This is a genomic window from Streptomyces canus (assembly GCF_030815415.1).
Classification (GTDB): Bacteria; Actinomycetota; Actinomycetes; order Streptomycetales; family Streptomycetaceae; genus Streptomyces; species Streptomyces canus_F.
The window spans coordinates 3,193,958-3,251,360 of sequence record NZ_JAUSWW010000001.1; the positions used below are offsets into that span (position 1 = coordinate 3,193,958).

At 70.1% G+C, this 57,403-nt stretch carries 53 protein-coding genes and 4 pseudogenes (2 of these 57 cut by a window edge); 13 read left to right on the top strand and 44 right to left on the bottom strand.

Annotated elements, in window-relative coordinates:
- The 6 genes from QF037_RS14495 to QF037_RS14520 form a co-directional block, all read right to left on the bottom strand.
- Positions 1-359 carry the 5' portion of an RNA polymerase sigma factor gene (locus tag QF037_RS14495; protein WP_046261921.1) on the bottom strand. The gene continues 133 nt to the left of window position 1, outside the view, so the window shows 359 of its 492 coding nt (coding positions 1-359); it begins with the start codon at positions 357-359; its stop codon lies off the left edge, out of view.
- Positions 356-967, bottom strand: coding sequence for a class F sortase (locus QF037_RS14500; RefSeq protein WP_307025308.1), 612 nt, complete (start codon positions 965-967; stop codon positions 356-358). Before QF037_RS14500 ends, QF037_RS14495 begins: the two co-directional genes overlap by 4 nt.
- Entirely contained in the window at positions 964-1,320 is a 357-nt protein-coding gene (locus QF037_RS14505) for a sortase-dependent protein (protein WP_307025310.1), read from the bottom strand. The genes QF037_RS14500 and QF037_RS14505 overlap by 4 nt, the downstream gene beginning before the upstream one ends.
- A 110-nt stretch (positions 1,321-1,430) precedes the next feature.
- The gene (locus tag QF037_RS14510) at positions 1,431-2,621 is read right to left on the bottom strand and encodes a polyamine ABC transporter substrate-binding protein (protein WP_307025312.1); all 1,191 of its coding nucleotides are present in this window, start codon (positions 2,619-2,621) and stop codon (positions 1,431-1,433) included.
- An 82-nt stretch (positions 2,622-2,703) separates the two neighbouring features.
- Positions 2,704-3,900 (bottom strand): sensor histidine kinase, encoded by a 1,197-nt coding sequence (locus tag QF037_RS14515; RefSeq protein ID WP_307025314.1) that lies wholly within the window; start codon positions 3,898-3,900, stop codon positions 2,704-2,706.
- Positions 3,900-4,553, bottom strand: coding sequence for a response regulator transcription factor (locus tag QF037_RS14520; protein WP_307025317.1), 654 nt, complete (start codon positions 4,551-4,553; stop codon positions 3,900-3,902). Before QF037_RS14520 ends, QF037_RS14515 begins: the two co-directional genes overlap by 1 nt.
- A gap of 119 nt (positions 4,554-4,672) precedes the next feature.
- Between QF037_RS14520 and QF037_RS14525 the strand changes: the two genes are divergently transcribed.
- Complete coding sequence (locus QF037_RS14525) at positions 4,673-5,134, top strand: hypothetical protein (protein WP_307025318.1); 462 nt, start codon at positions 4,673-4,675, stop codon at positions 5,132-5,134.
- 166 nt (positions 5,135-5,300) lie between these two features.
- Here QF037_RS14525 and QF037_RS14530 read toward each other — a convergent pair whose 3' ends face one another.
- Complete coding sequence (locus QF037_RS14530; RefSeq protein ID WP_307025320.1) at positions 5,301-6,749, bottom strand: gamma-aminobutyraldehyde dehydrogenase; 1,449 nt, start codon at positions 6,747-6,749, stop codon at positions 5,301-5,303.
- Between the two features lie 170 nt (positions 6,750-6,919).
- On the opposite strand from QF037_RS14530, the gene QF037_RS14535 reads away from it, so the two are divergent.
- The 7 genes from QF037_RS14535 (at position 6,920) to QF037_RS14565 (ending at position 13,596) form a co-directional block, all read left to right on the top strand.
- Entirely contained in the window at positions 6,920-7,435 is a 516-nt protein-coding gene (locus tag QF037_RS14535; protein WP_046261928.1) for an Lrp/AsnC family transcriptional regulator, read from the top strand.
- Positions 7,436-7,454: 19 nt separating this feature from the next.
- Complete coding sequence (locus tag QF037_RS14540; RefSeq protein WP_307025322.1) at positions 7,455-8,819, top strand: aspartate aminotransferase family protein; 1,365 nt, start codon at positions 7,455-7,457, stop codon at positions 8,817-8,819.
- 206 nt (positions 8,820-9,025) lie between these two features.
- Complete coding sequence (locus QF037_RS14545; RefSeq protein ID WP_307025324.1) at positions 9,026-9,766, top strand: ABC transporter ATP-binding protein; 741 nt, start codon at positions 9,026-9,028, stop codon at positions 9,764-9,766.
- On the top strand, positions 9,748-11,070 hold the full coding sequence (locus QF037_RS14550) for a hypothetical protein (protein WP_307025327.1): 1,323 nt from the start codon (positions 9,748-9,750) through the stop codon (positions 11,068-11,070). The genes QF037_RS14545 and QF037_RS14550 overlap by 19 nt, the downstream gene beginning before the upstream one ends.
- A 94-nt stretch (positions 11,071-11,164) precedes the next feature.
- Positions 11,165-11,584, top strand: coding sequence for a VOC family protein (locus tag QF037_RS14555; RefSeq protein WP_307025330.1), 420 nt, complete (start codon positions 11,165-11,167; stop codon positions 11,582-11,584).
- Positions 11,585-11,619: 35 nt separating this feature from the next.
- Entirely contained in the window at positions 11,620-12,741 is a 1,122-nt protein-coding gene (locus QF037_RS14560; RefSeq protein WP_307025332.1) for an LOG family protein, read from the top strand.
- Positions 12,742-12,888: 147 nt separating this feature from the next.
- Entirely contained in the window at positions 12,889-13,596 is a 708-nt protein-coding gene (locus QF037_RS14565; RefSeq protein WP_307025334.1) for an LAETG motif-containing sortase-dependent surface protein, read from the top strand.
- 70 nt (positions 13,597-13,666) lie between these two features.
- Here QF037_RS14565 and QF037_RS14570 read toward each other — a convergent pair.
- The 6 genes and pseudogenes from QF037_RS14570 to QF037_RS14595 all read right to left on the bottom strand — a co-directional run.
- Positions 13,667-14,059, bottom strand: a pseudogene (locus tag QF037_RS14570) (hypothetical protein); the annotation flags it as partial.
- Between the two features lie 378 nt (positions 14,060-14,437).
- Positions 14,438-15,460, bottom strand: a complete 1,023-nt coding sequence (locus QF037_RS14575) for an ABC transporter ATP-binding protein (RefSeq protein WP_307025336.1) — start codon at positions 15,458-15,460, stop codon at positions 14,438-14,440.
- Entirely contained in the window at positions 15,460-17,061 is a 1,602-nt protein-coding gene (locus QF037_RS14580) for an ABC transporter permease (protein ID WP_307037163.1), read from the bottom strand. Before QF037_RS14580 ends, QF037_RS14575 begins: the two co-directional genes overlap by 1 nt.
- 44 nt (positions 17,062-17,105) lie before the next feature.
- Entirely contained in the window at positions 17,106-18,227 is a 1,122-nt protein-coding gene (locus QF037_RS14585) for a thiamine ABC transporter substrate-binding protein (protein WP_307025340.1), read from the bottom strand.
- 209 nt (positions 18,228-18,436) lie between these two features.
- Entirely contained in the window at positions 18,437-19,543 is a 1,107-nt protein-coding gene (rlmN, locus tag QF037_RS14590) for a 23S rRNA (adenine(2503)-C(2))-methyltransferase RlmN (RefSeq protein WP_307025342.1), read from the bottom strand.
- A gap of 42 nt (positions 19,544-19,585) precedes the next feature.
- The gene (locus QF037_RS14595) at positions 19,586-20,119 is read right to left on the bottom strand and encodes an NUDIX domain-containing protein (RefSeq protein WP_307025344.1); all 534 of its coding nucleotides are present in this window, start codon (positions 20,117-20,119) and stop codon (positions 19,586-19,588) included.
- 141 nt (positions 20,120-20,260) lie between these two features.
- Between QF037_RS14595 and QF037_RS14600 the strand changes: the two genes are divergently transcribed.
- Positions 20,261-20,665: a hypothetical protein gene (locus tag QF037_RS14600; protein ID WP_307025346.1), complete on the top strand. Its 405-nt coding sequence runs from the start codon at positions 20,261-20,263 to the stop codon at positions 20,663-20,665.
- A gap of 66 nt (positions 20,666-20,731) precedes the next feature.
- On the opposite strand, the gene QF037_RS14605 is transcribed toward QF037_RS14600, so the two are convergent.
- The 5 genes from QF037_RS14605 to rpsB form a co-directional block, all read right to left on the bottom strand.
- Positions 20,732-21,865 (bottom strand): phosphatidate cytidylyltransferase, encoded by a 1,134-nt coding sequence (locus QF037_RS14605; RefSeq protein WP_307025347.1) that lies wholly within the window; start codon positions 21,863-21,865, stop codon positions 20,732-20,734.
- Complete coding sequence (frr, locus tag QF037_RS14610) at positions 21,865-22,422, bottom strand: ribosome recycling factor (RefSeq protein WP_266821475.1); 558 nt, start codon at positions 22,420-22,422, stop codon at positions 21,865-21,867. The genes QF037_RS14605 and frr overlap by 1 nt, the downstream gene beginning before the upstream one ends.
- 170 nt (positions 22,423-22,592) lie before the next feature.
- Positions 22,593-23,351 (bottom strand): UMP kinase, encoded by a 759-nt coding sequence (gene pyrH, locus QF037_RS14615; RefSeq protein ID WP_307025351.1) that lies wholly within the window; start codon positions 23,349-23,351, stop codon positions 22,593-22,595.
- Between the two features lie 180 nt (positions 23,352-23,531).
- Positions 23,532-24,368: a translation elongation factor Ts gene (gene tsf, locus QF037_RS14620; protein WP_307025353.1), complete on the bottom strand. Its 837-nt coding sequence runs from the start codon at positions 24,366-24,368 to the stop codon at positions 23,532-23,534.
- Between the two features lie 95 nt (positions 24,369-24,463).
- Positions 24,464-25,417, bottom strand: coding sequence for a 30S ribosomal protein S2 (gene rpsB, locus QF037_RS14625; protein ID WP_307025355.1), 954 nt, complete (start codon positions 25,415-25,417; stop codon positions 24,464-24,466).
- A gap of 245 nt (positions 25,418-25,662) precedes the next feature.
- On the opposite strand from rpsB, the gene QF037_RS14630 reads away from it, so the two are divergent.
- On the top strand, positions 25,663-26,253 hold the full coding sequence (locus QF037_RS14630) for a murein hydrolase activator EnvC family protein (protein ID WP_307025357.1): 591 nt from the start codon (positions 25,663-25,665) through the stop codon (positions 26,251-26,253).
- Positions 26,254-26,346: 93 nt separating this feature from the next.
- On the opposite strand, the gene QF037_RS14635 is transcribed toward QF037_RS14630, so the two are convergent.
- The 17 genes from QF037_RS14635 to QF037_RS14715 all read right to left on the bottom strand — a co-directional run bounded on the left by QF037_RS14635 (position 26,347) and on the right by QF037_RS14715 (position 39,304).
- Entirely contained in the window at positions 26,347-26,904 is a 558-nt protein-coding gene (locus tag QF037_RS14635; protein WP_307037166.1) for a TetR/AcrR family transcriptional regulator, read from the bottom strand.
- A gap of 93 nt (positions 26,905-26,997) precedes the next feature.
- The gene (whiG, locus tag QF037_RS14640; protein WP_307025360.1) at positions 26,998-27,837 is read right to left on the bottom strand and encodes an RNA polymerase sigma factor WhiG; all 840 of its coding nucleotides are present in this window, start codon (positions 27,835-27,837) and stop codon (positions 26,998-27,000) included.
- Positions 27,838-28,120: 283 nt separating this feature from the next.
- The gene (dprA, locus tag QF037_RS14645) at positions 28,121-29,284 is read right to left on the bottom strand and encodes a DNA-processing protein DprA (protein WP_307025362.1); all 1,164 of its coding nucleotides are present in this window, start codon (positions 29,282-29,284) and stop codon (positions 28,121-28,123) included.
- Positions 29,281-30,906 carry a YifB family Mg chelatase-like AAA ATPase gene (locus QF037_RS14650; RefSeq protein WP_307025365.1) on the bottom strand — a complete coding sequence of 542 codons (1,626 nt, stop codon included), beginning with the start codon at positions 30,904-30,906 and terminating at the stop codon, positions 29,281-29,283. Before QF037_RS14650 ends, dprA begins: the two co-directional genes overlap by 4 nt.
- Position 30,907: 1 nt before the next feature.
- Positions 30,908-31,279 (bottom strand): YraN family protein, encoded by a 372-nt coding sequence (locus tag QF037_RS14655; RefSeq protein WP_307025368.1) that lies wholly within the window; start codon positions 31,277-31,279, stop codon positions 30,908-30,910.
- Between the two features lie 107 nt (positions 31,280-31,386).
- Positions 31,387-31,695, bottom strand: coding sequence for a DUF2469 domain-containing protein (locus QF037_RS14660; protein ID WP_005311352.1), 309 nt, complete (start codon positions 31,693-31,695; stop codon positions 31,387-31,389).
- A 56-nt stretch (positions 31,696-31,751) separates the two neighbouring features.
- Positions 31,752-32,276: an NUDIX hydrolase gene (locus tag QF037_RS14665; RefSeq protein ID WP_307025370.1), complete on the bottom strand. Its 525-nt coding sequence runs from the start codon at positions 32,274-32,276 to the stop codon at positions 31,752-31,754.
- The gene (gene lepB / locus QF037_RS14670; protein ID WP_307025372.1) at positions 32,266-33,045 is read right to left on the bottom strand and encodes a signal peptidase I; all 780 of its coding nucleotides are present in this window, start codon (positions 33,043-33,045) and stop codon (positions 32,266-32,268) included. Before lepB (QF037_RS14670) ends, QF037_RS14665 begins: the two co-directional genes overlap by 11 nt.
- Before the next feature lie 96 nt (positions 33,046-33,141).
- Positions 33,142-34,098, bottom strand: coding sequence for a signal peptidase I (gene lepB / locus QF037_RS14675; protein ID WP_307025373.1), 957 nt, complete (start codon positions 34,096-34,098; stop codon positions 33,142-33,144).
- Complete coding sequence (gene lepB / locus QF037_RS14680) at positions 33,986-35,080, bottom strand: signal peptidase I (protein ID WP_307025375.1); 1,095 nt, start codon at positions 35,078-35,080, stop codon at positions 33,986-33,988. Before lepB (QF037_RS14680) ends, lepB (QF037_RS14675) begins: the two co-directional genes overlap by 113 nt.
- Positions 35,073-35,789, bottom strand: a complete 717-nt coding sequence (lepB, locus tag QF037_RS14685) for a signal peptidase I (protein ID WP_307025378.1) — start codon at positions 35,787-35,789, stop codon at positions 35,073-35,075. Before lepB (QF037_RS14685) ends, lepB (QF037_RS14680) begins: the two co-directional genes overlap by 8 nt.
- A gap of 47 nt (positions 35,790-35,836) precedes the next feature.
- Positions 35,837-36,187 (bottom strand): 50S ribosomal protein L19, encoded by a 351-nt coding sequence (rplS, locus tag QF037_RS14690; protein WP_046258836.1) that lies wholly within the window; start codon positions 36,185-36,187, stop codon positions 35,837-35,839.
- A 133-nt stretch (positions 36,188-36,320) separates the two neighbouring features.
- Positions 36,321-37,154 (bottom strand): tRNA (guanosine(37)-N1)-methyltransferase TrmD, encoded by an 834-nt coding sequence (trmD, locus tag QF037_RS14695; RefSeq protein WP_307025381.1) that lies wholly within the window; start codon positions 37,152-37,154, stop codon positions 36,321-36,323.
- On the bottom strand, positions 37,151-37,696 hold the full coding sequence (rimM, locus tag QF037_RS14700; RefSeq protein ID WP_307025383.1) for a ribosome maturation factor RimM: 546 nt from the start codon (positions 37,694-37,696) through the stop codon (positions 37,151-37,153). Before rimM ends, trmD begins: the two co-directional genes overlap by 4 nt.
- Before the next feature lie 84 nt (positions 37,697-37,780).
- Positions 37,781-38,020, bottom strand: coding sequence for an RNA-binding protein (locus tag QF037_RS14705; protein ID WP_005479813.1), 240 nt, complete (start codon positions 38,018-38,020; stop codon positions 37,781-37,783).
- A gap of 2 nt (positions 38,021-38,022) precedes the next feature.
- On the bottom strand, positions 38,023-38,442 hold the full coding sequence (gene rpsP / locus QF037_RS14710; protein WP_046258839.1) for a 30S ribosomal protein S16: 420 nt from the start codon (positions 38,440-38,442) through the stop codon (positions 38,023-38,025).
- A gap of 265 nt (positions 38,443-38,707) precedes the next feature.
- On the bottom strand, positions 38,708-39,304 hold the full coding sequence (locus QF037_RS14715; protein ID WP_046258840.1) for a hypothetical protein: 597 nt from the start codon (positions 39,302-39,304) through the stop codon (positions 38,708-38,710).
- Between the two features lie 694 nt (positions 39,305-39,998).
- Between QF037_RS14715 and QF037_RS14720 the strand changes: the two genes are divergently transcribed.
- A complete protein-coding gene (locus QF037_RS14720) occupies positions 39,999-40,856 on the top strand; it encodes an SAM-dependent methyltransferase (RefSeq protein WP_307025385.1) in 858 nt (285 codons plus the stop codon).
- A gap of 39 nt (positions 40,857-40,895) precedes the next feature.
- On the opposite strand, the pseudogene ftsH reads toward QF037_RS14720, so the two are convergent.
- The 6 genes and pseudogenes from ftsH to nsdA all read right to left on the bottom strand — a co-directional run bounded on the left by ftsH (position 40,896) and on the right by nsdA (position 50,601).
- Positions 40,896-42,826 (bottom strand): annotated as a pseudogene (ftsH, locus tag QF037_RS14725) (ATP-dependent zinc metalloprotease FtsH).
- A gap of 103 nt (positions 42,827-42,929) precedes the next feature.
- Positions 42,930-44,483 carry a signal recognition particle protein gene (gene ffh, locus QF037_RS14730; protein WP_307025387.1) on the bottom strand — a complete coding sequence of 518 codons (1,554 nt, stop codon included), beginning with the start codon at positions 44,481-44,483 and terminating at the stop codon, positions 42,930-42,932.
- A gap of 159 nt (positions 44,484-44,642) precedes the next feature.
- Positions 44,643-47,096: a [protein-PII] uridylyltransferase gene (locus QF037_RS14735; RefSeq protein WP_307025389.1), complete on the bottom strand. Its 2,454-nt coding sequence runs from the start codon at positions 47,094-47,096 to the stop codon at positions 44,643-44,645.
- Positions 47,097-47,121: 25 nt separating this feature from the next.
- Positions 47,122-47,460 carry a P-II family nitrogen regulator gene (locus tag QF037_RS14740; protein WP_003997576.1) on the bottom strand — a complete coding sequence of 113 codons (339 nt, stop codon included), beginning with the start codon at positions 47,458-47,460 and terminating at the stop codon, positions 47,122-47,124.
- Positions 47,457-48,794, bottom strand: coding sequence for an ammonium transporter (locus QF037_RS14745; RefSeq protein WP_307025391.1), 1,338 nt, complete (start codon positions 48,792-48,794; stop codon positions 47,457-47,459). Before QF037_RS14745 ends, QF037_RS14740 begins: the two co-directional genes overlap by 4 nt.
- Positions 48,795-49,106: 312 nt before the next feature.
- Positions 49,107-50,601 (bottom strand): annotated as a pseudogene (nsdA, locus tag QF037_RS14750) (transcriptional repressor NsdA).
- A 434-nt stretch (positions 50,602-51,035) separates the two neighbouring features.
- Between nsdA and QF037_RS14755 the strand changes: the two are divergent.
- Positions 51,036-51,702, top strand: a pseudogene (locus QF037_RS14755) (bifunctional DNA primase/polymerase).
- Between the two features lie 104 nt (positions 51,703-51,806).
- Here QF037_RS14755 and ftsY read toward each other — a convergent pair.
- Entirely contained in the window at positions 51,807-53,009 is a 1,203-nt protein-coding gene (ftsY, locus tag QF037_RS14760) for a signal recognition particle-docking protein FtsY (RefSeq protein ID WP_307025394.1), read from the bottom strand.
- 245 nt (positions 53,010-53,254) lie between these two features.
- Between ftsY and QF037_RS14765 the strand changes: the two genes are divergently transcribed.
- On the top strand, positions 53,255-54,226 hold the full coding sequence (locus QF037_RS14765; protein WP_307025396.1) for an LLM class flavin-dependent oxidoreductase: 972 nt from the start codon (positions 53,255-53,257) through the stop codon (positions 54,224-54,226).
- Positions 54,227-54,351: 125 nt separating this feature from the next.
- Here QF037_RS14765 and QF037_RS14770 read toward each other — a convergent pair whose 3' ends face one another.
- Complete coding sequence (locus tag QF037_RS14770; protein ID WP_307025398.1) at positions 54,352-55,767, bottom strand: sugar porter family MFS transporter; 1,416 nt, start codon at positions 55,765-55,767, stop codon at positions 54,352-54,354.
- A 240-nt stretch (positions 55,768-56,007) separates the two neighbouring features.
- On the bottom strand, positions 56,008-57,403 hold the end of the coding sequence (smc, locus tag QF037_RS14775; RefSeq protein ID WP_307025401.1) for a chromosome segregation protein SMC. 2,204 nt of this gene lie beyond the right edge of the window; the window shows 1,396 of its 3,600 coding nt (coding positions 2,205-3,600); its start codon lies off the right edge, out of view — the gene reads right to left on this strand; its stop codon occupies positions 56,008-56,010.

The window sequence follows — 57,403 nt, forward strand, 5'->3', positions numbered from 1 at the left end:
TAGTGGAGCAGGATCGGGACGCGCAGTCGCTCGGGGAGGGACTGGACGAGCAGTCGTACCGCGGGATCGGCCTGTTCGTTGTACGGGCTCACCGCGGCCTCGTTGCCGGCCCGGCGCACGGCCCTGCGCTCGCGCTCCAGCTTGCGCCAGTGATCACGGACGAGGTTCGCCGCGGTGACGTAGAGGAACCCGCGCGGTTCCTCCACCGCCGTCCAGCGTGCCCACAGCCGGGTGAAGGCCTCCGAGGCGATCTCGTGGGCCGTCTCGTCGTCGTCGACGAGCCGGCGGCACCAGCCGGCGAGGCGTGGGTAGAGGGCGGCGAACAGCTCGGACGCCGCCCTCTCTCGGGACCGTTTCAACGTTCTCCTGCTGAGATGGACGCGGCGAAGACGATCACGTTGTCGCGGTACCCGGCACCGGTCCGGGGTCCGCCGCAGGTGATGAGACGCAGTTCGGGCCGGTCGACGTTCCCGTACACGGCCCCCGCCGGGAAGTCGGCCTTGTCGACCGTACGGACCTCGGTGACGGCGAACGCCGCCGTGCCGCCGTTCTCCAGGCGCGCCTCGACGCGGTCACCCCGGCGCAGTTCCCCCAGCCGCCGGAAGACCCCGGCCCCGTACGAGCCGACCGTGACATGGCCGAGGAGCACCGACGGACCGGTCTGCCCCGGCGTCGGCGAGTGCTCGTACCAGCCCGCCTGGTCGTGCGCGGTGACAGGGGGCACCTGCACCGTGCCGTCCGGGGCCAGGCCCAGCCGCATGACGGGGGTGTCGACCCCGATCTCCGGTATCCGCAGCCGCACGGGGACCGAACGGCCCTGCGGGGTGGCCGCCTCGGTGGACGACGGCGTACTGGAGGCGCGGCCCTCTGTCGTGGTCTTCCCGCTCGTGGCTCCCGGGCCGCCGCACCCCGCGAGCAGCGTGGTCAGCGCCGCCGCGGTGAAGGCGCGCCTGGAGAGCGGGCTCATGCGCCGGTCGCCCGCCGACGTCGTACGAGGAGGACGGCCCCGCCGCCCAGGACGACGGCCGAGGCGGCACCCCCGCCGACCAGCACGCCCGAGCCACCGGACCCGGACGAGGCCACGCCGGTGTCGGGCGCTCCGCTGGGCACGACGGAGACCTGGTCCGAGGCAGGCGCCTCGGTCGGAGCGGCGGTCGGTTCGGCACTGGGGTCGGTGGACCCGCTCGGCGCCGCGCTGGGAGCGGTCGTGGCGCTGGGGGCGGGGCTCGGGGTCGCGGTCTCGTCGGCGAACGCGGGCATCGCGCCCGCCAGTACGGCGGTGCATGCGAGGACCAGGGCACTGAGGCCGGTTCGGCGCATCAATGGCTCTCTTTCGTCGGTCCGCCCGCGGGGTGCGGGACGGATCGAGCGGAGAGACGAGGCAGCGACCGACGGGGTTGTAAAGAGATGGCAAAGCCGTGAGGGGCGGCCTACAACCCCACGATGGCGTTCCACCGCTTCGCGAACCCCACCCGCTCCTCCGACGTGATGTCCCGCGCGATCACGAGCCGTGCACGCATCTCGTCGTCGGGGAAGATCAGCGGGTTCTCGGCGAGTTCCGCGGTGTCCTTGTCGTCGGACCCGGCGAGGATCTCCCGGGCCGCCGGGACCGGGCAGACGTAGTTGACCCATGCGGCGAGTTCCGCGGCGACCTCGGGCTCGTAGTAGTAGTCGATCAGCCGCTCGGCATTCGCCTTGTGCAGGGCGCGGTCGGGGATCATCAGGGAGTCCGACCACAGCTCGGCGCCCTCCTCGGGGACGACGAAGCGGATGTCGGGGTTGTCGGCCTGGAGCTGGATGACGTCGCCGGAGTACGCCTGACAGGCCAGGACGTCGCCGGTGACGAGGTCCTTGGTGTAGTCGTTGCCGGTGAAGCGGCGGATCCGGCCGCTGCGGACGTGCCGCTCGACCTGGTCGCAGACCTCGTCGAAGTCGGCCGCCTCCCACTTCCTGATGTCGACGCCGTTGCCCTGCATGAGCAGCGCGAACGCCTCGTCGAGCCCCGAGAGCAGGGTCACCCGGCCCTTGAGGTCGCTCGCCCAGAGATCGCCGACGCTCCGTATCTCGCGGCCCAGCCTGCGGTGGTCGTACGCGATGCCGGTGATGCCCGACTGCCACGGCACCGTGAAGGTGCGGCCCGGGTCGAAGGCGGGCGACCTCAGCAGCGGGTCCAGGTACCGCGTGACGTGGGGCTGGCTCGCCCGGTCCATCTCCTGGACCCAGCCGAGCCGGACGAACCGGGCGCACATCCAGTCGCTCATGACGATCAGATCGCGGTCGGTCTGCTGGTGGTTCATCAGCGCGGGGCTGATCTTGCCGAAGAACTCGTCGTTGTCGTTGATCTCCTCGACGTAGTCGACGCTGATCCCCGTCCGCTTCCCGAAGGCGTCCAGCGTCGGCCGCTGCGTCGAGTCGTCGTCGTCCGTGTCGATGTAGAGCGGCCAGTTCGCCCACGCCAGCCGCTTGTCGGTGGCGGACCGGTCGGGGACGGCACGGTCACCGGCGGACACGTACGCGGCGGGCACTCCGCACCCGGCGAGGGCGCCCAGTGCCGCGCCACCGCCGAGCGTGCGCAGCAGGGAGCGGCGGGTGAGCCGGGGTTTCCGCGGTGGGAGGGCCATTCCGGCAGCATGCCGCGCGCACCTGTGGCCGGACAATCGACGCTGCGTCGAGCCGTGGAACGGGGAACGGACACCCTGTCGATCAGCCGCCGGGGAGCGCGGGAGCCGACAGCGGCAGTCCGACCTCCACCGTCAGTCCCCCCTGCGGGCGGGTGGTGGCCCGCACCCGGCCGCCGTGCGCGGCGACGACGGCCGCGACGATGGACATGCCGAGCCCGAGCCCGTCACGCTTGCGCACCCGCTCCGGCCCGAGGCGCCGGAACGGCTGGAACAGCCCGGCCGCCTGGTCCGCCGGGATGACCGGCCCGCTGTTCTCGATCCGCAGCCCGGGTCGGCCCATGACGTCCACACCGGTCCACACACGCACCCAACTCCCCTCGCCTTCCGCCAGGTTGTGCCGCACGGCGTTGTCCGTGAGGTTGGCGACAAGTCGCTCGATGAGCTGCGGATCCCCGAGCACGACCGCGGGCTCCAGCCGGGCCTCCACCCGCACCCCCGCCTCTGACCCCGCCTGCGCGTCCGGCAACCGCTCCCGCACGATCGCCGCGAGGTCGACGAACTCCTGCCGCTCCAAGCCCCGTTGGCTACGTGCGAGGGTCAACAGAGCGTCGATCATCCGCTCCTGCTCCTCCCCCGCCGCCCGCACCCGAAGCAGCGCCGCCCGCAGCGTCTCGACGGAGGCTCCCGGGTCCGCGAGGGTCACGTCGACGACGGCCTGCTGGAGCGTGAGCGGGGTACGCAGCTCGTGCGAGGCGTTGGCGACGAAGGCCTTCTGCGCCTCGAACGCGCCCTCCAGTCGCGCGAGTACGGCGTCGATGGTGTCCGCCATCGCCTTCAGCTCGTCGTCGGGTCCGGCCACGGCGAGCCGCTCGTGCAGATTGTCGGCGGAGATACGGCGGGTGGCCGCGGTCATGGTGCGCAGGGGGTCCAGGACCCGCCCGGCCATCAGCCGGCCCAGGGCCAGGGAGAACACGGTCATCACCGCCAGCGCCAGGGCCGACTCGATCAGCAGCTCGTGCAGCTGCTCGGAGCGCTGCACCGACAGCCGCTGCTGGACGTACGAGGCGACCGTGGGCGGGTCCGGCGTGCTCGGGCCCTCGGCCCGCCCGGTCAGCCGTGGTGGCGAGCCCGCGGTGAGGGACGGCTCGGAGTTGGCCACGAGCACATAGGTGAAGGCCAGCAGCACCGCTCCGGCGACGACGAACAGCGCGCTGTAGAGCAGGGTGAGCCGCCACCGGATGCTGTGCGGGCCGCGTACCCGCCAGGTCGGGAGCCGCATCAGAGCCGGTACCCGGCCCGCTCGACCGTCTCGATCAGCGGCGGCTCGCCCAGCTTCCGCCGCAGTCGGCTCACCGTGACCTTCACGGTCTGGCTGAAGGGGTCCGCGGCCTCGTCCCAGGCGCGTTCGAGCAGCTCCTCCGCGGAGACGACCCCGCCCTGTGCGGCCATGAGGAGTTCGAGCACCGCGAACTCCTTGGGGCTGAGCGGCAGTTGGCACCCGGCCCGGGTGACGGTACGCCGGGCGGGGTCGAGCCGCAGTTCCCCGCGGACCAGGACGGGCGGCAGCGCGGGCTGCGCACGCCGCGCCAAGGCCCGTATCCGGGCGACGAGTTCGGTGAACGCGAAGGGCTTGGGCAGATAGTCGTCGGCCCCCAGGCCCAGCCCCGACACCCGGTCGGCCACCGTCCCGGACGCCGTCAGCATCAGCACCCGCGCCCGGCTGCCGCCCCCGGCGAGCGTCCGGCAGACCTGGTCCCCGTGCACGCCGGGCAGGTCGCGGTCGAGCACGACGACGTCATAGCCGTTGACCTGGGCGCGCTCCAGCGCGTTCGGTCCGTCGAAGGCGAGGTCGACCGCCATCCCCTCCCGGCGCAGCCCCGCGGCGACGGTCTCGGCGAGCTCTTCGTGGTCCTCGACCACCAGCACACGCATGCGGTCAGTGTCGCGGGCAGGGGGTTACACGGCGGTAAGGGCGGCCGTTCCCGTGCCGTAACCCCGCCGACGGTTGTCTGGGGGCCGTGAGCAAGACCCGGCTCCGACTGGAGGAACACATGCCCGCTCTGTCCCCCCGACCACGGCGGCTCGCCCTCGCCCTGGCCGCGATCACGGCTCTCACCCTCGGCACGGTCAGCGCGTCGACGGCCACCGCCTCCGATTCCACCGACGACCCGCCCCGCGCACGACCGGGCCTCGCGATCGGCTACGAGCCCACCGAGAACGCCCCGGACGACCTCAACAAGGCCAACGACGATTTCGCCGCGTGCATGCGCGACGAGGGCCAGACGGTCTTCCCCGACTTCCACGCGGAGAAGGGCGAGGACGGGGGCATCCGGCTGCGCGTCCAGATGAAGGCCGAAAAGGGTGACGTCCTCGGCAAGGCCCACCGCAAGGCGCTCAAGAAGTGCGCCCCGATCCTGAAGGAGGCGGGCCTCACCCTCCCGCCGAAGCTACCGCCGGGCCACCCGGGCGGGGGCGAACTCCCAGGGCTCCGCAAGCACATGGAGAAAGCCTGACCACCAAGGAGAGGGAAACGCAGTGGCCCCGCATGGGAGTTCATCTCCACGCGGGGCCACTGCAACCCACCTAGGGGCGCGGGGCTGTGTCAATTTGCGGCTCCGCCGCGTGGGCGCGACCAGCCACGACGGACCCGCTGCCGAAAACGGCTCCCCCAGCGGAGCGTCACGCGTCCAGGGACGTCATCACGTGCTTGATCCGCGTGTAGTCATCGAACCCGTACCCCGACAGATCCTTGCCATAGCCGGACTTCTTGAAGCCCCCGTGCGGCATCTCCGCCACCAGCGGAATGTGCGTGTTGATCCACACACACCCGAAGTCCAGCTTCTTGGACATCCGCATGGCCCGCCCATGGTCCTTCGTCCACACGGACGAAGCCAGCGCGTAGTCGACTCCGTTGGCCCACTCGACGGCCTGGTCCTCGTCCGTGAAGGACTGGACGGTGATGACGGGCCCGAAGACCTCGTTCTGCACGATCTCGTCGTCCTGCTTGAGCCCGGACACGACGGTCGGCGCGTAGAAGTACCCCTTCTCCCCGACCCGGTGCCCACCGGCCTCGACCTTCGCGTGAGCCGGCAGCCGCTCCACGAACCCGGAGACCTGCTTCAGCTGGTTCGGGTTGTTGAGCGGACCGAACAGCACGTCCTCGTCATCCGGCTGCCCGGTCTTCGTGTCGGCGGCGGCCTTCGCGAGTGCCTGCACGAACTCGTCGTGGATGCCCTCCTGTACGAGCACGCGCGTCGCGGCCGTACAGTCCTGCCCGGCGTTGAAGAAGCCCGCGACGGAGATGTCCTCGACGGCCTTGGCGATGTCGGTGTCCTCGAAGACCACGACCGGCGCCTTGCCGCCCAGCTCCAGGTGGACCCGCTTGAGGTCCTTGGACGCGGACTCGGCGACGGACATGCCCGCGCGCACGGACCCGGTGATGGAGGCCATGGCCGGGGTCGGGTGCTCGACCATGAGCCGCCCGGTGTCACGGTCGCCCGTGACGACGTTGAAGACACCCTTGGGCAGGATCGACCCGATGATCTCGGCGATGAGGACCGTCGAGGCCGGAGTGGTGTCCGACGGCTTCAGCACGACCGTGTTGCCGGCCGCGATCGCCGGCGCGAACTTCCACACGGCCATCATCATCGGGTAGTTCCACGGCGCGACCTGTGCGCAGACGCCGACCGGCTCACGGCGGACGATGGAGGTCATCCCCTCCATGTACTCACCGGCCGAACGGCCCTCGAGCATGCGGGCCGCACCGGCGAAGAACCGGATCTGGTCCACCATCGGCGGGATCTCCTCGGACCGCGTGAGCCCGATCGGCTTGCCGGTGTTCTCCACCTCGGCCGCGATCAGTTCCTCGGCGCGCTCCTCGAACGCGTCCGCGATCTTCAGAAGGGCCTTCTGGCGCTCGGCGGGGGTGGTGTCGCGCCAGCCGGGGAAGGCGGCGGCGGCCGCGCTCATCGCGGCGTCGACGTCCGCCGCTCCGGACAGCGGCGCGGTCGCGTACGCCTCGCCCGTCGCGGGGTTGACCACCTCGGTGGTCCGTCCGTCAGCGGCGTCCCGGAACTCGCCAGCGATGTAGTTCCGTAGGGTGCGCAGCCCACGCGGCTCGGTGCTCACTGCCGGCCTCCTGTGTCGGGTCGAACTGTCCATTGGTTGAGACACCCACCCTAATCGCCTCACCCACGTTTTCAACACCCCTGATCGCACCGTGGCTGCGAAATCCGCAGTACTCACTCCCGTAAACAACGAATTTCATTGCTGTGGCCTTGCGAAACCATCGAGACGTCGTGCACAGTGAGGTCGTGGCCAGTCGAAGCGCAGAGCACAGGGACTCCCGCGAGTCCAGGAACGGCACTCCTCATCTGGATGCCGTCTCCCTCGCCATCATCGAACAGCTCCAGGAGGACGGCCGCCGGCCGTACGCCGCCATCGGCAAGGCCGTCGGCCTCTCCGAGGCCGCCGTGCGCCAGCGCGTCCAGAAGCTGCTCGACCAGGGCGTGATGCAGATCGTCGCCGTCACGGACCCCCTCACCGTGGGGTTCCGGCGCCAGGCGATGGTCGGTATCCATGTCGAGGGCGATGTCGAGTCCGTTGCGGACGCGCTGACCTCCATGGCCGAGTGCGAGTACGTGGTGATGACCGCGGGCTCCTTCGACCTGATGGTGGAGATCGTCTGCGAGGACGACGACCACCTTCTCGAGGTCATCAACCGACGCATCCGCGCCATCCCCGGCGTGCGCTCCACCGAGAGCTTCGTCTATCTGAAGCTCAAGAAGCAGACCTACATGTGGGGAACCCGATAACCGTGAGGACCCGATAACCGTGAGCTCCAAGGACCTCAGCCAGACCGCGTACGACCACCTGTGGATGCACTTCACCCGCATGTCCTCGTACGAGAACTCCCCGGTCCCCACCATCGTCCGGGGCGAGGGCACCTACATCTACGACGACAAGGGCAAGCGCTACCTCGACGGTCTCGCGGGCCTGTTCGTGGTCCAGGCCGGCCACGGCCGCACCGAACTCGCCGAGACCGCCTTCAAGCAGGCGCAGGAGCTCGCGTTCTTCCCCATCTGGTCGTACGCCCACCCGAAGGCCGTGGAGCTCGCGGAGCGTCTCGCGCACGAGGCGCCGGGCGACCTCAACAAGGTCTTCTTCACCACCGGTGGCGGCGAGGCGGTCGAGACCGCCTGGAAGCTCGCCAAGCAGTACTTCAAGCTCACCGGCAAGCCGACCAAGTACAAGGTCATCTCCCGCGCGGTCGCCTACCACGGCACCCCGCAGGGCGCCCTGTCCATCACCGGTCTGCCGGCCCTGAAGGCCCCCTTCGAGCCCCTGGTCCCGGGCGCGCACAAGGTCCCGAACACCAACATCTACCGCGCCCCGATCCACGGCGACGACCCCGAGGCCTACGGCCGCTGGGCCGCCGACCAGATCGAGCAGCAGATCCTCTTCGAGGGCGCGGACACGGTCGCCGCGGTCTTCCTGGAGCCGGTGCAGAACGCGGGCGGCTGCTTCCCGCCGCCGCCCGGCTATTTCCAGCGGGTGCGCGAGATCTGCGACCAGTACGACGTCCTGCTCGTCTCGGACGAGACGATCTGTGCCTTCGGCCGCCTCGGCACGACGTTCGCCTGTGACAAGTTCGACTACATCCCGGACATGATCACCTGCGCCAAGGGCATGACCTCGGGCTACTCCCCGATCGGCGCCTGCGTCATCTCCGACCGGCTGGCCGAGCCGTTCTACAAGGGCGACAACACCTTCCTGCACGGCTACACCTTCGGCGGCCACCCGGTCTCCGCGGCGGTCGGCATCGCCAACCTCGACCTGTTCGAGCGCGAGGGCCTCAACCAGCACGTGCTCGACAACGAGGGCGCCTTCCGCGCGACCCTGGAGAAGCTGTACGACCTGCCGATCGTCGGCGACGTCCGCGGCAACGGGTTCTTCTACGGCATCGAGCTCGTCAAGGACAAGACGACCAAGGAGTCCTTCACCGACGAGGAGACCGAGCGCGTCCTGTACGGCTTCCTCTCCAAGGCGCTGTACGACAACGGCCTGTACTGCCGTGCCGACGACCGCGGCGACCCGGTCGTCCAGCTCGCCCCGCCGCTCATCTCCAACCAGGAGACGTTCGACGAGATCGAGCAGATCCTGCGCGCGACGCTGACGGAGGCGTGGACCAAGCTCTGACCTTCGCGCACCGATCTTCCGCCTGGATGATCAACAACGGCCCCGGTGCCGCCCGTTCGAGTGAGAAACGGGCGCCCGGGGCCGCGTGCTGTCCGGCCTCGCACGGCGGACTCCCTAGCGTGCCCAGTGACCGATCGGCCCTGTCTTCGTTCCCCCGCACGGGGGATCACTTGCAGGGATAACGGATCAGAACGAGGTGTACGCGTATGCAGGCCCCGCCCGACAACGACGTTCTCTGGGCGCGCGCCCTGCACTTCACCTACAAGGACGGCTCACCGGGCCTCGGCGGTGTCTCGCTCGGCGTCCAGGAGGGCGAGATCCTCGCCGTCGGCGGCCCGCGCGGCAGCGGCAAGACCACCCTGCTGCACTGTCTGTCCGGACTGATCCCGGCCCAGCGCGGCGAGATCTGGTTCAACAGCGTGCCGGTCCACACGATGGGCGCGATGACCCGGGAACGGCTGCGCCGCGACCGCTTCGGCTGGATCGACCCGGTCCCGGTCCTCGTCCCCGAGCTGAACGTCTGGGAGAACGCGGCCCTCCCGCTGATGCTCCGCGGTACCAGCCGCCGCCGCGCCAAGACCGCCGCCCTGGAGTGGCTGGAGCGCCTCGACATCGGCGACAAGACCCGCAAGCGCCCGCACGAACTGCACCAGGCGGAGCGCCAACGGGTCTGCATCGCGAGGGCGTTGGCGCCGGCGCCGACGGTGTTGTTCGCGGACGAACCGACGGCCCCGCTGCACCGCACGGACCGGGCCCACGTGCTGCGCACCCTGACCACGGCGGCCCGCTCGCACGGCATCACCGTGGTCCTGGCGACCCACGACGCGGAGACGGCGGCGCTGGCCGACCGCACGGTCTCGCTCCTGGACGGCCGCCGGGTGAACACGGTCCACCTCCCCCCGGTCGCCGAGTCGGAAGGCCGGGCCGCGTGCTCGCTCTCCGTCTGACCCGCGGTGCCAAGCCGGCCGTACAGCTGCGCCGCCTGCTGGTGGCCATGGCGGCGGCGGGCACCGGGTTCCTCCTGCTGTGCACCCTCGGCTACGCGATCAGCCACCCGGACGACCCGAGGGGGTCGTTGCTCCGCCTGGCGTGGTGCCTGACCCCACTGGCGGCGACGGTCTACTTCGCGGTGGCGGTGGCCCGCACGGACCCCGGCACCCTCCCCCGCCCCGGCCTCGCGGCGATCGGCCTGGGCCCCGCCCGTCTGATGGCGGTCTCGGCCGCGACCACGGCCCTCTCCTGCACGCTGGGCTCGATGCTGGCCCTGCTCTTCTTCCTCCACCTGCGGGGCGACCTGACAGGGATGCCCTTCGACGGCGCGGCGGCGGAGTTCCTGGCCGCGGACGCCTCCCTGCCCCTGCCGGCGGCCCTGACCCTGCTGGGCCTGGTCCCGGTGATCGCGTCGGTCGCAGTGGCCCTGGTGCACCGGCCGAAGGACACCCGCACGGCCGTGACCCGGCGGGCCGCGCGGTCGTACGGCCGCTTCGGGGCGTACGACCGGACGGGGACGAGGGAGACGTTCGGCGCGTACGGACGGTTCGGCTCACGGCTGCGGCGGGGGTCCGACGGCACCGGGCAAGCGCGGTCCGGCGAAGCGCCTCCCGCCCAAGAGGGCCGGACCGACGACCCGGACCCCCACGACCTCCCCGAGACCCCCCGGGAAGCCCCGAAGGACCTCCCCTGGGGCATCGCGGTCCTGGCCGCGGGCCTGGCGGTGGAGGCCTACGCCGCCGAAGCCTCGGCAACCCCCCTCACCTTCCCCGGTGGCCCCACCCCTGTCCTCCTCGGCTGGCTCCTCACCGCCGCCGGCCTGACCCTCGCCGGTCCCGGCCTCACCCATCTCTGCGGCCGCCTCCTGCAAGCGGTCCGGCCGGGCGCCCTGCGCCTCCTCGCCGGCCGGGTTCTCATGGAGGAAGCGACCCGCATCGGCCGCCCCCTCGGCGTGGTCTGCGCGGTCGCCTCCGCCACGTACGCCATGGCCGAACTCCGTCACCCCGGCAGCGACGCCTTCGGCCCCCTCACCATCCTCGGCGCCCTCCTGGTGACCGGTTGCACGGTGGCGACCCTGCTCACCGCGGCCGTGGAGGCGAAACACGCCCGCGCGGACACCACCGCCGCCCTCCTGCGCCTGGGCGCCCCCGCGACCATGCTCCGCAGCGCGGCCGCCCTGCGCGCGGGCGCGGTGCTGGTCCTCTTCGTCCCCCTCACCCTTTTCGTCGCCGAACTGGCGGCGATGCCGCTGGCCCGCTGAAACTCGTAGGAAAAGGTGACCACTCGCCGATGAGTTCCGTTCGGCGCCCGGGTCTACCCACCGAACACCAGGAACCCGATGGGAGACACCAGACATGACCTCCACCGCGTACCAGCAGATGGTCTTCATCAACCTGCCGGTCAACGACCTCGACGCCTCGAAGAAGTTCTTCACGGGGCTCGGCTACTCGATCAACCCCCAGTTCAGCAACGAGAACGCGGCCTCCGTGGTGATCAGCGACACCATCGTCGCGATGCTCCTCACCAAGCCGTTCTACTCGACCTTCACCAAGAAGGAGATCGCGGACGCCTCGACGACCAGCGAGATGATCATCTGTCTGAGCGCCGAGAGCCGCGAGAAGGTCGACGAACTGGTCGAGAAGGCGGGCGCCGCGGGCGGCACCGTGTCGGACAAGGTCCAGGACCCCGGCTTCATGTACGGCCGCGCCTTCGACGACCCCGACGGCCACACCTGGGAGGTCGTGTGGATGGACCCGGCCGCGATCGAGGGCTGAACTCCCGCCGCAGGAGCTGTGCCTAGCATGGGCGGGTGCAGACGATGCCCGCCCATGCGGCCCACCACAACGACCGCGAGATCGAGAGCCTCGACGAGTTCGACGCCACGATCTCGGCCCGCGGCACCCTCGCCGGCTTCCGCGTCCAGGCCGTCGATCTGACGGACCGCACCCGGGAGTTGCTCGCCACGGACACGGCGGGCGCCGTCTTCCTGGGCTGCCCGATGCGCGAGGACGCGGCCGCCAAGGTCCGCGCGGACGGCGCGATGGTCTTCCCGCCCGTCCCGGACCTGCCGTTCAACCCGTACCGCGGCCTCCTCTACTCGCCGGACGAGCTCTTCGCCGGGCTCGCCAAGGGGTACGAGGAGACGCTCGACGCCCGTGCGTACGCCTGGTTCCAGCAGACCAAGGCCGACCGCGACATACTCGCCTCGATGCTGCGGGCGATCCACGACGACGCGGTCTCGGACGCGCTCGACGAACTCCTCAGGGACACCCGGGTCGTGGGCGTGATGGGCGGCCACGCGATGGGCCGCGGCACGGAGGCCTACGCCGGTGCCGCACGGCTCGGCCGCGAGCTGACCCGCGCCGGCCTCACCGTCGCCACCGGAGGCGGTCCCGGCGCGATGGAGGCGGCGAACCTGGGCGCGTACGCCGCCCCCCTCGACGACGAGATGCTCACCGAGTCCCTGCGACTCCTCGCCGCGGCACCGAAGTTCACGCCCTCGATCACCGACTGGGCGGCGGCCGCCTTCGAGGTGCGCACCCGCTGGCCCCGGGGCGGCACCTCCGTCGGCATCCCGACCTGGTTCTACGGCCACGAGCCGCCGAGCCCCTTCGCCTCGCACATCGCCAAGTACTTCGCCAACGCCACCCGCGAGGACGGCCTGCTGGCCCGCTCCACCGCCGGTGTGGTGTTCCTGCCGGGCGCCGCCGGGACCGTACAGGAGATCTTCGACAGCGCGACGCCCAACTACTACGAGTCACGCGGCGAGCCGACGCCGATGGTGCTCGTCGACCGGGCGCACTGGACCGAAAAGCTGCCCACGTGGCCGTTGTTGCGGTCACTTGCCCGGGAGCGGTCGATGGAGTCGCGAATCGCCCTGGTTGACCGAATCGAGGAGGCTCCCGACGCGTTGAAACGTCTTGGTGGTTAATAAGACGGCAAAGGCAATGCCCAGGACGCGTCTACACGTTGACACTACTTACGTCACGCTTATAAACCTGTGAGTCTCGTGGGGATCGTGATGTCACATCACTTCTCCCTCAACCCCCCGCATTTGCGCATCCCGTAAAGGACAAACGTGGCAGTTCTGTCCATATCCCGCCGCACCGTCGCACGTTCCGTGCGCATCCTCGGTGTCGCCTCCGCCTCGGCCGCGCTCGCGCTCGGCGCCGCCGGCAATGCGCTGGCATGCAACATCAACGAGTTCTCCGCCGAAGCCAAGTGCGACGGCAAGAACGGCGTCATCACCGTCACCGACGTCGACAAGGCCGGCGTCGAGGCCACCGTCTCCGTGTACCTGGTGGAGAAGAACGCCGACGTCCGCATGGTCGGCGAGCAGACCGTGAAGGGCTCCAAGGACGGCACGACCATCACCTTCGAGGAGGACTGGGCGCCCAACGCGGAGTACCGCGTCCACGTCGTAGCCCTGCCCTACATCAAGGGCGCGGACATCAAGCCGAACCTGACGACCCCCTCCACGGCCTGCAAGCCGGAGGAGGAGTCCCCGACCCCGACGGCCACGCCGTCCCCGTCGGACTCCGCCACTCCGCCGGCCGAGGAGGAGAGCCCCAGCCCGACCCCGTCGGCCTCGGAGAGCGAGAGCACCGCACCGGCGTCCTCGCCGAGCAACGCGCCGACCCCCGCGGCCGGTGACTCCAACCTCGCCGAGACCGGTGCGAACTCCAACACCGGTGTCATCGCCGGCATCGCGGCGGCCCTGGTCGCCATCGGTGGCGGCGCGGTCTTCTTCGGCATGCGTCGTCGTGGGGCGAGCAACACCCGCTGACGCCCCGTGAGCAGTACCGCTGCGGCCCGCCCCCCGTCGGGGGACGGGCCGCAGTCGTGTCCGGGGACCATCACCCGAACGTGGCCCGCTCCAGCCAGAACTCCAGCAGCTCCCGCTCGCCGAGCACCTCCAACTCCTGGCTGTCCAGCGGCAGTCGACGGTAGAAGGCGAGCAGTACGGCGGTCAGCGGCCCCCTGAGCACGACCGTCGCCTTCTCGTGCCCGCGCCGCCAGACGATGACGTCATCGGTGAGCTCGACGATCCACTCGGCTTGGAGCGCGGGAGCGCCATCGGTGGCATGCAGATGAATGCTGCGCCCCGCGCCCCTCAACTCCCCGGCCTCGTCGTGCGGCATGGTCCGCTGCACGAACTCCACGATCTGCAGCCACTCGTCGATCGCGTCGGCGGCGATGTCGGGCGCGACCTCGTAGGGCAGTCCCGCGACGAGGGTGGCGTCGGCGCGGCCGCCGACAGATCGGCCCTGGAGGTCACCACAGACCCCAGCAGGCCGATCCGATGGGCGATTTCGTCGCATTGACGCCCTCGCCACCTCAAGGGCAGCGATTCAGGTCACACCGCTGCGCGGCACGCCCACGGGTTCCTGCTTCACCGACCCTTGCCGTCCCGCGAGGGCGGTCTTATGAGGTCTCCACAGGCTTCACATCCCGCCCGTCCGGCGGTAGGTCCGCAACTAGGTTGTCAGACAAAGCAACTGTAGCCGCAACATTGCGACTTCTCGGGCCCTGCCGTCGCACCTGCACCCTGAAGAATGGAGCCCTGGACAAAGGTTCGGTCTGATCAAGAGTGAGCAACGCATACCCCTTGCCGTACGGGCCCCGGATCAGCCGAGCACGACAATTTCGGCCGCGTCGAACTCCACGCCGACCCGGTCCCCGACCTCCGGCGCCTCCCGCAGGGCGCACGCCGCTTCGAGGCGCGGCGCGTCCCCTTCCGGTCGCAGTCGTACGGCGACATGCGTGCCCTTGAACGTGCGGGCGGCGACCGTGCAGGGCAGCCCCTCGTCGGCGCCCACGAGCCGCACGCCCGCGGGCCGCACCAGCAGAGTCCGCGGGCCCTGCGCGGCGTCCGCGGGGACCGGCAGCTTGCCCCAGGGCGTGTCCGCGGCCTCCCCGCCGACCATGCCCTCCACGACGTTCTCGAAGCCGAGGAAACGGGCCACGAACTCGTCCGTGGGCCGCTGCCACACCTCAAGAGGTGTACCGGACTGGGCGATCCGCCCGTCCCGCATCACGACGACCCGGTCGGCGAGCGCGAACGCCTCGCCCTGGTCGTGGGTGACCGCGAGCACGGTGGTCCCCAACCGCCCGAACAGCTCGCGCAGTTCGACGACGAGCCGCTCCCGCAGCGAGCGGTCCAGCTGCCCGAGCGGCTCGTCCAGCATCAGCAGCCGCGGCCGGGGCGCGAGGGCCCGGGCCAGCGCGACCCGCTGCTGCTCACCACCGGAGAGCGAGGCGACGGCACGTCGACCGGCGCCCGGCAGCCCGACGAGGTCGAGCAACTCCCGTACGCGCGAGCCCTGTTCGGCTTTGGAAGCCCGGTGCATCCGCAGCCCGAACGCCACGTTTCCGCCCACGTCCCGCTGCGGGAACAGCTGATGATCCTGGAACATCAGCCCGACTCCGCGCCTGTGCGCGGCCACCCCCACCTGATCGCGGCCGTCCAGCGCCACCCGTCCCGCGTCCAGGTGTTGCAGCCCGGCCACCGCCCGCAGCAGCGTCGACTTCCCGCTCCCGCTGGGCCCGAGCACACACACGATCTCGTGCTCGGCGACCGCCAGGTCGACCCCGTCCAGCACCGCCCGCCCGCCGAAGCGGACCGTCGCGCCCTGAAGGCTCAGCAGCATCAGAACTCACCCGTCCGATCGGTCCGCAGCCGCTCCAGCACCAGCAGCGCCACCGCGCACACCACCATCAGAATCGTCGAAAGGGCCATCGCCTGCCCGTAGTTGAGCTCACCGGCCCGCCCCAGCAGCCGCGCCACCGCGACCGGCAGCGTCGGGTTGTCGGGCCGCGCGATGAACACGGTCGCCCCGAACTCCCCCAGCGACACGGCGAACGCGAACCCGGCCGCGATCAGCAACGCCCGCCGTACCAGGGGCAGATCGACCTCCCGCCACACCCGCCAGGGCGACGCCCCGAGCACCGCCGCGGCCTCCCGCAGCCGGTGGTCCACGGCCCGCAGCACGGGCAGCATGGTCCGTACGACGAAGGGCACACCGACCAGCGCCTGCGCGAGCGGCACCAGGATCCAGGTGGCCCGCAGATCCAGCGGCGGCTCGTCGAGGGCGATCAGGAACCCGAACCCGACGGTCACCGCAGACACCCCCAGCGGCAGCATCAGCAGCGCGTCGAAGCCCCGTACGAACCGCCCCGCGTCCCGCCGGGTCAGCGCGGCCGCGGCGAGACCGCCGATCACCATCGCGATGGCGGTGGCGGCGAGCGCGTACGAGAGGGAGTTGCCGACCGCCTCGATCGGGGGCACCAGGAACACTCCCCCGTCGGACTTCGTCAGTGCCCGGTAGTACCCGAAGTCGGGGGCGTCGAGCGAGCGCTGCACCAGCACGGCGAGCGGCAGCAGCAGGAGGACGACGACGGTGAGCAGCACCCCGCCCAGCAGCGCCCACTGTCCCGCCCCGCGCGGCCGCCGGGCCGTCCCGGACGCGTCCACCAGCCGCAGCGCGGTCTCCCGTCGCCGTACGGTCCAGGCGTGCAGGGCGAGGATCGAGCCCACGGCCACGAACTGGATGATCGTGAGGACCGCGGCCGTGGCGAGGTCGAAGATCTCCGAGGTCTGGCGGTAGATCTCCACTTCGAGGGTGGAGAAGGTCGGTCCGCCGAGGATCTGCACCACACCGAAGGAGGTGAAGGTGAACAGGAAGACCATGAGGGCGGCGGCCGCCACGGCGGGCCCGAGCGCGGGCAGGGTCACCTTCCGCCAGGCCGCGAGGCGCGAGGCGCCCAGCATCCGTGCGGCCTCCTCCTGCCGCGGGTCGAGCTGTGACCAGAGCCCGCCGACCGTGCGTACGACGACCGCGTAGTTGAAGAAGACGTGCGCGAGCAGGATCGCCCACACGGTCGTGTCCAGCCGTACGCCCCACAGCTCGTCGAGCAGTCCCCCGCGCCCGACCAGTGCCAGGAACGCCGTACCCACGACGACCGTCGGCAGCACGAACGGCACCGTCACGACCGCCCGCAGGATCTGCTTGCCCGGGAAGTCGAAGCGGGCGAAGACATAGGCGCCCGGCAGCGCGACCAGCAGGGTGAGCGCGGTGGACGCGAGGGCCTGCCAGGTGGTGAACCACAGGACGTGCCGGATGTCGGACTGTGCGAGCACGTCCGTGATCCGGCCGAACTGCCACGTACCGTCGGCCTTGAGCCCGCGCGCCACGATCGCGGCGACGGGCCAGGCGAAGAAGACCCCGAAGAACGCGACGGGCAGGGCCATGAGCCCGAGCCGCGCCACGTTCCCCTTGAGGCTCCCGCGTGGGGCTACTTCAGTACGAGCGAGGTCCACGACTTGACCCACTGGTCACGGTTGGCGGCGATCTTGGCGGGATCGAGGGTCTCGGGGTCCTTGGCCTGCGGGCCGTACTTCGTGAACTCCTGCGGCACCTCGGCGGCCTCCCGCACGGGGTAGACGAACATGTTCAGCGGCATGTCCTCCTGGAACCGCTTGGTGAGCATGAAGTCGAGGAGCGCCTTGCCGCCCTTGCTGTTCCCGGCGTTGCTCAGCAGGCCCGCGTACTCGACCTGGCGGAAGCAGGTCCCCGCGGCGACCCCGGTCGGCGCGGTCGTCGGCTTCGGGTCGGCGTAGATGACCTCGGCGGGCGGCGAGGAGGCGTAGGAGACGACGAGCGGCCGGTCGGCCTTGGCCTTCTTGCCGCCGGCGGACCCGGAGAACTCCTCGTTGTAGGCCTGCTCCCAGCCGTCGACGACCTTCACGCCGTTGGCCTTGAGCTTGGTCCAGTAACCCTCCCAGCCTCCCCCACTCTCGGCTTCGCTCGAGCGGGAGGTGCCCCCATCGCCGTACTTGGCGGCGGTCCCGAGGAGGAATCCCAGCCCGGGCGAGGAGGTGGAGGCGTTCTCGGTGACGAGGAGGTTCTTGTAGGCGGGCTTGACCAGGTCGTCGAACGAGCTCGGCGGGTCCAGCTTGTGCTCGGTGAAGTACGCCTTGTCGTAGTTGACGCAGATGTCGCCGGTGTCGATCGGCGTGACCCGGTGCTTGTCCTCGTCGACCCGGTACTCGGGCAGGATCAGGTCGGATCCCTGGGCCTCGTACGACTGGAACAGCCCGTTGTCCAGCGCCCTCGACAGCAGGGTGTTGTCGACGCCGAAGAAGACGTCGCCCTGCGGGTTGTCCTTGGTCAGGATGGCCTTGTTGACGGCCTGCCCGGCGTCGCCGTCCTCGAGGACCTTGACCTTGTACCCGGACTCCTTCTCGAACGCGGCGAGGACGCTCTTGGAGACGGCCCACGAGTTGTGGCTGACGAGGGTGACGGTCTTGGAGCCGCCGCCACCACTGTCGTTGTCGCCGTCGGACGACCCGCACGCGGACAGCGCGACGAGGCCGAAGCCGACGGCGAGGACCGTGGCCTTCTTGGTGATGCTCACTGGATTCCTCCTGGGGTGACCAGGAAGAGACGCGGCCCTGCCCGAAACCCCAGGAGGGCTCCGGGCAGGGCGCAACAGCTTGAGTGATGACCGAACTTCCTACCCAGAATGACCTGGGCGAGGTTCAGAGGGTCTGCGGCCCGATTGCCGCACTCTCAGCGCTGTGGCGCTCCCCTGTCGGAATATGAAGATGTACGTACGGGCTCAGGTTACCGCTCGCCCGCCGCCAGCTGACCGCAGGCCCCGTCGATCTCCTGCCCACGGGTGTCCCGAACGGTGACGGGCACCCCGTGCGCGGCGATGGCCTCGACGAAGGCCTTCTCGTCCTCCGGCCGGGAGGCGGTCCACTTGGACCCGGGAGTCGGGTTCAGCGGAATGAGATTCACATGCACGGGCTTGCCCCGGAGCAGCCGCCCGAGCCGGTCACCACGCCAGGCCTGGTCGTTGATGTCCCGGATGAGCGCGTATTCGATGGAGAGCCGTCGCCCCGACTTCTCGACGTACTCGAACCCGGCGTCGAGCACCTCGCGCACCTTCCACCGCGTGTTCACGGGTACGAGGGTGTCGCGCAGCTCGTCGTCCGGCGCGTGCAGCGAGATCGCGAGCCGGCACTTGAAGCCCTCGTCGGCGAACCGGTGGATGGCCGGCACCAGACCGACGGTCGAGACGGTGATGCCACGCTGCGAGATGCCGAGCCCGTCGGGGGCGGGGTCGGTGAGGGCCCGGATGGACTGCACGACCCGCTTGTAGTTGGCGAGCGGCTCGCCCATGCCCATGAAGACGATGTTGGAGAGCCGCGCGGGCCCACCGGGCACGTCCCCGTCGCGCAGCGCCCGCATCCCGTCCACGATCTGGTGGACGATCTCGGCGGTGGACAGATTCCGGTCGAGCCCGGCCTGTCCGGTCGCGCAGAAGGGACAGTTCATCCCGCACCCGGCCTGCGAGCTGATGCACATGGTGACCCGGTCCGGGTACCGCATCAGCACCGACTCCACGAGCGTCCCGTCGAACAGCCGCCACAGCGTCTTGCGCGTGGTCCCCTGGTCGGTCGACAGATGCCGTACGACGGTCATCAGCTCAGGAAGCAGCGCCTCCTGCAGCTTTCCGCGAGCACCGGCCGGGATGTCGGTCCACTGCTCCGGATCGTGCGCGTACCGCGCGAAGTAGTGCTGCGAGAGCTGCTTGGCACGGAACGGCTTCTCACCGATCTCGGCCACGACATCCTTGCGCTCGGCAGGCGTGAGATCGGCAAGGTGCCGCGGCGGCTTCTTGGCTCCGCGGGGGGCGACGAAAGTGAGTTCTCCGGGCTTGGGCATGGTCATACCAGTGTCGCAGATCAACCGGAGTGCCCCAGTCGGCTACCGCCACGCCCAGAGATGGGCGGAAACCACCCCGTCGCCGGCCTCCCGGGTCCAGAAGTTCCCCGAGGACAGACCCGGCACCTGGGCCTCGATGTCGTGGAAGACGTATTCGGACGCCAGCCCCGGATACGACGGCGACGAGTCCCGGCGCTGACGCCGTTCGGACACGGGGCCCACGACGACGCCGGGGCCTTCGACTCCGAGTTCCTCGGCCACGCACCGCCGTGCCGTGTCCGCTGCGTCCTCTCCGGGCTTCATCTTCTCGGCGGGGGCTTCGTTCCTGGAGCGCCAGGTCCCGTCGGCCATCAGCTGCGCGATCTCCACGAGCTCCTTGCCTCCCTGCCGGACGCGCAGGGAGACGACGGTGACGCGACGCAGCGGTGGCTCGGAGTCCAAGGTCGTCTCCCCCGCCTCGATCTCGTCCCACAGGTGCTGGACGGACTTGGTCCCGGCGGTCCCCCACGAATCCTGTGGAATCCCGTTGCGCTCCAGCCACTCCCGCAATCGGTCCAGGCTGTCCGGCACCCACATACGCCCCGCCCTTCACGGTGTAGCCCGCTCCACCACCCATACGGGAGGCAGCTGCCTCGTAGCAGGGGACCCTACGGCGGAATCGTGGACGGCACACAGATCGCAGCAGCGCCCTGTGCCTTCCAGGAGGGGACCCGTTCCATGGCCACCAACCGACGACGCGGACGCCGTATCGCCGCCCTCGCCACCACCGTCGCCGCCGTCACCCTGACCGCCGGGCTCCTCACCGGCTGCGAGAACACCGACGACGCGCTCGACTGTCTCACCAACGCCGACACGATCGCCGACAGTCTCAAGGCGATCCACGAGGCGGGCTGGGACGCGGCGAAGGACCCGTCGAGGACCGACGAATCCATCGACACCATCGAGAAGAACCTCGACAAGATCAACAACGACACGGACGACGGCAAGGTCGACAAGGCCGTCGACGACCTGAACAAGGCCGTCGAGGACTACAACAAGTCCATCCTCGACGGCGACACCGACCCGGACAGCAGCCGGATCGACGCCGCCGCGAACGAGCTCAAGGACGTCTGCACGTCCTAGGCGGAACGGAGAAGCCCCCGCCGAAGCGAGGGCTTCTCCCTGTACGGAAACGATCAGCCGAACCGCTCAGCCGGAACCGACGAACAGCACCAGCAGCAGCCACACCACCGGCGCCGTCGGCAGCAGCGAGTCCAGCCGGTCCATGATGCCGCCATGGCCCGGCAGCAGCGTGCCCATGTCCTTGATGCCCAGGTCCCGCTTGATCATCGACTCGCCGAGGTCGCCGAGCGTGGCGCTGGCGGCGACCGCGAGGCCCAGCACCAGGCCCTGCCACCAGATGCCGTCGTCGATCAGGAAATGCATGCACAGCGCACCCGCGACCATCGCGAACGACACCGCGCCGAGCAGGCCCTCGCGGGTCTTGCCGGGGCTGATGCGCGGCGCGAGCTTGTGCCTGCCGAAGCGCCAGCCGACCGCGTACGCCCCGGTGTCGCTGACGACCGTCAGGACCAGGAACGTCATGACACGGAACGCGCCGTCGTCCGCGGTGAGCATCATCGCGACGAACGTCGCCAGGAACGGCACGTAGAACGCCGCGAAGACCCCCGCCGTGACGTCCTTGAGATAGCCCTCGGGCGGCTCGGTCATCCGCCAGACCAGGACGGCCAGCGCGGTGAGTGCCATCGCCACCCAGGCACCTTCGGCGCCCCGGACGTACCCGGCGACGACCATGGCCGCACCGCCGACCGCGAGCGGCACGAGGGGTGCCTTGATGCCCTTGCGCTCCTCGAGCCGGGACGTCAGCTCCCACAGACCGACGACGACGGCGACCGTTATGACGCCGACGAAGGCGGCCTTGACGACGAACAAGGACGCGACGATCACCGCACCGAGGCCGACGCCGACCCCTATGGCCGCACTCAGATCCCGCCCCGCGCTCTTCTTCTGCGGCGCGGGAGCCGGCTGCGGGGCGTCGGGCATGGGCTCCGGATTCTGCGGCGCCGCCGCACGGGGCTGCGCCGACGTGGTCTCGTCGCGGAACAAGGGGCCGCTCAGCCGAGCGGCCCCCCGGTCGTCATCCTGGTCGTCGCCGTATCGGGGCACGTCAGGTCCGCCAGGCACGATGGGCATGGGGCGAGTGTGCTGCGCCTCAGGCGCATCGTACGCGGGACCCGCCGGGGCAGCCCCCTGGACAGGCCCCTGGTCGGACGGCCCCCAGTACCCGGCTTGTGGCGGCGCTCCCCAGGAAGAGTCGTTCATCAGACCTCGAGCAGCTCCGCTTCCTTGTGCTTCAGAAGCTCGTCCACCTGAGCGACGTACTTGTGCGTGGCGTCGTCGAGCTCCTTCTCCGCACGGCGGCCCTCGTCCTCGCCGACCTCGCCGTCCTTGACGAGCTTGTCGATCGCGTCCTTGGCCTTGCGGCGGACCGAACGGATGGACACACGGGAGTCCTCCGCCTTGGCCTTGGCGACCTTGATGTAGTCGCGGCGGCGCTCCTCGGTCAGCTCGGGGAACACCACACGGATGATGTTGCCGTCATTGCTCGGATTGACGCCCAGGTCGGAGTCGCGGATCGCCTGCTCGATGTTGCGCAGCGCGCTCTTGTCGAACGGGGTCACCACGGCCATGCGCGGCTCCGGCACGGAGAACGAAGCCAGCTGGTTGATCGGCGTCGGCGCACCGTAATAGTCGGCCACGATCTTGTTGAACATCGCCGGGTGCGCACGACCGGTGCGGATCGCGGCGAAGTCCTCCTTGGCGACCACGACGGCCTTCTCCATCTTCTCCTCGGCCTCGAGGAGGGTCTCTTCGATCACCACTTGCTCCTGCGTGTCTTGAGTGAGGCCCGGCTGCGGTTCCTTGGTGAGGGGCGGCGGCCGGCTGCGTCGCGTCTTCTTCCTGCACGGTTCCCGACCGGCAGGACATTGTCCATCCCCCGGTCAGGGTCCGTCCCGTCCGTCCCCCGGACGGGTTGGTTGCCGGATCGTCAGTCCCGGCTGCCCTGGTCACCCACGAGCGTGCCGATCTTCTCACCCTTGACGGCGCGGGCGATATTGCCCTCCGCCAGGAGCTCGAAGACGAGGATCGGGAGCTTGTTGTCGCGGCACAGCGTGATGGCGGTCATGTCGGCGACCTTGAGGTCGCGGGTGATGACCTCGCCGTAGCTGAGCGAGTCGAACTTGACGGCCTCGGGGTTGGCCTTCGGGTCGGAGTCGTAGACCCCGTCCACGCCGTTCTTGCCCATGAGCAGCGCCTGGGCGTCGATCTCCAGGGCGCGCTGGGCGGCGGTGGTGTCGGTGGAGAAGTACGGCATGCCCATACCGGCGCCGAAGATGACCACGCGGCCCTTCTCCAGGTGGCGCACGGCGCGCAGCGGGATGTACGGCTCGGCGACCTGACCCATGGTGATGGCGGTCTGCACGCGGCTGTCGATGCCCTCCTTCTCCAGGAAGTCCTGGAGGGCGAGGCAGTTCATCACGGTGCCGAGCATGCCCATGTAGTCGGAGCGGGCGCGGTCCATGCCGCGCTGCTGGAGTTCGGCGCCGCGGAAGAAGTTGCCGCCGCCGATGACGACCGCGACCTCCGCGCCGTCGCGCACGACTGCCGCGATCTCGCGGGCGATCTTGTGCACCACGTCCGGGTCCACGCCCAGGCCCCCGCCGCCGGAGAAGGCCTCTCCGGACAGCTTCAGCAGAAACCGGCCGCTCACTTTGCCGTCGTCGCTCTTCTGGGCCTTGGTGGTCATCGGATTCTCCTCGTGGTGCACATACGAAGAAGGCCATTGCCGATGGGAACTGGTTCGTATCCCATGCGCGGCAATGGCCTCCTCGTCAGATCTGCTGTCGTCCGCCGCGCGCGTGCGTGGCGGCGTACCGGACGACTGTCTCCGACCCTATCGGGGTCGGACGTCGCACGCGGTACGGACTCAGATGCCGACCTTGATACGCGTGAAGCGCTTCAGGGTGACACCGGCCTCGTCCAGAACCTTCTGGACGGACTTCTTGTTGTCGAGCGCGTACGGCTGACCGAGCAGCGTGGCGTCCTTGAAGAAGCCGTTGAGGCGACCCTCGACGATCTTCGGCAGGGCGGCCTCGGGCTTGCCCTCGGCGCGGGTGGTCTCCTCGGCGACGCGGCGCTCGGACTCGACGACCTCGGCCGGCACGTCCTCCTTGGAGAGGTACTTCGGCGCGAAGGCGGCGATGTGCTGGGCGACACCCTTGGCCAGATCGGCGTCGGCCTTGTCGAGCTCGACCAGGACACCGATCTGCGGGGGCAGGTCGGGCATGGTGCGGTGCATGTAGGAGAAGACGAAACCGTCGGCGAACTGCGCGAAGCGGTCCAGGACGATCTTCTCACCGAGGTTGGCGTTGGCCTCGTCCACGTACGCCTGGACGGTCTTGCCGGCCTCGATCTCGGAGGCGAGCAGGGCCTGGAGGTCCGCCGGGGAGGTGGCGGCGACGTGCTCGGCGATCGCGGTGGCGACGGCCTGGAACTTCTCGCCCTTGGCGACGAAGTCCGTCTCGCACTTCAGCTCGACCAGGACACCGGAGGTGTTGTCGTCGGCGATGAGGGAGACCACGGCGCCGTTCTCGGCGGAGCGGCCCTCGCGCTTGGCGACGCCCTTCTGGCCCTTGATGCGCAGGGCCTCTACGGCCTTGTCGACATCGCCTTCGGCCTCGTCCAGGGCCTTCTTGCAGTCCATCATGCCGGCGCCGGTGAGCTCGCGGAGCTTCTTGACGTCGGCGGCGGTGTAGTTCGCCATGATTCCTGGAATCTCTCTCGAAGTCTGAAGATCTACGGGCTTGACGGCGGGGGCTGGTGGGCCCCCGCCGTCAAAAGACCCGAAGGGGTGAGGGGTCAGGCCTGCTCGGCCTCGGCGGCCGGAGCCTCGGCAGCGGCCTCGGCGGGCGCCTCGGCAGCGGGCTCCTCGTCGGCGGCAGGGGCGGCGGCCTCGTCGGCGGCGGGGGCCTCGGCAGCAGCCTCGGCGGGCGCCTCAGCAGCGGCCGGAGCCTCGGCGGCCGGGGCCTCCTCGGCCTTCTTCTCGCCCTCGAGCAGGTCGCGCTCCCACGCGGCGAGCGGCTCGCCCGCACCCTTGTCACCCTTGTCGCCGGTGGCGACGCCGGAGCGGGAGATGAGTCCCTCGGCGACGGCGTCGGCGATCACGCGGGTGAGCAGGGTGACGGAGCGGATCGCGTCGTCGTTGCCCGGGATCTTGTAGTCGACCTCGTCGGGGTCGCAGTTGGTGTCGAGGATGGCGACGACCGGGATGTTGAGCTTCCGGGCCTCACCGACCGCGATGTGCTCCTTCTTGGTGTCCACGATCCAGACGGCGCTGGGAACCTTGGACATCTCGCGGATACCACCGAGGGTCTTCTCGAGCTTGGCCTTCTCACGCGAGAGGACCAGGAGCTCCTTCTTGGTGAGGCCGGACGCGGCCACATCCTCGAAGTCGATCTGCTCGAGCTCCTTCAGGCGCTGCAGGCGCTTGTAGACGGTCGAGAAGTTGGTGAGCATGCCGCCCAGCCAGCGCTGGTTGACGTAGGGCATACCGACGCGCGTCGCCTGCTCGGCGATGGCCTCCTGCGCCTGCTTCTTCGTACCGACGAACATGACCGTGCCGCCGTGGGCGACGGTCTCCTTGACGAACTCGTAGGCGCGGTCGATGTACGACAGCGACTGGAGCAGGTCGATGATGTAGATGCCGTTGCGCTCCGTGAAGATGAATCGCTTCATCTTCGGGTTCCAACGACGGGTCTGGTGACCGAAGTGGACGCCGCTTTCCAGCAGCTCCCGCATCGTGACGACGGCCATGGCCGTTCTCCTTGTTTCTCGGTTATGTCCTGACGCCCACGTGCGCCGTGCCGCTAAGGACCGAGGGGCGCTGACCGGGACCGTTGCCGGCCGCCGTGTCGGGGCGTGCGAAGTCGACCCGGTGACCCGGATCGCCAGTAGAAGTGTACGGGACCCGCGGGGTACCGGGTGACGCCGCTGTCCACAACCGGGGCGCGGTCCACAGCTCCCGGCCGTGATCACGGCTTTTCCCGCAGGCTTCCGGCATGCGAGCGATGCGATGTGTGAGCGGGGGCGGCCCGGGGTTGCTGCTGGCCCTGGTGCTGACGGTGCTGGCCGCGGGCCCGGTGTCGGGCGGCCCGGCCCCGCCCCCGCCGGCCGCCCCGGACCCTTCGGTTCCGGCCATCGGCCGCGCCTGGCCGGTGGGGGTGCGTCCCTCGGTCCTACGGGGCTGGGAGCCCCCGGCGACGGCGTACAGCCGCGGCCACCGGGGCGTGGACCTCGCGGCAGCACCGGGCACACCTGTACGAGCGGTGGCGGCGGGGCGGGTGCTGTACGCGGGGCGGGTGGCCGGCAAGGGCGTGGTCTCGGTGGAACTCACCGGCACGGACCTGCGTACGACGTACGAACCGGTGACGGCGTCGGTCGGGAAAGGTGACGAGGTGGCGCCCGGCGAGGTGCTCGGCACGGTGGCGGCGACGGGCTCGCACTGCACGGCTCCGTGCCTGCACTGGGGCCTGCGGAAAGGGGAGGCCTACCTGGACCCGCTGTCACTGCTGCCACCGTGGCTGCTGCACAGGGGCCCGTCGAGGCTCCTGCCGGTACTGGGGGTGCCGCTGCCTTCTTCAGTCACGTAGCCGACGGGCACGTGTGCTGCCCGAGACGAGGTGGGCGCAGGCGGTACTCCGCAAGCATGGGCATGGTCCCCACCTCTACGGCAGCCCCCACGCTCAGCCCCGAACGCCCCGCAGAGCCATGGCCACAGCGGCGTCGGTGATGGCCGAAGGATCCTCCGCCATCCCCAGCTCGATCCGCCGCACAGCCGCGTCCACCACCCCTTGCAGCAACATCGCGGCAAGCCGGGGTTCCGAGTGCCCCATTTCCCCGAGCGCCTGCCCGATCATCGCCACGAGCCCACCGTGCGCCGCCCGGATCTTCTCCCGGGCCCCCGCATCCAGCTCACTGGCCGAGATGGCCACGACAGCCCGGTGCCGCCGGTCCCCGACCAGGGCCAGCTGCCGGCGCACATACGCCTCGACCTTCGCCTCGGGCCCCTCGGCCGCGGCCATCGCCGCCGAGACCTCCGCGGCCCAGACCGGGAAGTCGACCTCGCACAGCTCCTCGACCACCGCGGCCCGCGACCGGAAGTACTCGTACACGGACGACCGCGCCAGCCCCGTCCGCTCGGCGAGAGCCGGAAACGTCAGCGCCTCCGTCCCGCCCTCGGACAGCAACGACCGAGCCGCGTCCAGCAGGGCGGCTCGCTGCATCGACCGGTGCTCGGCCACGGAGGCCGCTCGAATCCTTGGCACGTCGTCCACTTTACGGACGCACCACGCCCGGCGGGAGTCACTCGTCCCGACGCTCCTCATTCGGCCAGGTCAGCGACCGAAGCTGGCCAGTTTCGCGCGCAGTTGCAGGACCGACTTGGTGTGGATCTGGCTGACCCGGCTCTCGGTCACACCCAGCACGTTCCCGATCTCCGCGAGCGTGAGCCCCTCGTAGTAGTAGAGGGTGACCACGGTCTTCTCCCGCTCGGGCAGCGTGTTGATGGCCCGCGCCAGGAACCGTCTGAGCTCCCGGTCCTCGGCCACCTCGACCGGATTGTCGGCGGCGGTGTCCTCCAGCGTGTCCATGACGCTGAGCCCGTCCCCGCTCTCGCCCCCGACATGCAGCAGCTCTTCCAGTGCCACCACGTTCGCCAGCGACAACTGGCTGAAGACCGCGTGGAGTTCGTCCACCGCGATCCCCATCTCGGAGGCCACCTCGCCCTCGCTGGGCGTCCGCCTCAGCCGCGCCTCCAGCGTCGCGTACGCCCGCTCGACGTTGCGCGCCTTCTGCCGCACCGAGCGCGGGATCCAGTCCAGCGCCCGGAGCTCGTCGATCATCGCGCCCCGGATCCGCGTGATCGCGTACGTCTCGAACTTGATCTCCCGGTCGATGTCGAACTTCTCGATCGCGTCGATGAGCCCGAAGACCCCGGAGGACACGAAGTCGGCCTGCTCGACATTGGGCGGCAGCCCCACGCTCACCCGGCCCGCCACGTACTTCACCAGCGGCGAGTAGTGCAGGATCAGCTGCTCCCGCAGCCGCTCGTCGCCCGTCCCCTTGTACGAACGCCACAGTTCGTCGAGTGTCGAGGGAGCGGGCGGCCGCACGCTACCGTCGCGGGCGGCTGGGGGGATCGCCGCCCGGTCGGACCCGGAGGTGTGCTGGGGCATTCGTCGCCTTGTGCCGTTCTGCCGTGAATGAGGTGTGCCTGGGTGAGCTGTCTGCCTGATGTCGAGTTCGATGCCGTGGTGCCGGTCTGCGCCGGAATCCCCGTGAGCGTAGCGTGACTGGAGTGTCGCGGTGTGCGAAGTGTGTGACAGAAGCTGTGCGCAGATACGTTCCTTTGACCGCCCCGCCGGGTCACGGCAGTAGCTCTGCGTGACCAGGCGGCGAGGTCAACTGCGCGAATTCCCAAGGCTGTCGGGGTTCCCCCGGACGGCCGAACACGCTCGGTCAACATCGACTCCGACCGTCTCGGACGGGGATCATCGCCTGGCGTGTCAACTTCCAGCCGTCGCCGTGTCGTTCGACGTAACCAAGTGATCGGAGCTCGTACAGTCTCGCGATCGCGTCGTCCCGCGTCGTCTGCGCACCGCTCCCGACCTCGGTCGCGGTCGCCGCGCCGCGTGACGGCAGCGCGGCCAGGACCCGCCGGACGCCCGGTGGGAGCAGATCGCGCGGCAGGACGGGTCCTCTCCGGTCCGGGGCGAGCTCTCCCATGTCGCCGACCAGCTCGACGACCTCCTCGGCGTCCGTGACGAGCACCGCGTCCCCGCGCAGCAGCTCGTGCACCCCGGCGGAGAGTCCGCTGGTGGCCGGCCCGGGCACGCCCATGGTGTGCCGGCCGAGCCGCTGCGCCGCCCGCGCGGTGACGAGGGAACCGCTCCGATAGGCGGCCTCGACCACCACGGTCCCTCTGGTCAGCGCGGCGATCACCCGGTTCCGCAGCACGAATCTGCTCGGCGTCGGATGGTCGCCGGGCGGCAACTCCCCGACCACCAGGCCCTGTGCCGCGATCCTGGTGATCAACTCGGTGTGCCCCGGCGGGTAGGGCCGGTCGACCCCGCAGGCCAGCACGGCGACGGTGGCCCCGCCGGCGCCGAGGGCACCGCGGTGTGCGGCGCCGTCGACTCCGTAGGCTCCGCCGGACACGACGACCCACCCGTGCTCGGCGAGACCGCACGCGAGGGTGGCCGCCATGTGGGCCCCGTACTCGGTGCACGCCCGGGCGCCCACGACGGCGACCGACCTGAGCGCCCACATCCGCAGACTGGGCGCCCCGCGCACCCACAGCCCCAGCGGCCGCGCGTCACCGAGGTCGTCGAGCTGCCCGGGCCACTCCGCGTCCCCGGGACACACGAACCGCACCCCGCAGTCCCGTGCGACCCGCAGATCGGCATCCGGCTCGGCGGCCCTCCCCCGAGCCACCAGCCCGCCCCACCGCTTCCCGGTCACCCCCGGCAGCGAGACCTCCTGTCCCTCCCGCACCCGCCGGGCCACCTCGCACGCCCCGAACTCCCGCACCCACCGCCCGGCGACCTCGTCACCGGGTTCGAAGACCCGGGCGAGGAAGACCCGGGCGAGGAGTTCGCCGTCCGGTTCCTGGCCTGCGTTCACGTCAGCGCTCCGATGGCCATCGGTACGCCCCTGGGGACCCCGGTGCGCAGTTGCAGCGCGAGGGCGACGTCGGTCGCGTCGGGGCGGTCGTGTCCGATCAGGTCGGCGACGGTCCAGGCGACGCGCAGGACACGGTCGAGTCCGCGGGCCGTCAGGACGCCGCGTTCGAGGTTGCGCTCGGCCTCGTCCATCGCGCCGGGCACCGCGTGCCAGCGGCTGCGCAGCTCACGGCCCGGCACTTCGCTGTTGGTCCGCCACGGGGTGCCGGTGAGACGGGCCGCGGCCCGCTCCCTGGCCGCCCGTACCCGGTCGGCCACGGCCGCGGTCGACTCGCCCCGGACGCCGCGCTCGGTGAGCTGGGCCCGGGTGACGCGGTCCACCTCCACCCGCAGGTCGACCCGGTCGAGCAGCGGGCCGGAGAGCCGGGCCTGGTACCGGCGGATCGCCGAGGGCGGGCATTCGCAGAAGTCGTCGGTCTGCGAGAAGCGTCCGCAGGGGCACGGGTTGGCCGCCAGCACCATCAGGAACTTCGCCGGGAACCGCACGACACCCGCGCTGCGGGCGATCACCACATGGCCCGCCTCCAAGGGCTGCCGCAGTGCGTCCAGGGCCTGACTGCTGAACTCCGGGGTCTCGTCCAGGAAGAGGACTCCCCGGTGGGACAGCGACACCGCGCCGGGCCGGGCGATGCTCGGACCGCCTCCGACGAGCGCCTGCATGGTGGCCGAGTGATGCGGGGCGCAGTAGGGCGCGACGTCGATCAGCGGTTTGCCCGGCGGCAGCAGACCCGCGACCGAGTGCACCGCCGTGACCTGGAGCGACTCCTCGCGGGTCAGCCGGGGCAGGACGGCGGGCAGCCGCTCCGCGAGCATCGTCTTGCCGGCGCCGGGCGGGCCCTGGAGGAACAGATGGTGGCCGCCGGCCGCCGAGACCTCCACCGCCGTACGGGCCGAGAGCTGGCCCACGACGTCGGCGAGGTCGTGGCCGTAGTCCTGCTGCGCGGCGCCCATGCTGTGCATCCCCGTGGCGGCGCCGGTGCCCGGCATCCGCAGGCCCGCCATGAGCGGGTCGGGGCGGCCCGGCTCGTCCGGCTCCTCGTCGGGGACCGGCTCGTCCGCGAGGACCGCGATCAGCTGTCGCAGACTGCGCACACCCAGCACGGAGACACCAGGTACCAGCGAGGCCTCGACGGCGGCGCACTCCGGCACGACGACCTGCTCATAGCCCGCGTCCGCGGCGGCCAGCACCGCCGGCAGGATGCCCCGGACCGGACGTACGCGCCCGTCGAGGCCCAGCTCTCCGATCATCACGATGTCGGCGAGCACCCGTGGGTCGATCCGCTCCGCGGCGCCGAGCACGGCACACGCGATGGCGAGATCGAAGCCCGAGCCGGCCTTCGGCACCGACGCCGGGCTGAGCCCCACCGTCAGCTTCTTCTGCGGCCACCCGACACCCGAGTTCACGACCGCCGCCCGAACCCGGTCCTTGCTCTCCGTAAGACTCTTGTCCGGCAGCCCCACCAACGTGAACGCCGCCACCCCCGGCTCCAGATCCGCCTGGACCTCCACGACCACGCCCTCGACGCCCACCAGCGCCACCGAGCACGTACGAGCGAACCCCATGTCAGGCCACCCCTCGCGCGTGCTCGACGACAGGTGCGCCGCGGTTCGGGAGGACGACGCCCACGAGGTCGATCCGGACACCGCCCGGCGGTGCTCCTCCGTGGGCGTGGATCCAGCAGGCGGCGAGACCCCGCAGCCGCTCCGCCTTCTCAGGGGTGACGGCTGCCATCGGATGCTCGAAGGCACCCGTCCGGCGTGTCTTGACCTCGCAGACGACCAGGACGTCCCCGTCCCTCGCCACGATGTCGATCTCGCCCGTCCTGCCACAGCGCCAGTTGCGCTCCAGGACCGTCATCCCGGCTTCCGCCAGCTGCCGCGCGGCCAGCGTCTCGCCGTACTTTCCCAGTGCACTGCGTGCCTGATGTGTGTTCATGTCGGCACCACCTCCGGCGCCAACCGTCACGCACAGCGGCCCACCAAGTTGATCTTGGTGGGCTACTCAGTGGTTGTGGAAAACTCCGTCACCCCGATGGGGCAACGTCAGCTGCCCGGGAGCTCCAGATCGCTCTTGTTGAGCTCCTCGATGTTCACGTCCTTGAACGTGAGCACCCGCACCTGTTTCACGAACCGAGCCGGCCGATACATGTCCCACACCCATGCATCCGCCATCGACACCTCGAAGAACACCTCACCCTGAACCGAGTGCACCTGCATCTCGTAGTCATTGGTCAGATAGAAGCGCCGCTCGGTCTCGATCACGTACTTGAACAGACCGACGACATCGCGGTACTCCCGATAGAGCTTCAGCTCCATCTCGGTCTCGTACTTCTCGAGGTCCTCGGCGCTCATGGCATGTTCCCCTTCAGCCGTGCGGTCCCACCATTGTGCGCCAGTCCCGTCAGCCCCTAGACGATTTCGGGGTCGAGGGTCACGGGCGTGGCCGGGGGACCTTCGTCGAGCAGCCTGCGGAGCAGCCCGGCGAGTCTGGTCGGATACACCGTCTCATGTGCCTGGGTCAGTTCCTGACACGTCCACCAGCGCGCTCCGGCGACGCTGCGTCGCTCCAGCTCGGTCAGCGCCACGGCCCCGGGCACCACATCCGACGTCTTGGCCGTCCGGGCCAGGTAATACCACTCGTCCTGGTCCCACCGACGGCCCGCGAACGGGAAGGAGCACATCCGCCGCCACAGCACCGGACCGAGTTCCACCTCGGTGATGCCGGTCTCCTCCTCGAGTTCCCGCAGAGCGGCCTGTTCACGAGTCTCGTCGCCCTCGATCCCGCCGCCCGGGGTGAACCACCAGTCGTTCGTCGGATCGTCCGGCTCATGGCCGTGCAGCAGGAGGATGCGGTCGTCCGGGTCCAGCAGCACCACTCTGGCGACCTTGCGCAATCCGCCCTGGTAGGTGTCCGCCGAAGCCTCAGCGTGCACCCACGGGCTCCGTCCGGGTCCGGGAACGGCCGCGGCCCAGCAGCTTGGCGACCGGGCCGTAGGCGCCGCCGCCGAGGACGAGCACCGCACCGGCCACGATCAGGATCGTGAGCGTCCGCAGCGGGCCCGGCGGGGAGAGCGCACCGAGCTTCTCGAAGCCCGTCGGTTCCTTCAGCATGCCGTTCATCGGCCAGACGACGGCGTCCACCCGGGCCGTCACGGCGGACCGCGCGACCGTGCCGCTGGCGGCGTCCGTCAGATGGGCGCTGGAGTCCAGGGAGCCCTGCCGCTCGTCACCCAGCAGGAACAGACGCCCCTCGGGAACCGTCACGGACGGGATGGTCTTCCACTCGGCCGCGCTGCCCGCGGGCAGATACGGCTCGTCGATCTGCTTGCCGTTGACGGTCAGCTTGCCGTCCGTGCAGCAGGCGACCGTGTCGCCGCCGACCGCGACCACGCGCTTGACCACGGGGGCGTTGGACACCCAGGTCTTGTCGGTGAAGACGACGACATCGCCCCGGCGTATGTCACCGCCGTCGACACGCTGGGCCAGCACCCGGTTGCCGGCGTCGATGGTGGGCGCCATCGAGCTGGTGGGCACGGTGTACGGCCGGTAGACCACCGCTCCCCAGGCGAACCCGCCGAGGAACAGCACAAGGCCCAGCGCGACGGCCAGTCCGGACAGTCGCTGTCCGGTCCGGCTGCCCACCGGGCCCGTGTTCGTGCCTCCGCCGCGCGGGGCCGTGCGTGTCGTGCTCTCGCCACCCATGGGTCCGCACCCTACCCGGCGGTACCGGACGCGGTCAGCCCCTCACCAGCGACGAAGGTCACCCGCTCCGTAAAGGTTTCCCCCTGGGTCAGCCGGTCAGCGGGTCTCGGCCGGCGCGATCCTGCGCCGGCGCCACAGCACCACCGGCACCACACCCGCGAGCGCGAGGCCCTGCGGGGCCGCCGACAGGGCGGTGGAGGCGGCGGACCGCGCGCTCAGATCCTGGTCGAAGGTGTCCGGGACCGGCAGCGTGCCCCAGCGGTTGATCGGCCAGGCCTTCACGATGGCGCGTCCGACGACCTCGTCGACCGGGACCATGCCGTGGTACTTGTCGTCCTGGTTGTACCGCGAGTCACGCGAGTTCTGTCGGTGGTCGCCCATGACCCAGATGTAGCCCTCGGGCACCTTGACCTTGAACTGGCCGCCGAAGTCGTCGACCGTGCACGGTGTGTTGCCGGGGTAGACGTACGGCTCGTTCAGTGCCTTGCCATTGACCTTCAGCGGACCGGTCCCCTTGCACTCAACCGTGTCTCCACCGACCCCGATCACGCGCTTGATCAGGTCCTTCTCCTCCACCGATGGCATCAGACCGATCCAGCTGAGGAACGTCTGCACCGCGTTGGGATCGGGCGTCGGCTCGCCCCTGAGCCAGTTGCCGGGGTCGTGGAAGACGACGACCTCGCCGCGCTCGGGCTCGGAACCGAACCACGGGGTGAGCTTGTCGACCAGGACGCGGTCACCCTGCTGGAGGGTGTTCTGCATCGAGTCGGACGGGATCGAGAACGCCTGCACCAGAAACGTCTTGATCAGCAGCGCCAGGACGAGCGCGATGCCGATCAGGATCGGCAGTTCCTTCCAGAAGGAGCGCTGGGTCTTCTGCTTGGGGGCCGAGTCGCCCGGCCCGTCGTCCCCGGGCTGTGTCCGCTCGTCCGCCGCGGAGTCACTCCCGGAGGTCACGGCGTCGTCCGTGGCCGGGTCGGGCGCGTCCACGGGGCGTCCGCGGTGCTCCTCGCCGTCGTGCCCGGACCGTGCGCCAACCGCCACATCCCCCACGCCAACTCCTTACTCTGTGCCGCCGCCTGCCCCATGTACGGCGCAGGCCCACCACTCCCATAACGAGCGGGAGTTCCGCAGGGCTCGGGAGCTGGATCGTTCCGTTCGGATCGTCGGAGGCAACCCTATGCGACAGTTGGGGAGCCGCAGTCGACGCGGCGGCCGAGTCGGTAATGGATGAGTATGTTTTCGGCTCGTCGAGGCTGTTCCAGTGGCCGAAGGGCCAGGCGATGACCCTCGCCCGTCCCACCACCGAGTCCTCGGAGACCGTACCGCCGTAGTCGGTGTTCTGATGCGCGCGGGAGTCCGCGGAGTTGGCCCGGTGATCGCCCATCACCCACAACCGCCCCTGCGGGACGGTGATGTCGAACTCCTGCGTCGACGGTGCGTTGCCGGGATAGAGGTAGTCGCCCTCGGTGAGCGGGACGCCGTTGACGGTGACACGGCCTTCCGCGTCACAGCACTTGACCCGGTCCCCGCCGACGCCGACGACGCGCTTGATGAGGTCCTTCTCGTTGTCGGACGGCAGCAGGCCGATGAAGGTGAGCCCCTCCTTGATCTGCTTGATGACGACGGGGTCTTCCTTCTTCGTCGTCGTCTGCTCGTCCTGCAGCCAGCCGCCCGGGTCCTTGAAGACCACGACGTCCCCGCGCTGCGGCTTGGAGCCGAACCACGGGGTGAGCTTGTCGACCAGCACCCGGTCGCCGATCTGGATCGTCTGCTCCATGGAGCCGGACGGGATCACGAAGGCCTGCACGAGGAAGGTCTTCAGCACCAGGGCTATCAGCACGGCGACACCGACGAGAAGCGGTATCTCCTTGGCGGCGGAGCGCCTGCGGCGCCGCTTGACCTTGCGCTGGAGCTTGCGCCGCTCCGCGCGCGTACGACCGCCGGAGGGACTGGAGGCGCGCCGGACACCGGTGGGCAGAAGGTTGTCGGCGGCGTCGCTGGGCACACCGCGCGGTTTGCCGCGATTACCCATCGGCACCTGCCGCGGCGGGCACCCGCGCGTAGGCGCCGGGTCGGTGCAGCCGGGTCCAGTGCGCGGTCGGCCATACGATCCAGTCGGCACGGCCGATCACCTCGGTCACGGGGATCATGCCGCCGCCGGGCGAGCCCAGGTGGTCGCGGGAGTCGCTGGACTCGCCGCGGTGGTCACCGAGGACGAAGAGGGTGCCGTCGGGGACGACGACGTCGAAGTCCACCGAGGACGGAGAGTCACCGGGATACAGGAACGACGACTCGTCGACCGACCGGCCGTTCACCTGGATCCTCCCCTCCTTGTCGCAGCAGACCACGTGGTCTCCCCCCACACCCACGACCCGTTTGATGTAGTCCGCATCCCCGAAATACCCGGTTCCGTCGAACACCACTACATCTCCGCGCCGCGGCTCGGCACCGAAACGGTACGCCAACTTATTTACGAGAACCCGGTCCCCGATCCTCAATCCGTTTTCCATGGATCCGCTGGGAATCTGGAACGGCTGCGCCACGAAAGCGTTGAGGGACAGCAAAAACAGCAGGCAGACCAACAGGGTCAGGCTGATCCGGCCGCCGGGAAGCCACTGGGTGATCCACGACGCCAACACGAAGCGCGACCGTCCCTCCTGACCCTCTGTGTCCGAGATCTCCTCGGATTCGGAAGGGCGGGAGGAGCGGTCGCGCTCCGTCTGCTGTGCTTCGGTGTCCATCGGGGCCAGATGCTATCCGGCCCCTCTGTGGACCCCGGAAGGCGAGATCAGTTGTCGCGCTTCTCCTTGATCTTCGCGGCCTTGCCGCGCAGCTCACGGAGGTAGTACAGCTTGGCGCGACGCACGTCACCGCGGGTCACGAGCTCGATCTTCTCGACGATCGGGGTGTGCACCGGGAAGGTGCGCTCCACGCCGACGGAGAACGAGACCTTGCGGACCGTGAAGGTCTCGCGGACACCGGCGCCCTGGCGACGGATGACTACGCCCTTGAACTGCTGCACACGGGAGCGGTTGCCCTCGATGACGCGGACGTGGACGTTGACGGTGTCACCCGGGCGGAAGGCCGGGATGTCGGTGCGCAGCGACGCGCTGTCGACGGAGTCGAGCAGGTGAGACATTTCGTCTGCTTTCTTCACCCATGCCACAGGTCATAGGCGGTAGCTAGGTGTATCGGAGGATGCTGTCCGTGCCGGGGCGGGCGTCGTGTCCCCCTGTGGCAGGGGCGCACGCCGGACGACGCACAACAGCGACCTATTGTTCCACGTCGTCGACCCGACGCCAAAATCGGCCGTACGGCTCCCCTGCCGGATCGGGCGCCCAGCCCAGGATGGAGAGCATCTCGCGGTCCTTCTTGTCAAAGGCCTTGGGGTCGCAGCGCTCGATGAGGTCGGGCCGGTTGGCCGAGGTGCGCTTGAGCGCCTCGTCGCGCCGCCAGCGGGCGATCTTGCCGTGGTGGCCGCTGAGCAGCGTCTCCGGGATCTCCCGGCCGCGCCACCGGGGCGGCTTGGTGTAGACGGGGCCCTCCAGGAGGTTCGCCATGGCCCCGGGTGCGAAGGAGTCGTCCCGGTGGGACTCGGCGTTGCCCAGGACACCGGGCAGCAGCCGGGCCACGGCCTCCGTGACGACGAGGACGGCCGCCTCGCCGCCGGCGAGGACGTAGTCGCCGATGGAGACCTCGTAGACGGGCATCCGGGTCGCGTACTCGTCGATGACGCGGCGGTCGATGCCCTCGTAGCGGGCGGGCGTGAAGACCAGCCAGGGCCGCTCGGAGAGCTCCACGGCGAGTTCCTGGGTGAAGGGACGGCCGCTGGGCGTGGGAACGATGAGCGCGGGCGCGTGCGAGCCCGTGTCATAGCCGTCGGCCAGCACGGAGTCCAGCGCGTCCCCCCACGGGTCGGTCTTCATGACCATGCCGGGGCCGCCGCCGTACGGGGTGTCGTCGACGGTGTTGTGGCGGTCGTACGTCCAGTCGCGCAGGTCGTGGACGTGGACGTTCAGCTGTCCACGCGCGCGTGCCTTGCCGACGAGGGAGACGTTCAGCGGTTCGAGGTACTCGGGGAAGATCGTGACGACGTCGAGCCTCATGCGCTGTCTTCCTTGGACGACACGATCTCGGCCTGGTCGTCGATCAGCCCCGGCGGCGGGTCGATCACCGCCCGCTGCTCCTCGAGGTCGATCTCGGTGACGATCGACTCGACGAAGGGGATCATCACCTCGCTGCCGTCGGGACGCTCGACGATGAACAGGTCCTGGGAGGGCAGGTGCGAGATCTCGGTGATCCGGCCGACCTCCACACCGTCCTTGGTCACCACGTCCAGGTCCATCAGCTGGTGGTCGTAGTACTCGTCCTCCTCCTCGGGCAGCTCCTCCGGGTCCACCTCGGCGATCAGGAGGGTGTTGCGGAGGGCCTCCGCGCCGGAGCGGTCCTTCACGCCCTCGAAGCGCAGGAGGAGGCGTCCGCTGTGGACGCGGCCGGTCTCGATGGTGAGGGGGCCGGTGGAGGCGGGGTCCGTGAGCAGTACGGCGCCGGGCCCGAGCCTGAGCTCCGGCTCGTCGGTGCGGACCTCCACGGTGACCTCGCCCTTGATGCCGTGGGCACGGCCGATGCGAGCGACTACCAGCTGCACTGTGCTTGTTCTCCTGTAGGTACGACTACGGGCCGGGGACGGCCCAGTGGCCCTCCCCGGCCCGAGCCGGTGCTGCGTTTGGCGTCAGCGGACGTGGTCGACGTCGACGAGGTCGACGCGGACACCACGGCCGCCGATGGCGCCCACGACGGTACGCAGAGCGCGTGCGGTGCGGCCGTTGCGACCGATCACCTTGCCGAGGTCGTCGGGGTGGACCCGGACCTCCAGCACTCGCCCACGACGCAGATCGCGTGAGGCGACCTGCACATCGTCAGGGTTGTCGACGATGCCCTTCACGAGGTGCTCGAGAGCCTCCTCGAGCATGCTCAGGCCTCGGTCGACTCGGACTCGGCGGCAGCCTCGTCCTTCTTCTCAGCCTTCTTCTTCTGGGTGATGGCCTCACCCTTGCCCTCGTCGTCGCCACCGAGGGCGTCGAACACCGGGCGCGTGGCCTTCGGCTCGGCCACGAGCAGCGGAGCCGGGGCGGGCAGGCCCTTGAACTTCTGCCAGTCGCCGGTCAGCTTCAGGATGGCGAGGACGGGCTCGGTCGGCTGCGCGCCGACACCCAGCCAGTACTGCGCGCGCTCCGAGTCGACCTCGATGCGCGAGGGGTTCTGCACCGGGTGGTACAGGCCGATCTCCTCGATCGCACGGCCGTCACGACGGGTGCGGGAGTCGGCGATGACGATGCGGTAGTGAGGCGAACGGATCTTGCCCAGACGCTTCAGCTTGATCTTGACTGCCACGGGAGTGGGTTCTCCTGGATTTGACGTGGTTGGGCACGGCGAGATTGCCGCGTGGGGTTGCGGTACCCGAGTGCCCGATGGACGCGTCAGCCGGAGGCGAGAGGGTTCCTGTGCGGCTGTCGAGTACAGCTAGCCATTGTGCCATACCCGGCGGGTCGCGTCGGACGGAGCCCGCGGCGGGCACGCCTGAGGGGCACCCGGCAGCGCAGGGTGCCCCAGGCGTCGTTCCGGCACCCACGAGATGCCGGTACTCCACCGGCCGCGGTTACGCGGCCCCGAGTACCTCGGGAATCCGGAACGGCTTGCCGCACCCTCCGCAGACGATCGGCGCCTGCGCCAGGACCGACGGGACGACGCGCACATTGCGACCGCAGTCGCAGACCGCCTTGACGCGTACGCCACCGCCGGACGAGCCGTGCCGGGCGGCCGGGCCGCGGAAGGAGCGGGCCGTGTCGGCGGAGGTGGCCGCCGTGTGGGCTTTCAGGGCGCGCTGGAGCCGCTCGATGGTCGGGCGGTAACGGCGCTTGGCCTCGGGGTTGAGCGTGACCAGTGAGAAGCCACTGCTGGGATGCGGCTCCTCGGGGTGGTCCAGGCCCAGCTCCTCGGCGATCGCGAGGAATCTGCGGTTGTGGTAGCGGCCGGCGCGGGAGGTGTCGCGGACGCCGCGGGAGGCGGCGATCCCATGGACTGCCTCGTGGAGCAGTCGCTCGAAGGAGAGCTCGTGTCCGCACGCGGACGACGACTCTCCGATCAGGGACTCTGGCGCGGCGAGATCGGGCAGCTCGGGGTGGTACCGCTGAATGTCGGCCCACGCCTGCGCCAGCTCGGCGGCGAGAACAGGTGGTGTCTGTGTCGTGCTCACGTAATGACAACGAGCCGGGGTGCCCCAGTGTTCCGATTCCGGGGCATCCCAAATAATTTGCACGTACCCGTCAGTTGCCGCTGATGCGTCCGGACGAGGGCGGGTGCGCTGATCTGCGGAGAAGCCTCACAGCTCGTACTAAGCCGGTACGTAGGCCGATATACGCCCCGCCACGTAGACGGTGTCCGCGCCCCGGGGCGACCGTGGTCCGCGGATGCGCAAGAGGCGTTTCGGTCGCTCTCGCGCCGGAAGGGCGCTACCTCAATCAGCGCGCGCGACGACCGTGACGTTACCGGGCGCCTTGTCTCCGTCGCCAACCGACCCGCCCTCGGCGACCAGACACGCCCGCGGACCTTGGCCAGAACCGTCTCGTCGCCCTTGATCGCCGGAACGACGGCCTGGAACTGCTCCCAGCGGACCACGTTCGCCCACTGGTTGATCAGCAGCGACCGTCTCCGCCCGCGTGCGCTCCCCCAGCCCGTACCCGTGCAGCCGGATGACCATGGTACGGCTCCAGGTTGCCGGGATGTGAATTCTCGCCAGGTGTCCAGGGAACCCGCAAGCCGGGCCCCACAGACCCTGGACGCGCGCTCGAGTGCGGAGTTATCTGGCATACGGGGGGAGAGCGAGCGCACGTCACGGGGGCCACGGAATCGGGCACAGCAGCAACTCTCGGCGGATTGGGGCGCTTTCGATGACACCTACGCTCGTGCGGCAGCACCTGACTCACACGGGGCAGGAGCCCCGGGTGGACCGGTGTGCACGCGCGCGTGACTGGTCCGAGATCCAGGAGCGGATGCTGGTTCCGCTCTACGAGGCCGTCTACGAGCGACTCGAAGTGGGCACCGGCACCCGGGTGCTGGGCCTCGGCTGCGGCAGCGGACTCGCCCTGCTGATGGCGGCGTCGAGAGGGGCCGCGGTCACCGGGGTCGACTCCTCGGCCTCGGAACGACTGGCGCTGGCCCGGGAGCGGCTGCTGCCGGAGGCGTGGGGCACGCGCACACGTGCGCAGACCCGGATCGTGGACGGTCACCCTCGGGACACGGCCGACGCGGAGACGCCCGCGTACACCCTGGTGACCGCTTTCGAGCCCATCGGGTGTCTCGCGGGCGACTCGGAGGGGCTCGCCGGGCTGCTCGCCGCGGCGACGCCGCTCGTCGAGCGGGGGGCGCCCGTGGTGCTCGCCGGCTGGGGTCCGCCGGAACGGTGCACCACGTCGTCCGTGTTGCGGGTGGCCACCAAGCTGGCGGATCCGCTGCGCAGCGCGGGCAGTTGGCGCCCCGCCCTTCGCGACGACCTGGAGGAGGTGGCCCAGCGGGCGGGCCTCAAGCCGGACGGTTCCGGCCGGGTCGCCTGCCCCTTCGGCTACGCCGACGTGGACAGCGCGTTGCGGGGCCTGCTCTCCACGGGCCTGTTCGACGCGGCGATCTCCGCGACGGACCAGGCCCAGGTGGACAAGGAGGTCGTGGAGGCCCTCCACCCGTACCAGCGCCGGGACGGGACGGTGTGGATGCCGAACGTGTTCCGGTACCTGATCGCGCGCGTGCCGTAGCGCTTCGCCGGCGGTGCCGCCGCGGGCCGTCGGCCGGTCTCAGCCTTCCGTCTCCTTCGTCAGCCGTGTGATCCCCGCGATGCGATACGCGTCCGCCTCCTCCAGGGTCTCGTTCACCAGCAGGGCCTGGGCGAGGGCGTCCAACTGGTCGCGGTGGTCCCGGAGTTTGCGGCAGGCCTCCTCGTAGCAGTCGTCCACGATCCGGCGCATCTCGTGCTCGATCACGTCCAGGGTCTGCGGGGCCGCCGAGAGACCGTAGGCCTGCTGGGCGTCACCGGGCAGCGCGGACAGCCGGCCCACGCGCTCGCTCATCCCCCACCGTGCGACCATGCCGCGCGCGATGTTGGTGACCTGTTCGAGGTCGTTCTCCGCACCGGTGGTGATGGCGTCGTAGACGACGTGCTCCGCGGCCATGCCACCGAGTGCGCCGATGATGCGGCCACGCAGGTACTCCTCGGTGTACGCGTACCTGTCCGCGTCCGGCGTGGACAGCGTCACGCCGAGGGCCCGGCCGCGCGGCACGATGGTGATCTTGCGGACGGGGTCGGCGCCCGTTGCAGCATGCCGAGGAGGGCGTGTCCGTAGGCGGTGCGGCGACGTTCCTCCTCGGGCATCACCAGCGGGCGTTCGGCGCCCAGTTGGACCTTCTCCAGCGCCTCCGAGAGGTCGGCCTGTGTGACTCTCCCCTGCTTGCGCTTCACCGCCGGCAGCGCCGCCTCGTTCGCCAGGTTGGCCAGTTCGGCGCCGGTCATGCCCGGGGTCGGACGGGCGACCTGGGCCAGGTCGACGCCGTCGGCGAGCGGGATCTCGTGGGTGTGGATCTCCAGGGTCGCCTCACGGCCGCCCCGGTCCGGGGGCGAGACCATGACCACCCGGTCGAAGCGGCCGGGACGGGTGAGAGCCGGGTCCAGGACGTCGGCCCGGTTGGTCGCCGCGATGACGATGACCCCCTCCGAGCCGGAGAAGCCGTCCATCTCGGTGAGGATCTGGTTGAGGGTCTGCTCGCGTTCGTCGTGGCCGCCCATGCCCGAGCCGCCGCCGCGGGCCCGGCCGATGGTGTCGATCTCGTCGATGAAGATGATCGACGGAGCCACCTTGCGCGCCTCGGCGAACAGTTCACGCACGCGTGAAGCGCCGACACCCACGATCATCTCGATGAACTCGGACGCGGAATCCGAGAAGAAGGGCACCCCCGCCTCACCGGCGACGGCCCGTGCGAGCAGGGTCTTCCCGGTACCGGGCGGGCCCTCGGGCAGCACACCGCGCGGCATCTTGGCGCCCGTCTTCCGATACGCGTCCGGGTTCTTCAGGAAGTCGACGACGTCGTTGAGCTCGCCCTGGACCTCGTCGATGCCCGCCACGTCCTGGAACGTCGTGCGCTTCTCCCCCGACTCCAGCTCGACCGGCTTGGGCGGGGCCTTGCGTCCGAGCATCCCGCCGACGCCGCCCATCCCCGCGCTCATCCGCCGCGCGATGAAGATCCACAGCACGACCAGGAGCAGCATCGGGGCCAGCGAGATCAGCAGGTTGGACAGGAAGCTGCGTTGCTGGACGACCGGCCCCGCGGTGACGGTGACGTCGTGCTTGGTCAGGTCCTCCCAGAGCCGGTCGTCCGCGAAGGTCGGCCGCTCGGTCGTGAACTTGGTGCAGGTGCCGTCGCCCTCGGGGTCGTCCTGCTTCTTCTTGAGCTGACCCTGGATCGCGTCGCCCTTGGCGTAGATCTTGCTGACGTTGCCGTCGTCGACCTGCTTGCTGAACTCGGTGTACAAGATCGTCGGCTCGTCGCCGTCATTGAAGTACGACAGCACGAGGTTGGCGACCAGGAACACGACCAGCGCGGTGAGGAGAAGGCTCCACCAGCCCCCGCGCGGCTTCCGCCCGCCGGCCGGCGGCTTCGGCGGCTCCTGCGGGGTGCCCTCGGTACGCCAGGGCTGGTCGAGGGATTTCCGCGACGGCGCAGGGTTGGTCATATCCGGACGTTGCGACAGGAAAGCCGCACGAGCATGTGCGCCTATGGCGCTGGGGGCGCCCTCCACAACGGAGGGCGCCCCCAGCGACGTACAGAACGAATCGTCAGCCCATGAACTTCTTGAACTCGTCCGGCAGCTCGAAGTCCTGCGGGGCCTGCTGGCCCGGCACACCGAAGGCGTTGCCGCCCTGGGCGCCCGCTGCCCGGCGCGCGGCCTCCTCGGCCTCCTGCTGCTTGCGCTTCATCGGGTTGCCGGAGCGCTGCTTGCCCTTGGCCTGCTTCGGCTGCTTCTTGGCGCGGCCGGGACCGCCACCCATGCCCGGCATCCCGGGCATCCCCGGCATGCCGCCGCCCTGAGCCATGCGGGACATCATCTTGCGGGCCTCGAAGAACCGCTCGACCAGGTTCTTGACCGCGCTGACCTCGACACCGGAGCCCTTGGCGATACGGGCGCGGCGGGAGCCGTTGATGATCGTCGCGTCCTGGCGCTCGGCCGGGGTCATCGACTTGATGATGGCGGCCGTGCGGTCGACGTCGCGCTCGTCCAGGTTGTTGATCTGGTCCTTGATCTGGCCCATGCCGGGGAGCATGCCGAGCAGCTTGGAGATGCTGCCCATCTTCCTGACCTGTTCCATCTGGGCCAGGAAGTCGTCCAGGGTGAAGTCCTGGCCCTTCTTGGACGCCAGCTTGGAGGCCATCTTCTCGGCCTCTTCCTGACTGAACGTCTTCTCCGCCTGCTCGATCAGGGTGAGCAGGTCACCCATGTCGAGGATGCGGGAGGCCATCCGGTCAGGGTGGAAGGCGTCGAAGTCCTCGAGCTTCTCGCCGTTCGACGCGAACATGATCGGCTTGCCGGTGATCTGCCGGATCGACAGGGCCGCACCACCGCGGGCGTCACCGTCGAGCTTGGAGAGCACCACGCCGTCGAAGCCGACGCCGTCGCGGAAGGACTCGGCGGTGTTGACCGCGTCCTGGCCGATCATCGCGTCGACGACGAAGAGGATCTCGTCGGGCGAGACGGCGTCCCTGATGTCCGCCGCCTGCTGCATCATCTCCTGGTCGATGCCGAGGCGGCCGGCGGTGTCCACGATCACGATGTCGTGGACCTTGGACTTGGCGTGCTCGATGGAGTCCTTGGCGACCTTGACCGGGTCACCCACGCCGTTGCCGGGCTCCGGCGCGTAGACGGCCACGCCCGCGCGCTCGGCGACGACGCTGAGCTGGTTCACGGCGTTGGGGCGCTGGAGGTCGGCGGCGACGAGGAGCGGCGAGTGGCCCTGCTCCTTCAGCCAGCGGCCGAGCTTGCCCGCGAGGGTGGTCTTACCGGCACCCTGCAGACCCGCGAGCATGATCACGGTGGGCGGCTGCTTGGCGAAGCGCAGTCGCCGGGTCTCACCGCCGAGGATCGTGACGAGTTCGTCGTTGACGATCTTCAGAACCTGCTGCGCCGGGTTCAGGGCCTTGGAGACGTCGGAGCCGAGCGCGCGCTCCTTGACGTTCTTGATGAACGTACGGACGACCGGCAGGGCCACGTCCGCTTCGAGAAGGGCGATGCGGATCTCGCGGGCCGTGGCGTCGATGTCCGCCTCGGACAACCTGCCCTTGCCGCGGAGATTCTTGAAAGTCGCGCTGAGGCGGTCGGAGAGGGTATCGAACACGGCGGCGTCGGTCCTCGGAGTCGGGGGCGTTTGGACTGCCTTCCAGGGTATCCGGCCCGGCAAGCAATTCGTCCCCGCCCGCCGGGTTGAGCGGACGGGGACGGAAACCCGCGCGTCGGCGGGGAACACATTCGGCTGTCGGGCGACACGACCGCGAGGTCACGCCCGCAGCGTCTCCTCCAGCTTCCGCGCCACGCTCGACGCCTCCTCCCCCGGCAGCGGTGCCCCCTCGGGCCCCGTGACATAGAACGCGTCGACGGCGTTGGCGCCCAGCGTGGACACATGGGCGCTGCGCATCCGCACTCCCGCGTCCTCCAGCGCCCGTCCGATCCGGAACAGCAGCCCCGGTGCGTCCTGCGCGCGCACCTCGAACACCGTGGCCAGCCGGGACGCGGCCGGATGGACGCTCACCCGTGCCGCGGGCGCCACCACACCGCGCCTGCGGGGATACGCGGCGTCCCGCTCGGCCAGCCGCCCGGCGATGTCCAGCGAACCGTCCAGCGCCCGCACCAGGTCCGCGCGCAGTCGCGCCGCCTGCGGCAGGGAGCCGTACTCCGCCGCCACCCGCCAGTTCAGCAGCAGCACCGAGCCCTCGACGCCGTCCGGCAGGTCCAGGGCACGCAGCTCGGCCGTGCGGACGGTCAGGCGATGCATGGCGAGCACGCCGGCCACCGCGGGCAGGACGCCCGCCCGGTCGGGTACGGCGATCAGCAGCTCCACACCGAGCGGCTCGGGGTCACCGGCCGGCTGTCCCTCCGCGACGGCCGGCGGCTCGGTCTGCGCGCGCAGCGACAGCACCGGGCTGCCCGTCGCGATCGCCTCGATGGCGAGCCGCTCCTGTTCGGCGGTGGGCGCGGCGGCCTCGGGTTCGTCCGGGTCGTCGCCGGCGAGCACGGCCGCGACCCGCTTGACCAGGTCGGCTACGAGCGAGCCCCGCCAGGACGACCAGGCGGCCGGCCCGGTGGCCAGCGCGTCGGCCTCCGTCAGGGCGTGCAGCAGTTCGAGGGTGCCCTGCGAGCCGACCGCCTCGGCGACCGAACGGACCGTCGCCGGGTCCTCCAGGTCACGCCGGGTGGCCGTGTCCACGAGCAGCAGGTGATGGCGTACGAGGGAGGCGAGCACCGCCACGTCCTCGCGGTCGAAGCCGATCCGGCTCGCCACGTCACGCGCGATGATCTCGCCGGCCACGGAGTGGTCACCGGGCCATCCCTTGCCGATGTCGTGCAGCAGCGCGGCGACGAGCAGCAGGTCGGGGCGGTTGACGCGCCGGGTGAACTCGGAGGCCCGTACCGCGGTCTCGATGAGATGCCGGTCGACCGTCCAGATGTGCACCGCGTTGCGCTGCGGCCGGCAGCGCACCCGCTCCCAGTCGGGGAGCAGACGGGTGATCAGCCCCTCCGCCTCCAGCGCCTCCCAGACATCGATCGTCGGGGAGCCGGAGCCGAGCAGGGTCACGAGCTGTTCGCGTGCCTCGGCGGGCCAGGGCGTGGGCAGCGGGCGCACATTGGCCGCCATGCGCCGTACGGCGTGCAACGACAGCGGCAGGCCCGCCTGCGCGGCGGCCGCGGCGGCGCGCAGCGGGAGCACGGGGTCGCGTTCGGGACGCGCGGCGCGGGCGAGCACCACCTCGCCGTCCTGCTCGACCACGCCCTCCGCCAGCGGCGACCTGTCCGCCACCGGCTTGCCGCCGCCCAGCATGGCGCGCAGCCGCGGCCGCACGGCGCGCGAACGCAGCACGCGGCCCACTTCGCGCCAGGTGACATCACTGGCGTAGGCGATGACGCGCGCGGCCTCGTACACCTGCCGCAGCAGCGTGTCCGCGTCGAGCAGTCCGAGCTCGGCGGCGACCTGGTCCTGCTCCTGGAGCGCGAGCCGGTCAGTCGCGCGCCCGGTGGTGAGGTGCAGGGCGTCGCGTACGTCGAGCAGCCGGCGCCGGGCGTCGTCGAGGCCCTCACGCGGGGCGTCGGCCAGCCAGGAGGCGGCGACGGCGCGCAGGGCGGTGGCGTCCCGCAGTCCGCCGCGGGCTTCCTTCAGGTCCGGCTCCAGCAGGTACTGGAGCTCGCCCTGGCGCTCGGCGCGCTCGGCGCACAGCTCCTGGAGCTCGGGGAGGCGCTTGGGCGCCTGGTTGCGCCAGTCGGCGAGGACGGCGGTGCGCAGTCCGGCGGTCAGGCCCAGATCACCGGCGAGGTGACGGGCGTCCAGGAGACCGAGCTGTACTTTCAGATCCTCCGCGGCCGTCTTGCGGGCTTCGGCGGGCGTCCGCACGGAGTGGTCGAGGGCGAGGCCCAGGTCCCAGACCGGGTACCAGAGACGGTCGGCCAGGGTCGCGACGGCGCCGGAGTCGCTGCCGTCGTGCAGCAGGAGCAGGTCCAGGTCGCTGCGCGGGGACAGCTCGCCACGGCCGTAGCCGCCGACCGCGACCAGGGAGACCCCGCGCAGTGCCTCGGAGCCCGTGTCGAAGAGCCCCGACAGCCAGTCGTCCGTCAGTTCGGCGAGGGCCGAACGGCGCGGCGGCCCGGACTGCGCCCCCTCGGTGAGGAGGCGCAGCCGGGCCGCCGCGTAGCCGCTGGGTCCCGAGTCTTCTGCTTCTTTTCGCACGTCCGTACTCGACACCCAGCAGCTCCTAAATCTTCTTCTGTCAGAGCGCGTCGGGTCCGCGCTCGCCGGTCCGGACCCGTACGGCCGTCTCGACCGGCAGGGACCAGACCTTGCCGTCACCGATCTTGCCGGTGCGGGCGGCCTTGACGATGACGTCGATCAGCTGTTCGGCGTCATCGTCCTCGGCGAGGACCTCGATGCGGATCTTGGGGACCAGGTCGACGGTGTACTCGGCACCGCGGTAGACCTCGGTGTGGCCCCGCTGACGACCGTAACCGCTCGCCTCGGTGACCGTCAGGCCGTGCACTCCGAAGGCCTGGAGGGCTTCCTTGATCTCGTCGAGCCGGTGGGGCTTGACGACTGCGGTGATGAGCTTCATGCGTCCACCTTCTTGCCCGCTCCTGCGGCGGCCGGAGCGGCCGAGGTCTTGGCGGCACCGCCACCGGCGCCGCTGAAGTCGTATGCGGTCTCGGCGTGCTCGGCCTGGTCGATACCGGCGATCTCTTCGTCCTCGGTGACCCGCATGCCGATGGTCTTGTCGAGGATGAAGGCGAGGATCGCGGAGGCGATCAGGGAGTAGGCGAGGACACCGCCGACACCGGCGAGCTGCTTCCACAGCTGGGTCCACGAGTGATCGCCGTAGAAGACACCGGTCGCCTCCGACTGGCCCTTGCCGCTGGCGAAGAAGCCGATCAGGACCGAGCCCGCGATACCGCCGACGAGGTGGACACCGACGACGTCGAGCGAGTCGTCGTAGCCGAACTTGTACTTCAGGCCGACGGCCATGGCGCACAGGACACCGGCGATGGCACCGATCGCGATCGCGCCGATCGGGGTGACCGCGCCACCGGACGGGGTGATGGCGACCAGACCGGCGACCGCGCCGGAGGCGGCGCCCAGCGTGGTGAACGCGCCGTGGCGGATCTTCTCGTAGACGAGCCAGGCCAGCATGGCGGCGGCGGTGGCGACCTGCGTGTTGACGAACATCAGCGTGCCGACGCCGTCGTCGTTGCCGAGCCACGAACCGGCGTTGAAGCCGAACCAGCCGAACCACAGCAGACCGGCGCCGAGCATGACCAGCGGGAGGCTGTGCGGGCGCATCGGGTCCTTCTTGAATCCGACGCGCTTGCCGATGACGAGGATCACGCCGAGCGCCGCGGCACCGGCGTTGATGTGGACCGCCGTACCACCGGCGAAGTCGATCACGCCCAGGTCGAAGGCCCAGCCGCCGGTACCCCAGACCCAGTGGGCGACGGGGAAGTACACGATCGTGGCCCACAGCGCGATGAACAGCGCCCAGGCGGAGAACTTCACACGGTCGGCCAGCGCACCGCTTATCAGGGCGGGCGTGATGATCGCGAACATCAGCTGGAAGACCATGAAGGCCAGGACCGGGATGTTGTACGGGAGCCAGAGGTCGCCCTTGTCGATTCCGCTGAGCCCGACGAAGTCCGACGTCCAGCCGACGAGGCTGCCCTTGTCGGCGCCGAAGGCGACGGAGAAGCCGTACAACACCCACAGGATGGTGATGATCCCCATGCTGATGAAGCTCATCATCAGCATGTTCAGGGTGCTCTTGACGCGGACCATGCCTCCGTAGAAGAAGGCCAGACCCGGGGTCATGAGCAGCACCAGGGCGGAACAGATGAGCATGAAGCCCGTGTTGGCGGGCGACAGCTCTACGTCTGCCGCCATCGTGATGGCTGGTGCCATCGGCGTCTCCTCGTCGTTGGTACGGCCCCGTGCGGGCGAAGCCTGAGCGGATTGAGGGGTGGGCCGGTTATGCGCCATGAGATTGGCGCAGCGCGGTTTCGTTGGAAGCCCCTCGTTGTTTCGCCGCCGTGACGAAGGCGCCTTACGTGTTACGCCTCAATGAACTGCCGGATGTTCGCCGGAATGATCGTTATCGTGCCGCAACCTTCGGGAAGGCAAGAAACCGGCCGCGGTCGGCCTTCCGATGACCTGGCACGGGGGAGCCGAGTCGGGCAGTTCGGGAGGGTCGGCCGCGGCCGGGGCTCAAGGAATTCAGACTGCTTCGGCCGTCTCCGGAAGCTCGATGCCGAGCTTCTCGGTGAGATCCACAACCTCGGCGAGATCACCGAAATCGCGTACGGCCGTGTCCACCGTCTTTCGGATACGAGTGTTCACCCGCTCGGAGCGGACCTTCTTGGCGATATGCATCGCCTCCTCGGTCAGCACCGTGCTCCGCTCGGGCTCGCGCTGGAGCAGGTGCACGGTGGCCATGCCGATCAGGTTGAGTGCGTACGACCGCTGGTGCTCGGCGTCATTGGCGAAGAGGTCCACGGCCCGCTGCATCAGGGGCTCGGCCAGGGACGCGTACGTGGGGCTGCGGCCGGCGACATAGGCCAGGTCACGGTAGGAGTGGGAGTTCTCGCCGTACAGCTCGGCCTCGGAGAAGAAGCGGATCCAGTCGGGGTCCGGCTCGTCCCATTCATCGGAGTGCGGCGAAGGTGTCCTCGGCCATCCGGACGGCACGCTTGCACTTGCCGGGCTGTCCCATGTTGGCGTACGCGCGGGCCTCCATCGCATACAGCATCGACTGGGTGCGCGGACTCGCGCAGTCCCGGCTGCCGTACTGCGCGAGGTGGATCAGCTCCAGGGCGTCGTCGGGCCGGCCCAGGTGGATCATCTGGCGGCTCATGCTGGACAGGACGTACGAGCCCAGCGGCTTGTCGCCGGCCTCCTTGGCGGCGTGCAGGGCCAGGACGAAGTACTTCTGCGCGGTGGGCTGGAGCCCGACGTCGTACGACATCCAGCCCGCGAGCTCCGCCAGTTCGGCGGCGACCTTGAACAGCTTGCGGGTGGTGGTGTCGGGCTGGGGTTCCTGGAGGAGGTCCGTGACCTCGTGCAGCTGGCCGACGACCGCCTTGCGGCGCAGACCGCCGCCGCACTGGGCGTCCCACTGCCGGAACATCACCGTGGTGGACTCGAGGAGGTCCAGCTCGGGCTTGGACAGCCGGCCGACCCGGCGGGCCGCGGCCGCCGACTCCGGCTCGTGGTGCGCGGCGGATGTGGAGGGCACGAGCCAGCGCTGCATGGGCTCGATGAGGGACGGGCCCGCGGACAGGGCCAGCGAGGTCCCGAGGAAGCCGCGCCGCGCCAGCATCAGGTCGCTGCGCGAGAACTCGCTGAGCAGGGCCACGGCCTGCGGGCCCGTCCAGGGCAGGTCGACCCCGGACACGGACGGTGACTGGCGGGCGGCGCGCAGGCCGAGATCCTCGACCGAGACGACACAGCCGAACCGCTCGGAGAACAGCTCCGACAGGATCCTGGGGATCGGTTCACGGGGATTCTCGCCGTCCAGCCAGCGGCGGACGCGCGAGGTGTCGGTGGAGATGTGGTTGGCGCCCAACTGGCGGGCCCGGCGGTTGACTTGGCGGGCGAGTTCACCCTTCGACCAGCCGCTGCGCACGAACCACGAGGTGAGCAGCTCATTGGGGCGCTTGTCACCGTTCGCCGCGCTGCCGGCGCCCGTTCCACTTTCGCCGTTGCCGCTCACTGGAACGCCCCCATCCCTGAGACCACTTGTCGCTGAGTGCGCCAAGCCCTATCAGAATGCCGGTAAATACGGCCGCCCGTCCGGTACTTCTCACCCTTCGAACGGGATACCGACTTGCCTCCGGCATACCCATAAGTGCATGTGCCCCCAGGACTCGTGCACTCACAGTAATCCTACGATCACCCCTCCAACCATGAGGATCCCGGAAACGCCACCATTCGCCACCCCTTCGAATGAACTCACGGTCGCCTGCGCGCGATTCACTTGACATAGGACAGCCGGGAGTGGGCGGAACGGTGCACTCAGGGGCGCACAAGGCCGGGCACGCCACCCGGGGCGCATCCGGGCGCCGAGTGGACGTTCGGGAGCAGCCCTCAGGTCACTTTCCGTGCACGTCTCGTAACCACCGGTGCGTCGGACCCGTTGGAGGGGGCATGGGCTTCACGATCGGCAGCAGTCGGGGTATCCGCGACATCCGGTCCTCCTCGCGTCGCCGCGGCCGCTCGTCGGACTGCACCGCCGTGGCCGAGTTCACCGGACTCTGGGGCTGGGACGTCGTCCCGGGCGCCCGGGCCGCCGCGGGCGCCTGCTCCTGCGGCCGGGCGGACTGCCGGGCACCGGGCGCGCACCCGCTGGACTTCGCACCGGAGGTGCCCGCCGGGGCGACGCTGGACGAAGTGACCGGCGCCTGGGCCGAGTTCCCGGGAGCCTCGGTGATGCTGCCCGTCGGCAGGGCCTTCGACGTGATCGAGGTGGCGGAACCCGCCGGCCGCCGCGCCCTGGTCCGCCTGGAGCGCATGGGCCTGCCCCTCGGCCCGGTGACGGCGACCCCCGAGGGCCGCGCGCAGTTCTTCGTCGCCCCCGGCGCCGCCGCCGAACTGCCCGAACTCCTCTACCGCATGGGCTGGGACGACCCGACCTCCCTGGACCTGCGCGGCCTGGGCCCCCGGCACCCACATCACGGCCCCGCCCTCGGACCGGGCGGGCCTGGGCCCGGTCGAGTGGCTGCGCTCCCCCGCGCTGGACTCGGCGACGAAACCGCCGGCGGCGAGGCTGCTGCTGGGGACGCTCGCCTATGTGGCGCACCGGTCGCGGGCGTAGCGGTACGAGCAGGCGTACACGGCGAAGTGCCCGTCCCCGACTGCATCTCGGGGGCGGGCACTTCTTCATGTGGAGGCATTCTCTCCACCGACGGCGGGTGAGTACTACTCACCGATAAGTGCATCCACGAACGCTTCCGGCTCGAAGGGCGCCAGATCGTCGGCACCCTCACCGAGACCCACCAGCTTCACCGGCACGCCCAGCTCCCGCTGGACCGCGATCACGATGCCGCCCTTGGCGGTGCCGTCCAGCTTGGTCAGCACGATGCCGGTGATGTCGACGACCTCGGCGAAGACACGGGCCTGCACGAGGCCGTTCTGCCCGGTCGTGGCGTCCAGCACCAGGAGCACCTCGTCGAGCGGCGCCTGCTTCTCCACAACCCGCTTGACCTTGCCGAGCTCGTCCATGAGCCCGGTCTTGGTGTGGAGGCGCCCGGCGGTGTCGATCAGCACGACGTCCGCACCCATCTGCTTGCCCTCCTTCACCGCGTCGAAGGCGATGGAGGCGGGGTCGCCGCCCTCGGGGCCCCGGACGGTGTGGGCGCCGACCCGGTCGCCCCAGGTCTGGAGCTGGTCGGCGGCGGCGGCACGGAAGGTGTCGGCGGCGCCGAGGACCACACTGCGGCCGTCGGCGACCAGGACCCGGGCGAGCTTGCCGGTGGTGGTGGTCTTGCCGGTGCCGTTGACACCGACGACCATCACGATGCCGGGCTTGCTGGTCTCGGGCTCAGTCCTGACCGTGCGGTCGAAGTCGGTGCCGAGCAGCTTGAGGAGCTCCTCGCGCAGCAGGCCGCGCAGCTCCTCGGGGGTCCGGGTGCCGAGCACCTTCACGCGCTCGCGCAGGCCCTCGACCAGTTCCTGGGTGGGGGCGACGCCGACGTCGGCGGTGAGGAGGATGTCCTCGATCTCCTCCCAGGTGTCCTCGTCGAGGTGCTCGCGCGACAGGAGCGTGAGCAGCCCCTTGCCGAGCGCGTTCTGGGAGCGGGAGAGGCGCGCGCGCAGGCGGACGAGCCGTCCGGCCGTGGGCTCGGGGACCTCGATCTCGGGGATTTCAAGAGCCGGCGGCTCCTCGACGGCGACCGGGGCCGAGCCGTCCGGGAGATCCACCTCCTCTATCGTCCGGCGCGGTTCGTCGCGGGGCGTCTCGGCCTCGTCGCCGACGTGCGGCTCGGCCGGAGGGGCGGTGATGTCGGGCGCTGCGGGAGGCGGCGGGGGCAGCGGCTTCTTACGTCGGCTGCCGACGACGAGCCCGCCGAGCACACCGAGCACGACCACGGCGATGACTACAGCAAGGATGACGGTTTCCATAACCTGTCCAGTATCAGTCATGGGCCCCTGCCGGACCCAGCCTGCACTTTCCACCAAAGGACAAAAGGGCCTGTAGAGGATCAACCAGATCAAAGCACGATGGTGCCCCATGAGCACCACCGCCTCCTGGTACCGGGGCGGCTTCGGGCCGGGGGCGGCCTCGTCCGAGGGCCCGCGACCATGGCCATCTGACGCATCGTCAGCTAGCGTCCCCCTCCACCGTCCAGTGCATCGAGGGGGAACCCATGCCCGTCACGGTCGTACGCTTCAACCTCGTCGAACCCGGCGCCGGCCCCGCCTCCCTCCGCGCCCGCTACCAGACCGCCCTGGAGATGGCCGCGTACGCCGACGAGCACGGGATCACCACCGTGCAGACCGAGGAGCACCACGGCGTCGCCAACAACTGGCTGCCCTCGCCGTTCGCCTTCGCGGGCGCCGTCTTCGGCGCGACCCGGCGGATCGCGGTCACGGTCTCGGCGATCATCGGCCCGCTGCACGACCCGCTCCGGCTGGCCGAGGAGATCGCCGTACTGGATCTGCTGAGCGGCGGCCGCCTGGTGACGGTCGCGGGAATCGGCTACCGGCCCGAGGAGTACGCCCAGTTCGACGTGGACTGGAAGCGGCGCGGCAAGCTCCAGGACGAACTGCTGGAGACGCTGCTCAAGGCCTGGACCGGCGAGGAGTTCGAGTACCGGGGCCGTACGGTACGGGTCACCCCGCGCCCCTGCACCGACCCGCACCCCCTACTCCTGGTCGGCGGCTCCTCCCGGACCGCCGCACGCCGGGCCGCCCGCCTGGGCCTGCCGTTCTTCCCCAGCGCGCATCTGCCGGAGCTGGAGGCGTACTACAAGGAGCGGCTCGTCGAGTACGGCACCGAGGGCTGGACCATGATGCCCGCCGCCGAGACACCGCTGCTGCACATCGCCGAGGACCCGGACCGGGCGTGGGACACGTACGGCTCCTGCTTCCTGCACGAGGCCCGGACGTACGCCTCCTGGCAGTCCGGGGACATCCGGTCCGCCGTGAGGTCGGGGGCCACGACCGTGGACGAGCTGCGCGCCGAGGGCGTGTACCGGATCCTGACTCCGGCCGAGTGCGTGGCGCAGGGCCTCGGCAACCTCGTCCTGCATCCGCTGGCGGGCGGGATGCCGCTGGAGGAGGGGTGGCGGAGTCTGCGGCTGTTCGCGCAGGAGGTGCTGCCGGCGCTGACGGACTGACCTGTGCGGTGGCCCACCGGCACCGCCGCCCCCGACCCGGGCAGTGACCGGGTCGGGGGCGGCGGCAGGATACGGGGAGAAGGGCAGCGGGGATGGGCCCGTCCCCCCGAGTTCGTGCGGGCCGTTCAGCCCATCTCCTCCAGCGTCTTGCCCTTCGTCTCCTTCACGAACTTGAGGACGAACGGGATGGAGAGCGCGGCGAAGACCGTGTAGATCACGTAGGTCAGGGAGAGGTTCCAGTCCGCCAGCGAGGGGAAGCTCGCGGTGATGGCCCAGTTGGCGATCCACTGCGCGGAGGCGGCCACACCCAGGGCGGCGGCGCGGATCCTGTTCGGGAACATCTCGCCGAGGAAGACCCAGACGACCACACCCCAGGACAGGGCGAAGAAGAGGACGAAGACGTGGGCGGCGATCAGGGCGGTCCAGCCCTGCGCGGCCGGCAGCTTGCCGTCGACCAGGTCGAAGGAGAAGGCCCAGGCCTCCAGTCCGAGACCGATCACCATGCCGACCGAGCCGATGAGGGCCAGCGGCTTACGGCCGACGCGGTCCACGAAGATCATGGCGATCACGGTGCCGACGATGTTGATGATCGACGTCGTGAACGAGTAGAGGAACGAGTCCGTCGGGTCGACACCGACCGACTGCCACAGGGTCGAGGAGTAGTAGAACGCGACGTTGATGCCGACGAACTGCTGGAAGACCGAGAGGCCGATACCGACCCAGACGATCGGCTTGAAGAAGAAGCTGCCGCCGAGCAGGTCCTTGAAGGTGGACTTGTGCTCGCTGTTCATGGCGTGCTCGATCTCGCTGACGCGGGCATCCAGATCGACGGTGTCGCCCTCGACCTCCTTGAGGATCTCGCGGGCGCGCTCGTGCTTGCCGACGGAGATCAGGAAGCGCGGGGACTCGGGGATCGCGAAGGAGAGCAGACCGTAGAGGACGGCCGGGATCACCATGACGCCGAGCATGACCTGCCAGGCCTCGATGCCCATCAGCTTGCCGCGCTGGTCACCGCCGGCCGCGTTCAGCAGGCCCCAGTTGACCAGCTGTGAGACGGCGATGCCGATGACGATCGCGGCCTGCTGGAAGGAACCGAGGCGACCGCGGTAGGCCGGTGGGGCGACCTCCGCGATGTAGGCGGGGCCGATCACAGAGGCCATGCCGATGGCGAAGCCGCCGACGACGCGCCAGAAGGCGAGGTCCCACAGGGCGAAGGGCAGCGCCGAACCCACCGCGCTGACCGTGAAGAGCACAGCCGAGATCTGCATGCACCGGATGCGGCCGATCCGGTCGGCGATCCGGCCGGCGGTCGCGGCGCCGATGGCGCATCCGATCAGAGCGATGGCGATGACCTGGGCCAGCGCTGCGGAGCCGATGTCGTAGCGATCCCGGATGGCCTCGACCGCGCCGTTGATCACGGAGCTGTCGTAGCCGAAGAGGAAGCCTCCCATCGCGGCCGCCGCCGCGATGAAGATGACGTGCCCGAGGTGCTCGGGCTGAGCCGACCTGGCTCCTGACTTGGGTGCCGCTGTGCTGGTCAAGTGAGACTCCTCGGGCCACCGGCAGCGCTGCCGGGTGGGGGGTGAGCCCTTCCAGTGGCGGATAGCTTCACGCCGCCCACCACCTGAAGGTAAAAGCAACGTTGCAGAGACTATGCCTTCAAGTTTCTTAGTCAACAGGGGGACTGCTGTGAATTTTTCGTACCCGCGGGGGTGTCAATCCGTTCAAGACTTGAAGTCAGTCAGAAGACGCAGGTCGCGATAGGTGTAGAGGCCACGCGACTAGCGGAGTCGCTGCGAGATGACCTTCGACACACCGTCGCCCTGCATGGAGACGCCGTACAGCGCGTCGGCGACCTCCATCGTGCGCTTCTGGTGGGTGATGACGATCAGCTGCGAGGCTTCCTGCAGCTCCTGCATGATGCGGATCAGCCGCTGCAGGTTGGTGTCGTCGAGGGCCGCCTCGACCTCGTCCATGACATAGAACGGGCTGGGCCGGGCCTTGAAGATCGACACCAGCATCGCCACGGCCGTCAGCGACCGCTCACCGCCCGAGAGCAGGCTGAGCCGCTTCACCTTCTTGCCCGGCGGACGCGCCTCCACGTCGACGCCGGTGGTGAGCATGTTGTCGGGGTCGGTGAGGATCAGCCGCCCGTCACCGCCCGGGAACAGCCGGCTGAAGACACCCTCGAACTCCCGGGCGGTGTCCCGGAAAGCCTCGGTGAAGACCTGCTCGACGCGTTCGTCGACCTCCTTCACCACCTGAAGCAGGTCGGCGCGGGTCTTCTTCAGGTCCTCCAGCTGCTCGCTGAGGAACTTGTGCCGCTCCTCCAGCGCCGAGAACTCCTCGAGCGCGAGCGGGTTCACCTTCCCGAGCTGCTGATAGGCCCGCTCGGCGACCTTGAGCCGCTTCTCCTGCTCGGCCCGGTGGAACGTCTTCGGCTGGTTGCGCGGATGCTCCGGGTCCTCCGGCAGCTCCTCGCCCTCGGCGGGCGGAGAGGGCGGTACGAGCTGATGGGGCCCGTACTCGGAGACGAGCCCGGCGGGTTCGACGCCCAGCTCCTCCAGCGCCTTGGTCTCCAACTGCTCGATGCGCATGCGCTTCTCGGCGCCGAGCACCTCACCCCGGTGGACCGAGTCGGTCAGCTTGTCGAGCTCGCCCTTGAGATCCCGGCCGGCGTTGCGGGCGGCGGCCAGCTCCTGCTCGCGGCGCGCCTTGGCGGCCTCGGCGGCGGCCCGCTCCTCGTCGGCTCGCCCGAGCGACACCTCGACGTGCGCGAGGAGTTGCCGCGCACCGGAGGCGACGGCCTCGGCGACCGTGGCCTCGTGCCGCAGCCGTGCCCGCCGCTGCTCGGCACGCGCGCGTGCGTCGCGCTCGGCCCGGGCGGCGCGGTCGAGGGAGTCGGCGCGGCCGGCGAGACCCTTGACCCGCTCCTCGTGCGTCCGCACTTGAAGCCGAGCCTCCATCTCCGTCTGCCGGGCGTTGGCACCGTCGGCGGCGAGCCGGTCCCGTACGGAGGTGTCCGGCTCCTCCTCGACGGGCAGCTCCTCGGCGACGGCGAGACGTTCGGCGAGTTCTTCCACGTCCTGGAGGGCCTTGTCGAGCGATTCCTGCGCCCTGGCTGCGGCGGCGACGGACCGTTCGGCCTCACCCGCGGCGCCGCGGGCCTGTCCGGCC

Bases quoted from the DNA above. Each gene is read 5' to 3' on its own strand.
- QF037_RS14500 (WP_307025308.1), bottom strand. From the start codon at position 967: ATGAGCCCGCTCTCCAGGCGCGCCTTCACCGCGGCGGCGCTGACCACG.
- QF037_RS14595 (WP_307025344.1), bottom strand. From the start codon at position 20,119: ATGTGGGTGCCGGACAGCCTGGACCGATTGCGGGAGTGGCTGGAGCGC.
- QF037_RS14555 (WP_307025330.1), top strand. From the start codon at position 11,165: ATGACCTCCACCGCGTACCAGCAGATGGTCTTCATCAACCTGCCGGTC.
- trmD (WP_307025381.1), bottom strand. From the start codon at position 37,154: ATGAGGCTCGACGTCGTCACGATCTTCCCCGAGTACCTCGAACCGCTG.
- ftsY (WP_307025394.1), bottom strand. From the start codon at position 53,009: ATGGAAACCGTCATCCTTGCTGTAGTCATCGCCGTGGTCGTGCTCGGT.
- whiG (WP_307025360.1), bottom strand. From the start codon at position 27,837: ATGCCCCAGCACACCTCCGGGTCCGACCGGGCGGCGATCCCCCCAGCC.
- QF037_RS14655 (WP_307025368.1), bottom strand. From the start codon at position 31,279: ATGAACACACATCAGGCACGCAGTGCACTGGGAAAGTACGGCGAGACG.
- QF037_RS14505 (WP_307025310.1), bottom strand. From the start codon at position 1,320: ATGCGCCGAACCGGCCTCAGTGCCCTGGTCCTCGCATGCACCGCCGTA.
- QF037_RS14525 (WP_307025318.1), top strand. From the start codon at position 4,673: ATGCCCGCTCTGTCCCCCCGACCACGGCGGCTCGCCCTCGCCCTGGCC.
- QF037_RS14705 (WP_005479813.1), bottom strand. From the start codon at position 38,020: ATGCTCGAGGAGGCTCTCGAGCACCTCGTGAAGGGCATCGTCGACAAC.
- QF037_RS14580 (WP_307037163.1), bottom strand. From the start codon at position 17,061: ATGGCCCTGCCCGTCGCGTTCTTCGGGGTCTTCTTCGCCTGGCCCGTC.
- QF037_RS14545 (WP_307025324.1), top strand. From the start codon at position 9,026: ATGCAGGCCCCGCCCGACAACGACGTTCTCTGGGCGCGCGCCCTGCAC.
- QF037_RS14515 (WP_307025314.1), bottom strand. From the start codon at position 3,900: ATGCGGCTCCCGACCTGGCGGGTACGCGGCCCGCACAGCATCCGGTGG.
- QF037_RS14650 (WP_307025365.1), bottom strand. From the start codon at position 30,906: ATGGGGTTCGCTCGTACGTGCTCGGTGGCGCTGGTGGGCGTCGAGGGC.
- pyrH (WP_307025351.1), bottom strand. From the start codon at position 23,351: ATGACCACCAAGGCCCAGAAGAGCGACGACGGCAAAGTGAGCGGCCGG.
- lepB (WP_307025375.1), bottom strand. From the start codon at position 35,080: ATGGGTAATCGCGGCAAACCGCGCGGTGTGCCCAGCGACGCCGCCGAC.
- QF037_RS14720 (WP_307025385.1), top strand. From the start codon at position 39,999: ATGACACCTACGCTCGTGCGGCAGCACCTGACTCACACGGGGCAGGAG.
- lepB (WP_307025378.1), bottom strand. From the start codon at position 35,789: ATGGACACCGAAGCACAGCAGACGGAGCGCGACCGCTCCTCCCGCCCT.
- QF037_RS14605 (WP_307025347.1), bottom strand. From the start codon at position 21,865: ATGAACGACTCTTCCTGGGGAGCGCCGCCACAAGCCGGGTACTGGGGG.
- QF037_RS14520 (WP_307025317.1), bottom strand. From the start codon at position 4,553: ATGCGTGTGCTGGTGGTCGAGGACCACGAAGAGCTCGCCGAGACCGTC.
- rpsB (WP_307025355.1), bottom strand. From the start codon at position 25,417: ATGGCCGTCGTCACGATGCGGGAGCTGCTGGAAAGCGGCGTCCACTTC.
- QF037_RS14575 (WP_307025336.1), bottom strand. From the start codon at position 15,460: ATGCTGCTGAGCCTTCAGGGCGCGACGGTCCGCTTCGGCGGGCGGGCG.
- QF037_RS14740 (WP_003997576.1), bottom strand. From the start codon at position 47,460: ATGAAGCTCATCACCGCAGTCGTCAAGCCCCACCGGCTCGACGAGATC.
- QF037_RS14745 (WP_307025391.1), bottom strand. From the start codon at position 48,794: ATGGCACCAGCCATCACGATGGCGGCAGACGTAGAGCTGTCGCCCGCC.
- QF037_RS14765 (WP_307025396.1), top strand. From the start codon at position 53,255: ATGCCCGTCACGGTCGTACGCTTCAACCTCGTCGAACCCGGCGCCGGC.
- tsf (WP_307025353.1), bottom strand. From the start codon at position 24,368: ATGGCGAACTACACCGCCGCCGACGTCAAGAAGCTCCGCGAGCTCACC.
- QF037_RS14660 (WP_005311352.1), bottom strand. From the start codon at position 31,695: ATGAGCGCCGAGGACCTCGAGAAGTACGAGACCGAGATGGAGCTGAAG.
- rplS (WP_046258836.1), bottom strand. From the start codon at position 36,187: ATGTCTCACCTGCTCGACTCCGTCGACAGCGCGTCGCTGCGCACCGAC.
- QF037_RS14510 (WP_307025312.1), bottom strand. From the start codon at position 2,621: ATGGCCCTCCCACCGCGGAAACCCCGGCTCACCCGCCGCTCCCTGCTG.
- QF037_RS14600 (WP_307025346.1), top strand. From the start codon at position 20,261: ATGGCCACCAACCGACGACGCGGACGCCGTATCGCCGCCCTCGCCACC.
- lepB (WP_307025372.1), bottom strand. From the start codon at position 33,045: ATGGGTGGCGAGAGCACGACACGCACGGCCCCGCGCGGCGGAGGCACG.
- rlmN (WP_307025342.1), bottom strand. From the start codon at position 19,543: ATGCCCAAGCCCGGAGAACTCACTTTCGTCGCCCCCCGCGGAGCCAAG.
- QF037_RS14630 (WP_307025357.1), top strand. From the start codon at position 25,663: ATGCGAGCGATGCGATGTGTGAGCGGGGGCGGCCCGGGGTTGCTGCTG.